The organism is Acinetobacter populi, from assembly GCF_002174125.1.
Lineage (GTDB): Bacteria > Pseudomonadota > Gammaproteobacteria > Pseudomonadales > Moraxellaceae > Acinetobacter > Acinetobacter populi.
Window position 1 is genome coordinate 230,686 of record NZ_NEXX01000005.1, and the last position, 57,671, is coordinate 288,356.

The 57,671-nt window shown below is 40.1% G+C and carries 56 protein-coding genes (2 of these 56 only partly in view); 39 read left to right on the plus strand and 17 right to left on the minus strand.

The features are described 5' to 3' along the window. On the plus strand, positions 1–826 hold the 3' portion of the coding sequence (gene putP, locus CAP51_RS13830; RefSeq protein ID WP_087621333.1) for a sodium/proline symporter PutP. It extends 668 nt beyond the left edge of the window; only the last 826 of its 1,494 coding nucleotides appear in the window; its start codon lies off the left edge, out of view; its stop codon occupies positions 824–826. A 265-nt stretch (positions 827–1,091) separates the two neighbouring features. On the opposite strand, the gene mnmE is transcribed toward putP, so the two are convergent. From mnmE to rpmH, 5 genes are all read right to left on the minus strand, one after another. Beyond that, the gene (gene mnmE, locus CAP51_RS13835) at positions 1,092–2,450 is read right to left on the minus strand and encodes a tRNA uridine-5-carboxymethylaminomethyl(34) synthesis GTPase MnmE (protein WP_087621412.1); all 1,359 of its coding nucleotides are present in this window, start codon (positions 2,448–2,450) and stop codon (positions 1,092–1,094) included. A gap of 84 nt (positions 2,451–2,534) precedes the next feature. Next, a complete protein-coding gene (yidC, locus tag CAP51_RS13840; RefSeq protein ID WP_087621334.1) occupies positions 2,535–4,256 on the minus strand; it encodes a membrane protein insertase YidC in 1,722 nt (573 codons plus the stop codon). Positions 4,257–4,273: 17 nt separating this feature from the next. After that, positions 4,274–4,582: a membrane protein insertion efficiency factor YidD gene (gene yidD / locus CAP51_RS13845; RefSeq protein WP_087621335.1), complete on the minus strand. Its 309-nt coding sequence runs from the start codon at positions 4,580–4,582 to the stop codon at positions 4,274–4,276. Between the two features lie 12 nt (positions 4,583–4,594). After that, on the minus strand, positions 4,595–4,993 hold the full coding sequence (gene rnpA / locus CAP51_RS13850) for a ribonuclease P protein component (protein ID WP_087621336.1): 399 nt from the start codon (positions 4,991–4,993) through the stop codon (positions 4,595–4,597). Positions 4,994–5,029: 36 nt separating this feature from the next. Beyond that, entirely contained in the window at positions 5,030–5,164 is a 135-nt protein-coding gene (gene rpmH, locus CAP51_RS13855) for a 50S ribosomal protein L34 (protein ID WP_000831329.1), read from the minus strand. 749 nt (positions 5,165–5,913) lie between these two features. On the opposite strand from rpmH, the gene dnaA reads away from it, so the two are divergent. The 4 genes from dnaA to gyrB all read left to right on the plus strand — a co-directional run bounded on the left by dnaA (position 5,914) and on the right by gyrB (position 12,126). Beyond that, positions 5,914–7,290, plus strand: coding sequence for a chromosomal replication initiator protein DnaA (dnaA, locus tag CAP51_RS13860; protein WP_087621337.1), 1,377 nt, complete (start codon positions 5,914–5,916; stop codon positions 7,288–7,290). 109 nt (positions 7,291–7,399) lie between these two features. After that, a complete protein-coding gene (dnaN, locus tag CAP51_RS13865; RefSeq protein WP_087621338.1) occupies positions 7,400–8,545 on the plus strand; it encodes a DNA polymerase III subunit beta in 1,146 nt (381 codons plus the stop codon). Between the two features lie 2 nt (positions 8,546–8,547). Next, a complete protein-coding gene (recF, locus tag CAP51_RS13870) occupies positions 8,548–9,621 on the plus strand; it encodes a DNA replication/repair protein RecF (protein WP_087621339.1) in 1,074 nt (357 codons plus the stop codon). Positions 9,622–9,660: 39 nt separating this feature from the next. Continuing rightward, positions 9,661–12,126, plus strand: coding sequence for a DNA topoisomerase (ATP-hydrolyzing) subunit B (gene gyrB / locus CAP51_RS13875; protein WP_087621340.1), 2,466 nt, complete (start codon positions 9,661–9,663; stop codon positions 12,124–12,126). 106 nt (positions 12,127–12,232) lie between these two features. On the opposite strand, the gene CAP51_RS13880 is transcribed toward gyrB, so the two are convergent. Next, entirely contained in the window at positions 12,233–12,481 is a 249-nt protein-coding gene (locus tag CAP51_RS13880; RefSeq protein ID WP_087621341.1) for a DUF2171 domain-containing protein, read from the minus strand. Between the two features lie 783 nt (positions 12,482–13,264). Here CAP51_RS13880 and purE point away from each other — a divergent pair. The 6 genes from purE (at position 13,265) to CAP51_RS13905 (ending at position 17,782) form a co-directional block, all read left to right on the plus strand. Continuing rightward, the gene (gene purE, locus CAP51_RS13885; RefSeq protein ID WP_087621342.1) at positions 13,265–13,780 is read left to right on the plus strand and encodes a 5-(carboxyamino)imidazole ribonucleotide mutase; all 516 of its coding nucleotides are present in this window, start codon (positions 13,265–13,267) and stop codon (positions 13,778–13,780) included. Between the two features lie 12 nt (positions 13,781–13,792). Next, complete coding sequence (locus CAP51_RS13890) at positions 13,793–14,923, plus strand: 5-(carboxyamino)imidazole ribonucleotide synthase (protein WP_087621343.1); 1,131 nt, start codon at positions 13,793–13,795, stop codon at positions 14,921–14,923. A 457-nt stretch (positions 14,924–15,380) separates the two neighbouring features. Next, positions 15,381–16,688, plus strand: a complete 1,308-nt coding sequence (gene guaD / locus CAP51_RS13895) for a guanine deaminase (protein WP_087621344.1) — start codon at positions 15,381–15,383, stop codon at positions 16,686–16,688. Further along, positions 16,681–16,812: a hypothetical protein gene (locus CAP51_RS17640; protein ID WP_281249284.1), complete on the plus strand. Its 132-nt coding sequence runs from the start codon at positions 16,681–16,683 to the stop codon at positions 16,810–16,812. The genes guaD and CAP51_RS17640 overlap by 8 nt, the downstream gene beginning before the upstream one ends. A gap of 76 nt (positions 16,813–16,888) precedes the next feature. Beyond that, the gene (gene hpt / locus CAP51_RS13900; protein WP_087621345.1) at positions 16,889–17,422 is read left to right on the plus strand and encodes a hypoxanthine phosphoribosyltransferase; all 534 of its coding nucleotides are present in this window, start codon (positions 16,889–16,891) and stop codon (positions 17,420–17,422) included. Positions 17,423–17,530: 108 nt separating this feature from the next. After that, a complete protein-coding gene (locus CAP51_RS13905) occupies positions 17,531–17,782 on the plus strand; it encodes a GlsB/YeaQ/YmgE family stress response membrane protein (protein ID WP_087621346.1) in 252 nt (83 codons plus the stop codon). A gap of 62 nt (positions 17,783–17,844) precedes the next feature. Here CAP51_RS13905 and CAP51_RS13910 read toward each other — a convergent pair whose 3' ends face one another. Next, entirely contained in the window at positions 17,845–18,474 is a 630-nt protein-coding gene (locus CAP51_RS13910; RefSeq protein WP_087621347.1) for a hypothetical protein, read from the minus strand. A 191-nt stretch (positions 18,475–18,665) separates the two neighbouring features. Between CAP51_RS13910 and CAP51_RS13915 the strand changes: the two genes are divergently transcribed. Then, positions 18,666–19,130 (plus strand): MaoC family dehydratase, encoded by a 465-nt coding sequence (locus tag CAP51_RS13915; protein WP_087621348.1) that lies wholly within the window; start codon positions 18,666–18,668, stop codon positions 19,128–19,130. An 80-nt stretch (positions 19,131–19,210) separates the two neighbouring features. On the opposite strand, the gene CAP51_RS13920 is transcribed toward CAP51_RS13915, so the two are convergent. After that, positions 19,211–20,209, minus strand: coding sequence for a putative solute-binding protein (locus tag CAP51_RS13920; RefSeq protein ID WP_087621349.1), 999 nt, complete (start codon positions 20,207–20,209; stop codon positions 19,211–19,213). 291 nt (positions 20,210–20,500) lie between these two features. Between CAP51_RS13920 and CAP51_RS13925 the strand changes: the two genes are divergently transcribed. Together CAP51_RS13925 and CAP51_RS13930 are read left to right on the plus strand one after the other, a co-directional pair. Further along, positions 20,501–22,426, plus strand: a complete 1,926-nt coding sequence (locus tag CAP51_RS13925) for an ATP-binding cassette domain-containing protein (RefSeq protein ID WP_087621350.1) — start codon at positions 20,501–20,503, stop codon at positions 22,424–22,426. 39 nt (positions 22,427–22,465) lie between these two features. After that, positions 22,466–22,984: a GNAT family N-acetyltransferase gene (locus CAP51_RS13930; protein WP_087621351.1), complete on the plus strand. Its 519-nt coding sequence runs from the start codon at positions 22,466–22,468 to the stop codon at positions 22,982–22,984. Between the two features lie 10 nt (positions 22,985–22,994). Here the strand turns inward: CAP51_RS13930 and CAP51_RS13935 are convergent, their stop codons facing one another. Next, complete coding sequence (locus CAP51_RS13935) at positions 22,995–23,483, minus strand: hypothetical protein (protein WP_087621352.1); 489 nt, start codon at positions 23,481–23,483, stop codon at positions 22,995–22,997. Positions 23,484–23,671: 188 nt separating this feature from the next. Next, a complete protein-coding gene (locus tag CAP51_RS13940; RefSeq protein ID WP_087621353.1) occupies positions 23,672–24,820 on the minus strand; it encodes an anhydro-N-acetylmuramic acid kinase in 1,149 nt (382 codons plus the stop codon). Between the two features lie 77 nt (positions 24,821–24,897). Here CAP51_RS13940 and tyrS point away from each other — a divergent pair, with 77 nt between their 5' ends. Next, a complete protein-coding gene (gene tyrS, locus CAP51_RS13945) occupies positions 24,898–26,112 on the plus strand; it encodes a tyrosine--tRNA ligase (protein WP_087621354.1) in 1,215 nt (404 codons plus the stop codon). Between the two features lie 289 nt (positions 26,113–26,401). Here the strand turns inward: tyrS and CAP51_RS13950 are convergent, their stop codons facing one another. Further along, complete coding sequence (locus CAP51_RS13950) at positions 26,402–27,373, minus strand: FecR family protein (protein ID WP_087621355.1); 972 nt, start codon at positions 27,371–27,373, stop codon at positions 26,402–26,404. Then, positions 27,366–27,878 carry a sigma-70 family RNA polymerase sigma factor gene (locus CAP51_RS13955; protein ID WP_087621356.1) on the minus strand — a complete coding sequence of 171 codons (513 nt, stop codon included), beginning with the start codon at positions 27,876–27,878 and terminating at the stop codon, positions 27,366–27,368. The genes CAP51_RS13950 and CAP51_RS13955 overlap by 8 nt, the downstream gene beginning before the upstream one ends. Positions 27,879–28,193: 315 nt before the next feature. On the opposite strand from CAP51_RS13955, the gene CAP51_RS13960 reads away from it, so the two are divergent. From CAP51_RS13960 to CAP51_RS13980, 5 genes are all read left to right on the plus strand, one after another. Further along, the gene (locus tag CAP51_RS13960; protein WP_087621357.1) at positions 28,194–30,881 is read left to right on the plus strand and encodes a TonB-dependent siderophore receptor; all 2,688 of its coding nucleotides are present in this window, start codon (positions 28,194–28,196) and stop codon (positions 30,879–30,881) included. 177 nt (positions 30,882–31,058) lie between these two features. Further along, positions 31,059–31,892, plus strand: coding sequence for a factor H binding protein domain-containing protein (locus CAP51_RS13965; protein ID WP_087621358.1), 834 nt, complete (start codon positions 31,059–31,061; stop codon positions 31,890–31,892). Positions 31,893–32,070: 178 nt separating this feature from the next. Beyond that, a complete protein-coding gene (locus CAP51_RS13970; RefSeq protein ID WP_171294796.1) occupies positions 32,071–33,678 on the plus strand; it encodes a surface lipoprotein assembly modifier in 1,608 nt (535 codons plus the stop codon). A gap of 300 nt (positions 33,679–33,978) precedes the next feature. Continuing rightward, positions 33,979–34,422: a universal stress protein gene (locus CAP51_RS13975; RefSeq protein ID WP_087621360.1), complete on the plus strand. Its 444-nt coding sequence runs from the start codon at positions 33,979–33,981 to the stop codon at positions 34,420–34,422. Between the two features lie 231 nt (positions 34,423–34,653). Next, on the plus strand, positions 34,654–35,367 hold the full coding sequence (locus tag CAP51_RS13980) for an SIMPL domain-containing protein (protein WP_245809175.1): 714 nt from the start codon (positions 34,654–34,656) through the stop codon (positions 35,365–35,367). Between the two features lie 51 nt (positions 35,368–35,418). On the opposite strand, the gene CAP51_RS13985 is transcribed toward CAP51_RS13980, so the two are convergent. The 3 genes from CAP51_RS13985 to CAP51_RS13995 form a co-directional block, all read right to left on the minus strand. Beyond that, entirely contained in the window at positions 35,419–35,769 is a 351-nt protein-coding gene (locus CAP51_RS13985) for a hypothetical protein (protein WP_087621361.1), read from the minus strand. 138 nt (positions 35,770–35,907) lie between these two features. Further along, positions 35,908–36,249: a DMT family protein gene (locus CAP51_RS13990; protein WP_087621362.1), complete on the minus strand. Its 342-nt coding sequence runs from the start codon at positions 36,247–36,249 to the stop codon at positions 35,908–35,910. Between the two features lie 48 nt (positions 36,250–36,297). Beyond that, a complete protein-coding gene (locus CAP51_RS13995; RefSeq protein WP_087621363.1) occupies positions 36,298–37,086 on the minus strand; it encodes a crotonase/enoyl-CoA hydratase family protein in 789 nt (262 codons plus the stop codon). Between the two features lie 499 nt (positions 37,087–37,585). On the opposite strand from CAP51_RS13995, the gene mpl reads away from it, so the two are divergent. Next, positions 37,586–38,950: a UDP-N-acetylmuramate:L-alanyl-gamma-D-glutamyl-meso-diaminopimelate ligase gene (mpl, locus tag CAP51_RS14000; RefSeq protein WP_087621364.1), complete on the plus strand. Its 1,365-nt coding sequence runs from the start codon at positions 37,586–37,588 to the stop codon at positions 38,948–38,950. A gap of 28 nt (positions 38,951–38,978) precedes the next feature. After that, a complete protein-coding gene (locus CAP51_RS14005; protein WP_087621365.1) occupies positions 38,979–40,136 on the plus strand; it encodes a GGDEF domain-containing protein in 1,158 nt (385 codons plus the stop codon). A 29-nt stretch (positions 40,137–40,165) separates the two neighbouring features. Here CAP51_RS14005 and CAP51_RS14010 read toward each other — a convergent pair whose 3' ends face one another. Next, the gene (locus CAP51_RS14010; RefSeq protein WP_087621366.1) at positions 40,166–40,459 is read right to left on the minus strand and encodes a GNAT family N-acetyltransferase; all 294 of its coding nucleotides are present in this window, start codon (positions 40,457–40,459) and stop codon (positions 40,166–40,168) included. A gap of 232 nt (positions 40,460–40,691) precedes the next feature. Then, positions 40,692–41,501, minus strand: a complete 810-nt coding sequence (locus CAP51_RS14015) for an IclR family transcriptional regulator (protein WP_087621367.1) — start codon at positions 41,499–41,501, stop codon at positions 40,692–40,694. Positions 41,502–41,763: 262 nt separating this feature from the next. Between CAP51_RS14015 and CAP51_RS14020 the strand changes: the two genes are divergently transcribed. The 17 genes from CAP51_RS14020 to CAP51_RS14100 all read left to right on the plus strand — a co-directional run. Next, on the plus strand, positions 41,764–42,072 hold the full coding sequence (locus CAP51_RS14020) for a non-heme iron oxygenase ferredoxin subunit (RefSeq protein ID WP_087621368.1): 309 nt from the start codon (positions 41,764–41,766) through the stop codon (positions 42,070–42,072). A gap of 15 nt (positions 42,073–42,087) precedes the next feature. Beyond that, a complete protein-coding gene (locus tag CAP51_RS14025) occupies positions 42,088–42,387 on the plus strand; it encodes a recombinase-like helix-turn-helix domain-containing protein (protein WP_087621369.1) in 300 nt (99 codons plus the stop codon). A 12-nt stretch (positions 42,388–42,399) separates the two neighbouring features. After that, positions 42,400–43,473 carry an aromatic ring-hydroxylating oxygenase subunit alpha gene (locus CAP51_RS14030; RefSeq protein ID WP_087621370.1) on the plus strand — a complete coding sequence of 358 codons (1,074 nt, stop codon included), beginning with the start codon at positions 42,400–42,402 and terminating at the stop codon, positions 43,471–43,473. Beyond that, positions 43,466–44,233: an SDR family oxidoreductase gene (locus CAP51_RS14035; protein ID WP_087621371.1), complete on the plus strand. Its 768-nt coding sequence runs from the start codon at positions 43,466–43,468 to the stop codon at positions 44,231–44,233. The genes CAP51_RS14030 and CAP51_RS14035 overlap by 8 nt, the downstream gene beginning before the upstream one ends. An 11-nt stretch (positions 44,234–44,244) precedes the next feature. Then, on the plus strand, positions 44,245–45,174 hold the full coding sequence (locus CAP51_RS14040; RefSeq protein ID WP_087621372.1) for a VOC family protein: 930 nt from the start codon (positions 44,245–44,247) through the stop codon (positions 45,172–45,174). Positions 45,175–45,202: 28 nt separating this feature from the next. After that, entirely contained in the window at positions 45,203–46,414 is a 1,212-nt protein-coding gene (locus CAP51_RS14045) for an NAD(P)/FAD-dependent oxidoreductase (protein WP_087621373.1), read from the plus strand. A gap of 45 nt (positions 46,415–46,459) precedes the next feature. Beyond that, positions 46,460–47,695, plus strand: coding sequence for an MFS transporter (locus tag CAP51_RS14050; RefSeq protein ID WP_087621374.1), 1,236 nt, complete (start codon positions 46,460–46,462; stop codon positions 47,693–47,695). A 25-nt stretch (positions 47,696–47,720) separates the two neighbouring features. Beyond that, positions 47,721–48,254, plus strand: a complete 534-nt coding sequence (locus CAP51_RS14055) for a cupin domain-containing protein (protein WP_087621375.1) — start codon at positions 47,721–47,723, stop codon at positions 48,252–48,254. Positions 48,255–48,277: 23 nt separating this feature from the next. Further along, positions 48,278–49,105: an alpha/beta fold hydrolase gene (locus CAP51_RS14060; RefSeq protein WP_087621414.1), complete on the plus strand. Its 828-nt coding sequence runs from the start codon at positions 48,278–48,280 to the stop codon at positions 49,103–49,105. Between the two features lie 13 nt (positions 49,106–49,118). Beyond that, entirely contained in the window at positions 49,119–49,913 is a 795-nt protein-coding gene (locus tag CAP51_RS14065; RefSeq protein ID WP_087621376.1) for an SDR family oxidoreductase, read from the plus strand. 24 nt (positions 49,914–49,937) lie between these two features. Then, entirely contained in the window at positions 49,938–50,729 is a 792-nt protein-coding gene (locus tag CAP51_RS14070) for an aspartate dehydrogenase (RefSeq protein WP_087621377.1), read from the plus strand. Positions 50,730–50,743: 14 nt separating this feature from the next. Next, positions 50,744–52,228: an aldehyde dehydrogenase gene (locus CAP51_RS14075; protein WP_087621415.1), complete on the plus strand. Its 1,485-nt coding sequence runs from the start codon at positions 50,744–50,746 to the stop codon at positions 52,226–52,228. A gap of 24 nt (positions 52,229–52,252) precedes the next feature. Continuing rightward, on the plus strand, positions 52,253–53,893 hold the full coding sequence (locus CAP51_RS14080; protein ID WP_087621378.1) for a thiamine pyrophosphate-binding protein: 1,641 nt from the start codon (positions 52,253–52,255) through the stop codon (positions 53,891–53,893). 181 nt (positions 53,894–54,074) lie between these two features. Continuing rightward, a complete protein-coding gene (locus CAP51_RS14085; RefSeq protein ID WP_087621379.1) occupies positions 54,075–55,505 on the plus strand; it encodes an aspartate ammonia-lyase in 1,431 nt (476 codons plus the stop codon). A 95-nt stretch (positions 55,506–55,600) separates the two neighbouring features. Continuing rightward, positions 55,601–56,797, plus strand: a complete 1,197-nt coding sequence (locus CAP51_RS14090; protein WP_213062698.1) for a hypothetical protein — start codon at positions 55,601–55,603, stop codon at positions 56,795–56,797. Positions 56,798–57,008: 211 nt separating this feature from the next. Next, positions 57,009–57,530: an RNA polymerase sigma factor gene (locus CAP51_RS14095; RefSeq protein ID WP_087621380.1), complete on the plus strand. Its 522-nt coding sequence runs from the start codon at positions 57,009–57,011 to the stop codon at positions 57,528–57,530. Further along, positions 57,523–57,671, plus strand: the 5' end (the start) of a protein-coding gene (locus tag CAP51_RS14100) for a FecR family protein (protein ID WP_171294797.1). The gene runs 760 nt beyond the window's last position; 149 of the gene's 909 nt are visible here — the first part of the coding sequence; it begins with the start codon at positions 57,523–57,525; the stop codon falls past the right edge of the window. The genes CAP51_RS14095 and CAP51_RS14100 overlap by 8 nt, the downstream gene beginning before the upstream one ends.

The window sequence follows — 57,671 nt, forward strand, 5'->3', positions numbered from 1 at the left end:
ACGGCCACATGCCTTTGATATGTTTTCCAATTTAAGCATTATTGCGATTTTATCTTCAATGGCGTGGGGATTGGGTTATTTTGGTCAACCGCATATATTGATACGCTTTATGGCTGCCGATTCGGTCAAGTCTATTCCTTCGGCACGTCGCATTGGTATGGCCTGGATGATTCTATGTTTAATTGGTGCAGTATCGGCAGGTTTCTTTGGTATTGCCTATTTCCAGCAATATCCAGAACTGGCTGGTGGCGTTAATCAAAACTCCGAGTTGGTCTTTACCGAACTGACCAATATTCTTTTCAATCCATGGATTGCAGGGATTATTATGGCGGGGATTTTAGCTGCCATTATGAGTACCTTGAGTTGTCAGCTTTTGGTCTGTTCAAGTACCTTAACCGAAGATCTATATAAAGCTTTTTTACGCAAATCCGCTTCACAGCAGGAATTGGTCTGGGTTGGACGTATTATGGTCATCGCCATTTCCATCTTTGCAATCTGGCTGGCCAGCAATCCAGACAGTAAAGTGCTGGGTCTGGTATCTTATGCTTGGGCAGGTTTTGGAGCAGCCTTTGGACCATTAATCCTGTTGTCATTATTCTGGAAACGGATCACCTTAAATGGCGCAGTGCTCGGTATGATTGTCGGTGCAGTAACCGTGATTTTATGGAAGAACTTGCTCACATCTACAGGTATATATGAAATCATCCCTGGTTTTATTCTAGCAACAGCGGTCATGATCGTCGTCAGTTTACTCAGCAAAGCACCAAATGCACAGGTGGTGCAACGGTTTGAAGAGGCTGAACGTATTTATCAACAAAGTAAATAAATGCTTTGATTCATCAAAGAGGCTTCTGCCTCTTTTTTTATTTTTTCAAATTTAATTTCAACTGGCTGTGGCAAATCACAAAGGACCAATTATTGGCATCACGCATCTGGCAAAGCATGATTAAAATATTCCCATTGAAGAATTAGTAATTGAACGTGCCATCAATATCAATACAGCAGCAGGTGGCAATACCAGTTTAATGACAATGAGTGATAATTTATCAAGACTGTATTACAATCAAAGTATTACAGCCTTTTTATTTCAATTACTTACCAATACAAAACGATCCAAAAATCTTCCCTAACAAATCATCCGCACTAAAATCGCCTGTAATCTCACCCAGCGCATTTTGTGCCAGACGCAGTGACTCTGCTACCAACTCCCCTGCATGATAGTCTACCAACTGAATACGGGCCTCTGAGAGATAGTTTTGAGTACGCTGCATGGCATCCAGATGTCGGGTACGGGCAATAAAGGTGTCTTCTTCTGGCTGGAAGCCTGCATATTGCGTCACCACCTCCACCAGTTGCTCAATGCCCTGATTTTGTTTTGCAGATAATACGACACGCTGATAGTCCTGCAGACGATCAATATGAGCTACTGTTGCTGTCAAATCACATTTATTGGCAATTAAAATCAGCCGTTTTGGGTCCATATATTCAGCAAAAAACTGTTCCGCCAGTTGCAATGGCTGTTGTTCCTGACTCAGATCATAAACAAATAACAGTAAATCTGCCTGTTCAATGGCTTTATAAGCACGGCGGATGCCTTCTTGTTCCACGACATCACCGGTATCCCTTAAACCGGCAGTATCAGTTAAGGTAATCGGCAAACCGTTTAGACTGATTTTTTCATGTAATACATCACGAGTGGTACCTGCAATATCCGTTACAATGGCACGATCTACTCCAGCAAGGGCATTGAGTAAACTGGATTTTCCCGCATTTGGTTTACCTGCAATCACGACCTGCAAGCCTTCACGTAATAACTGTCCCTGACGTGCTGATTGCTGTACATTTCTAACCGCCATTTGCACATCTTCCAGTAGGGCCAAAATTTTTCCATCAGCCAAGAAATCAATTTCTTCTTCGGGGAAATCAATGGCAGCTTCGACATGTAAACGCAAATGAATCAGTTTTTCCAGTACTGCATTGACGCGTTCGGAAAAGGCACCTTGTAAAGAGCGTACCGCAGACCGTGCTGCTGCTTGCGATGTGGCATCAATCAAATCAGCAATTGCTTCGGCTTGAACCAGATCCATCTTGCCATTTTCAAAAGCACGCATGGAAAATTCGCCGGCTTTGGCAGCTGTTGCACCCAATTGTAAAACACGGGCGAGCAGGGTATTTTGAATCACAGGTCCACCATGCCCCTGAAGTTCCACCACATCTTCTCCGGTAAATGAATGTGGATTCGGAAAACACAATACCAAGCCTTCATCTAGCACATCACCAGATTCATCTAGAAACTGGCGAAAACCCGCCATTCTGGCTTTGGGTAAAGTCTTAGCAGTTAAAGCTTCGGCAATGATGAATGCTTTAGGTCCTGAAAGACGAATTACACCGACGCCACCACGACCGGGCGGAGTTGCAATCGCAGCAATGGTAGAAGTGGTGGTAAGCATCAGCATCGTCCTGTATTAACATCAAGGCAATAAAAAATCCGCCTAAGATTATCATCTTAAGCGGATTTATTCAGCTAGTTTAGCTTAATTTGAAACTTTCGCTGCACGCTCTTTTTCTGCACTTTTATTGATAAACCATTGTTGTAAAATGGTAATACTGTTGTTGACAATCCAGTATAAAACCAGACCGGCAGGGAAGAACAGCATAAAGACAGTAAAAATAATCGGCATTAAACGAAATACCTTGGCCTGCATCGGATCGGCGGGCTGTGGATTCAGCATCTGCTGAATAAACATGGTCGCACCCATCAATAGCGGCAGAATGAACCATGGATCCATGGCTGATAAATCCTGAATCCATAGAATCCATGGGGCATGACGCAATTCTACACTTTCCATCAGTACCCAGTACAATGCCAAGAAAATCGGCATTTGTAGTAATAATGGCAGACAACCAGACAAAGGATTAACCTGTTCACGTTTGTAAAGCGCCATCATTTCCTGAGAGAAACGCATACGATCTTCGCCAAATTCTTCTTTCATGCGTTGCATTTCTGGTGCAATAACACGCATTTTTGCCATCGAACGATAACTTTTTGCAGAAAGTGGCCATAAAATCAATTTGACTAGAATCGTCAATAGAATGATTGACCAGCCCCAGTTACCTACAATATTGTGGAAGAATTGCAGACCTGCAAACAATAATTTGGCAATTGGCCATAACCAGCCATAATCCACAGTTTGATTTAAACCAGCTGCCAGATCTTTTAGTTCTGATTGAATTTTAGGACCCGAATATAAGGTTGCACCAATATCGTATTGTTTACCCGCAGGCACATTCACCAATGGTGAACGGAAACCAATGATATGGTAATCGCCAGTATTACGGGATTCTAAATGTGCGGTATAACTAGCATCGGGTACCCATGCAGATACAAAATAATGTTGCACAATAGCAACCCAACCACCCTTGGTTTGTTGATTGAGTTTGTCTTCATTAAAGTTGGTAAATTTCAGCTTGTTATAATGCTCATCCTGTGTACCCCAGGCACCGCCAAGATAAGTTCCAAGGGTAAAAATTCCCTGATCCGACTTACCGGGATCTTCAGCACTATCACGCTTTAACTGACCAAACATTTGACCTTGCCAGTTGGCATTACTGCGGTTCACAATACGATAGTTCACTGCAATTGGAAAATCACCTTGGGTAAAGCTAAAGGTTTTAATGATTTCCACGCCATCAGCAGTCTTATAGACCATCGGTACTTCAAGCACTTGCTGTGCTTTACCGTCTTTGTTATTTACAGATTTTGCATCAGCCAAATCATATGCAGTTTTTGCCACTTCATAAAGTGGTCTGCCTTGAGGGCTTTGGTCAGGTCCATTGGTACCAATCAGACCAGATTGTGCAATATAGACATGTTTGTCATTTTGCAGCATGACAAAGGGTTGATCACTATCTTTACTTTTGTCATGTGTCAGTAATTCTAGACGAACAATATCGCCACCTTTGGGATCAATCCACACATTGTATTTATCTGTTTTGACAGAAATAAGTTGATGTGTCACAGATGGCGCTGTGTTTGCTGCCGCAGCTGGTGTCACATTCGACTGTGGAATATCTGTTGCAGCAGTATTTGTTTGTTGCGTTGGAAGATCCGCCGAGTTATTACCAGCTTGTGCTACCACCGCAGGCGGTGTTTCAACATTTGCTTTATGGCCATAATCCTGTTGCCAGGCCAAAATCAGCAAATATGCAGTCACAAACATGGCACCGAGAATCGCAAACCTGGCCCATTGTTGCATAGTGTTTACCCTAAATTTTAAATAGAGGTTGAATTGTGTTGACGTTCACGCAAGGGTACATAAACGTAAGAGATTTGAGAATCATAAAGTTGAAACGAAATACATCGTAAAGGTTTTGGCGGCACCGGGTCATAACCATGACCACCCCAAGGATGACAACGACACAACCGTCTTGTACTCAAATAAACTCCCTTTACCGTACCATGAATATGTAACGCTTCAATAGCATATTGAGAACAGGTTGGAATATAACGACAACGTGGTCCAAGTAACGGACTAATCACAATTTGATAAAAGCGGATACACCAATGTAATATTTTTTGCATTGGTTTACTCTACTATGAGGTAGATAAAGCTTTATTTTGTTGGAGTTTATTTTTGGCGAGTAGACGTTTTAACTTGTTCCACGCCATATTTAATTGTTGCTGCAATTCTGCATTAGATATTTGCTCAATCCCGACTTTTGGCATCACAACAATATCCAAACCCAACAATTGATGCTGGTTTAAGCGAAAACTTTCACGACTAATACGTTTCACACGATTGCGCTCATGCGCACGTCGCACTTTTTTCTTAGCCACCACCAAGCCAATACGACGTGAATCTGTATCAGGTGATAAACTGGCTAAAATCAAAAAGCTAGGTTGGTGCACTTTAAATAAAGTGTGATTAAATACACCTGCATAATCTTTAGCGCAACGTAAACGAACGTCTTTACCAAAAGAATAAAGTGCCATACAACCTTGTCAACGCAGTATTAACAGTATAATAAATTATACTGTTAAACTGTGACGACCTTTTGCACGACGGCGTGCAAGCACTTGACGACCAGCTTTAGTCGCCATACGAGCGCGGAAACCGTGAACGCGTTTGCGTTTTAATTCACTCGGTTGGAATGTACGTTTCATGGTGAAACTCCAAATCAATCATCTCTATAAAGGTGCGCAATTTTAGTCGTCTGTACCAGATGTGTCAATGCAAAACCCAATAAACTTCCCAAGTTTCGATTAAAAAATACAAGAAAGTTTGAATTTAAATTCAAAAACACGATTTTAAATTCAAAACCGACTTACTAATCACTTGTTTTTTTGAATTCAAACTTATCATGGCTCACTTTAAAGTTATCAACACGTCTAAATTCAAAAACAACAATCTGATGAGCCATTAAGGCTATATAATATAAGTAATAAAGGCTGTTCTATGCTTCATTTATAACACCAAAAGATGTAAAAGTAATAAATAGAATGTAAATACAATCCAATATTTTGAATTCAAATTTAAACTTTCGAACTTTTCCACAATTTGATGAGCACTTATAATTAAATTTATAAATTTAAAATTTAAAATTATTATTATTAGCAGCCAAAATAACTGTGGAAAGTGGTATTTTTTTTAAATTTATTATAAGAATAGCATGTGGATAAGTTTGTTTGTTTTAAAAGATTAAATTGTGGATAAGTTTGTGTTATATTTTATCCACAAGTTGTGATTAAAGTTATCCACACCTAGTTTTAAATTTAAATTTAATGTTGCCTGTGGATATTTTGCACATCCGTTGCGTATAACTTGTGACAGTTGTTGATAACTTCGCTAGAATGGCGACCCTCTTGCATGGTGCAAGTCGTTTTTTGAATTTAAAAAGAATAGGGGACAAACTATGCTTTGGGCAGAATGCTTAGTACGTTTACGACAAGAGTTGTCTGATAACGTCTTTGCGATGTGGATACGTCCTCTGCATGCAGAACAGTCTGGTGAAACATTAAAATTGTTTGCACCGAATCCCTATTGGACAAATTATATTCAAAAGAACCATTTGGAATTAATTTCTATTTTGGTGGAACAAATTTCACAGGGACAAATTCGACATGTGGAGGTGCTGGTAGATTCCCGTCCTGGCGCTATTGTAAATGTTGAGTCAACACCTGCTACAACAACAGCTGCTTTATCTTCCAATGTACCCGTAACCAAAGTCACTGCACATCAGGAAGCACCGGCAAAAAATGCAAAAAAACGACAGCTGAATCCTTTATTTACCTTTTCTTTGTTTGTGGAAGGTCGTTCTAACCAGATGGCGGCTGAGACTTGTCGTAAAGTATTAACCCAATTGGGTGCACCGCAGCATAATCCTTTATTTTTGTATGGACCCACTGGTTTGGGTAAAACTCACTTGATGCAGGCTGTGGGGAATGCGTTATTACAGGTGCGTCCCAATGCCCGTGTTATGTATATGACCGCAGAAAGTTTTGTACAGGATTTTGTCAGTTCCTTGCAGCGCGGTAAAGTTGAAGAGTTTAAGAAAAATTGTCGTTCTCTGGATTTGATGCTTGTCGATGATATTCATTTACTGGCTGGTAAAGAAGCCAGTTTAGTTGAGTTTTTTTATACCTTTAATGCTTTGCTGGATGAGTCGAAACAGATTATTTTAACCTCCGATCGCTATCCAAAAGAAATGAAAGGTTTACTGGATGATCGTCTGGTTTCACGTTTTTCCTGGGGGTTATCGGTAGGCATTGAGCCACCTGATATTGAAACTCGCATCGAAATTTTATTAAAAAAAGCCGAAAGCAATCATGTTGATTTACCGCGTAATTGCGCTTTGTTTATTGCGCAACAGGTGGTTGCCAATGTACGCGAGCTGGAAGGTGCATTAAATAAAGTCGTAGCGATCGCTCGTTTTAAAGGGACGCCGATTGATCTTGATGTGGTGCGAGAATCGTTAAAAGATGTGTTGGCGATTCGTGCCAGAACCATCAGTGTGGAAAATATCCAGCGGGTGGTGAGTGAATATTTTCGTATTCCCTTAAAAGAATTAACTGGACCTAAACGCACCCGGATTTATGCTCGTCCCCGCCAATTGGCGATGGGGCTGGCACGTGAGCTGACTGGGGATAGTTTTCCGGAAATTGGTATGGCATTTGGTGGGCGTGATCATAGTACTGTGATGCATGCTTGTGAAAAAGTACAAAGCCTGCGCGATGAAGATCCAACATTTAATGAAGATTATAAAAACCTGATGCGTTTGTTGCAGAGTTAGTTGTATAACAATCAACACTTGTGATTTTTAAGATCGCAATTATTCTTATGTTCTCGCTAAAACTCGGTTAGAATAGCCCTAGTTTTGTATTTGCCTTGAGGATTGAGACGTGCGATTAAAAATAGCCAAAGAAACCTTATTAAATGTGCTTGCTCATGTGATGGGTGCGGTTGAACGTCGTCATACTTTAAATATTCTCTCCAATGTCAAAGTGCAGGTGTCTGAAACCCAACTGACCATTACCGGTTCGGATTTAGAGGTTGAACTGGTGGCCAGTGCTGCTCTGGAAGCTGGTGCATGTTTACAGGCAGGCGAAAGTACAGTACCTGCACGTAAACTGATGGATATCTGCAAATCTTTGCCAAATGCTGCATTGATTGATTTGCAAGTGACCGAAGATCAGCGTTGTATCATTATGTCCGGGCAAAGCCGTTTTGTGTTGGGTACACTGGCAGCCGAAGATTATCCTCTTTTAAGCACAGAACAGATTCAGGGAATGCAAGTTCATGTTTCACAACGCGAATTAAAGCGTTTGTTTGAAAAAACTGCATTTGCCATGGCGGTACAGGATGTACGTTTTTATTTAACTGGCACATTGCTGGAAATTGAGCAAAATAAACTACGTGCAGTGACCACAGATGGTCATCGTTTGGCACTTTGTGAAACCGAAGCACAATCTACTGCACAAAATGCCATTCAAGCCATTGTGCCACGTAAGGCAGTAGGTGAATTGCAGCGCCTGTTAACGGTGGAAGATTTACCTTTAACTGTCCTGATTGGTCGTGAGTTATTAAATGTAAGTATTGAATTGCCGGCACGGGAAAAAGAATCTGCGATTGTGGTTCGATTTACCACCAAACTGATTGATGGTAAATTCCCGGATTATCGTCGTGTTGTACCTCGTGGCGGTGATAAAATTGCTACATTGGCACATGATGCGTTTAAACAATCCTTACAACGTGTGGCAATTTTAAGTAATGAAAAATTACGGGGCGTTTTCCTGAATTTTAATCACGACAGCTTACAACTACGTGCCAATAACCCGGAACAAGATGAAGCGGTTGAAGATTTTGCCATGCAATATCAAGGTGAAAGCCTAGAGATGTCCTTTAATGCACAATATATCCTTGATGTATTGAATGCACTAGATGGCGATGATGTGCAAATGCAAATGTCTGAAGCCAATCAATCTGTTTTAATGCAGGATCCAAGTCAGCCGACACAAACCTATGTTGTGATGCCAATGCGTGTCTAAATATGCTATTGCATAAGCTGCGTATCGAGCGATTAAGAAATTTACAAGCGGTTGCACTGGATCAGTTGCAGCCGTTTAATGTCTTTTATGGTGCCAATGGTTCGGGTAAAACCTCTATTCTCGAAGCGATTCATTTGCTTGCCACAGGGCGCTCATTTCGCACATATACGCCAAAACATTATATCCAATATCATCAAAACGACACGGTAGTGTTTGCCCAATCCAGTGAATATCGCATTGGTTTGCAAAAAATGAATAGTGGCGAACAGATTATGCGGGTCAATGGTGACACGGTAGCAACACAGGGACAACTCGCCAAGATATTGCCTGTACAGGTGATAGAGCCGCAGAGTACCGATATTATTGATCAAGGTGCAAAACCTAGACGCCAAATGCTGGACTGGTTAATGTTCCACGTGGAACCGGATTTTTATCCGATTTGGCAAAATTATTCCCGTGCCTTAAAACAGCGTAACTCATTACTCAAAAGTTATCCTGTACCGCGAGAACAGGTCAAAATCTGGGATCAGGTACTGGCACAAGAAGGCGAGCGGATTCATATGCTGCGCGAAATTATTGTGGATCGCTGGCAGGTGGACGTGCAACAGGAATTAAAATATTTATTACCTGATATACAGATTGATCTGGAATATTATGCCGGATTCTCTACGGAACTTGGCTTGGCACAGCAGCTTGATCAGGAGTTACAAAAAGATATTGATCGACGTCTGACACAGCATGGTGCACATCGGGCCGATTTACGATTAAAAACAGCAATTGGCTATGCGGATGATGTATTATCACGCGGGCAAAAAAAGTTATTAATCATTGCATTAAAACTGGCTCAAATTAGCATGTTGAATAGGTCAAACAAGGAAACTGTGGTATTATTGGATGATCTAACAGCAGAACTAGATTCGCAGGCACAACAACGATTAATTAGCCGTTTGCATCAGTTGGGTAGTCAGGTTTTCCTTACCACTTTAGATCAACATGCAGTGCAAATATGTTTGGATCAACAACATATGCGCTATCAATTGTTTTGTGTGGAGTCTGGACAAGTCAGTCCAATTTAAGTTTATTTTGAAATTCTTTTCCAAATTTTAGGAGTAATCATGAGTTCAGAACAACAATCTGCCTCTAACAACGAACAAGCGACTGAAAAAGCTTATGATTCCTCTAGTATCAAGGTATTACGTGGTTTAGATGCAGTGCGTAAACGGCCGGGCATGTACATTGGTGATACTGACGATGGTACGGGTCTGCATCATATGGTGTTTGAAGTCGTGGATAATGCTATCGACGAGGCTTTGGCTGGTCACTGTGATGAAATTACCGTTACTATTCATGATGATGAATCTGTCAGTGTATCGGATAATGGCCGTGGTATTCCAACCGATATTCATCCGGAAGAAGGTATTTCTGCGGCAGAAGTGATCTTAACCATTCTACATGCCGGTGGTAAATTTGATGACAATAGTTATAAAGTTTCCGGTGGTTTACACGGTGTTGGTGTTTCAGTTGTAAATGCATTGTCTAGTCAGTTATTCTTAAAAATTAAGCGTAATGGCAAAATTTATGAGCAAGAATATCGCCATGGCGATTCGCAGTATCCATTAAGAGAAATTGGTGAAACCACCGAAACTGGGACGACTGTCCGTTTTTTGCCGAGTCATGAAACATTCACTCAAACCATTTTTAATGTTGATATTCTGGCACGTCGTTTACGTGAATTATCTTTCTTAAATGCTGGTGTGCGTATTGTATTGCGTGATGAGCGTGTTAATTCAGAGCAAGTATTTGATTATGCTGGCGGGTTATCCGAGTTTGTTAAATATATTAATCAGGGTAAAACTCACCTCAATGAAATTTTCCATTTTACCGTAGATGCCGACAATGGTATTGGTGTTGAAGTTGCCTTGCAATGGAATGAGTCTTATCAGGAAAATGTATTGTGTTTTACCAATAATATTCCTCAAAAAGATGGTGGAACGCATCTAGCTGGTTTCCGAGCTGCCTTAACCCGTGGGTTAAATAACTATCTGGATAATGAAAATATCCTGAAGAAAGAAAAAGTTGCTGTAACCGGGGATGATGCCCGTGAAGGTTTAACAGCAATTATTTCGGTTAAAGTACCCGATCCAAAATTCTCTTCACAAACCAAGGAAAAACTAGTTTCCAGTGAAGTAAAACCTGCGGTCGAACAGGCCATGAACAAGGAATTTTCTGCCTATCTGCTGGAAAATCCACAAGCGGCAAAATCCATTGCTGGTAAAATTATTGATGCAGCGCGTGCCCGTGATGCAGCGCGTAAAGCCCGTGAGATGACCCGTCGTAAAAGCGCGCTGGATATTGCTGGGTTACCAGGCAAACTGGCGGATTGTCAGGAAAAAGATCCGGCTTTATCTGAATTATATTTGGTCGAAGGTGACTCTGCTGGCGGTTCTGCCAAGCAGGGACGAAATCGTAAAATGCAGGCCATTTTACCGCTTAAAGGTAAAATTCTGAATGTAGAACGTGCTCGTTTTGACAAAATGATTTCCAGTCAGGAAGTGGGTACCTTAATCACTGCATTGGGCTGCGGGATTGGCCGTGAAGAATATAATCCGGAAAAATTACGCTACCATAAAATCATTATCATGACCGATGCGGATGTCGATGGTTCACATATTCGTACTTTGCTACTGACGTTCTTCTTCCGTCAAATGCCGGAACTGGTAGAACGTGGCTATATTTATATTGCCCAGCCGCCATTATATAAACTGAAAAAAGGCAAGCAAGAACAGTATATGAAAGATGATGAGGCATTGGAAACCTATTTGATTTCCAATGCCATTGATGAGCTGGCTTTACATATCAGTGCAGAAGCACCTGCCATGACAGGTGCTGCACTAGAGCAGTTAATCAAGGATTATCAGGGTTCACAAAAAAGTATTAGTCGTTTGACCCAGCGTTATCCGGCAACTTTACTGGATGCATTACTGGAAATTGAACCATTTCAAGCCGACCAGAAATTTGATCAAACATATGTTCAAACATGGGCTGAACAATTAAATCGTGTGATTGCCAGAATCCAGCCAAGTTTACGTCCAGAACTAACACTTGAACAATTTATATTACAGGTTGATGGTCAGGACAAGGTGATGTATTACCCACGCATTACCGTGTATGTGCATAATTTGCCACATCATTATTTACTTGATGCGACATTGCTGCAATCTGCCGAATATGCCCGTTTGCTTAAGAGTTCAAAAAGCTGGTTTAACTTGCTTGAGCAGGGTGCTTATTTACAAAAAGGCGAACGTAAAATTCTGGTGCAGAATTTTCATCAAGTTTGGCAACAGATTATTCAGGATTCCCGCCGTGGCATGATGATTCAACGTTATAAAGGTCTGGGTGAAATGAATGCTGAGCAACTCTGGGAAACTACGATGGATCCTGAAAATCGTAATATGTTGCAAGTGACCATTGATGATGCAATTGAAGCAGATCGCATGTTTTCATGCCTTATGGGTGATGATGTGGAACCACGTCGAGCCTTTATTGAGGCAAATGCCTTAAATGCGGATATTGATGCCTAAATTATCCTGTAAAATCAGGCATTAAAAGTACTAATATTTAATAAAAAGCAGGCGATTCTTAACGAATCGCCTGCTTTATTTCTGATTTAAAATGTATTATATAAAGTTATTGTGCCTGAGTTTGCCAGCGTTGTTGTGCTTCACTTGCAGAGATATTTAAAATCACTTTATCATTTTGAATATCCTGAATCCAAGAAGTCGGAATATAATGATGCTGACCATCGGCATCTTCGTCATTTTTGATCAGTTTGACTTGATCCTGACCTTCTAAATGATCGACGCGTCCGACATGTTCATGGTCAGAACCGAGTACTTCTGCATGTTCTTGAATTGAATTTGGATCTAAAGTCGCCATGGTATTCTCCATATTTATGTCTTTTGATTAAAGGTGGAACCAAATTTAAATATTTTATTCAGTTCCCGTACTCACTAAGCTAATATGAATTAACGTTAAGAAATAGACCAGAAAGATCACGTTATGTAAGATTGATAGCAGATTCTATTAAAGCAATGATTATTTAAAGAAAATATTATATTTCAATAGCTTAATTAAGAAATAAAAAATTATATTCAACATAATCAAGTGTTTGTATTTGTAATAAAACATATCACTTGACTGCTCATGTAACGACGGTGAGATCTTGTATAACGTGCATATTTGATTTCTTACACGTCATCGGTTGTTCATATCATTTTGGTCTACGGTATAAAAATATATTCTTCTATAATTAATGATATTGAGTTATCCACAGCGTAAAGATTAAATTTATTTTGGAGAATGAAAGTATCGATGCTTTATTTTTAAATTCAAAGCATGGAATTGGTTGATAAATTTTTGTGGATAACTTGATTTTAAATTTAAAAATATCGACCTAAAAAGTTATCCTGTTGTTTTGCACAAGTTTATCCACAGTTTAAGTTTTTTAAATTTAAAATAAAAAATATTTCTTTGTGCTTTAGTTATCCACATTGATTTAAATTTAAAATAGCATCCTAATAACAATGGTTTTGAATTTAAAATGACTGCGAGGATAGGCGTTACTTTGGTTTAAAAATAAAACACGCTATAATATTTGATCATTTTCTTGCCTAATTTTAGGTTTTCTTTTTACTGTCGTCACTTAGCGGAAATATGCCAATGAATGCGGTCAATACTGCCGATGCTCAACCTTTAGTTGGAATTATCATGGGGTCTCAGTCGGATTGGGCAACTCTGGAACATACAGCAAACATGCTCAAACAACTCGATGTCCCTTTTGAAGCAGAAGTGGTGTCAGCCCATCGCACACCTGATCGTTTATTTGAATATGCCGAAACAGCGCGGCAACGTGGTATTCAGGTCATTATTGCTGGGGCTGGTGGTGCAGCACATTTACCGGGCATGTGTGCAGCCAAGACGGATTTGCCAGTACTCGGTGTGCCGGTGAAATCTTCAATTTTAAATGGGGTGGATTCGTTATTGTCGATAGTACAAATGCCAGCGGGGATTGCTGTCGGTACTCTGGCAATTGGTCCTGCTGGTGCAACAAATGCAGCGATTATGGCGGCTCAGATTATTGGCTTGAATCATCCTGCAATTGCACAGAATATTGCAAACTTCCGAGCTGCACAAACTGCAAAAGTGACAAACAATAATATTCCTGGTCAAGCATAAGGACGATTCAACATGACAACAACCACAATCGGTATTTTTGGTGGTGGTCAATTGGGTCGAATGATGGCTCAAGCTGCCTTACCATTAAATATTAAATGTACTTTTTTTGAAGCAAAAACAGATTGCCCTGCGGCAGCTTTAGGTCCTGTGATTTCAACCGAAGCAAATAATGGTTTACAGGATTTTATTGCCAGTGCCGATGTATTTAGTCTGGAATTTGAAAATACACCGCTTGCGGACGTGGATGTGTTAATTCAGAACAAAAGTCTGTTTCCACCTCGTCAGGCATTGGCAACTGCACAAAATCGTCTTTTAGAAAAAGCATTGTTTGATGAATTAAATATCCCAGTTGCTGCTTATCGTGCTGTTGATAGTTTAGCCAGTTTAAAGCAGGCTGTTGTCGATTTAGGCTTGCCGATTGTACTTAAAACTGCGACGGGTGGTTATGATGGCAAAGGGCAGTTTGTTTTACGTGAGGCAGATCAAATTGAACAAGCTTGGGCAGAGTTGGGTCCTGCAAAAAGCCTAATTGCCGAAAGTTTTGTTCAGTTTTCCCGTGAAGTATCCATTATTGCAGTACGGGGTCAGGACGGTGAAGTTCGTACATGGGATCTGGCAGAAAATCATCATCATCATGGTATTTTGTCTCATTCCATTGTACCTGCACCAGATAGTCAAGACTTGCAGCCTGTGGCACAGGATTATATTACTCGTTTGCTGCATCACCTCAATTATGTGGGCGTGTTGACACTGGAATTATTTGTCACAGAACAGGGCTTATATGCCAACGAAATGGCACCTCGTGTACATAATTCGGGGCATTGGTCGATTGAAGGGGCGGTCTGTTCTCAATTTGAAAATCATATTCGGGCTGTAGCCGGCTTACCTTTAGGTTCAACTCAGACCATCCGTCCCACGGTTATGGTCAATATCATTGGTCAATATCCCAAAAAAGAAGATGTGTTGGCTTTGTCTTGTGCTCATCTACATCTTTATGATAAATCTGAACGTGCTGGGCGAAAAATTGGACATATTACTTTGATGCCATTGGACAGTAATGAGCTGACTTCTTTGTGCATTCAACTGGCCAGAATTTTACCGGAGCCGCTGGCTTTAACTGAAGAAATGCAAATAAATGTTTGATGTGTTGAAAAATTAAGCAATTATTGTGACTTAGTTAACACAAATTGCTTTTATTTCTTGCAAATCCTGACTAATTCGCTATACTTTACAGTATTAGAACTGCTTTTTAGTTTACACGGTAACACACCCCTGTTACCGTTTTTTTTGTCTGTGATTTTATCTTTTAATTTATTTCTTCTATTTCGTAAGTAAAATCTGCTGTTGTGCCTGTATAAGACTATTTTCTGTATTGAACTTTTAAATTAAACCTTAATAAATTTTATGTATTTATGCACTTATTACTTTTTTAATAAGTATTTTTTATTCATTTTTAATCATTTTGGCAGAAAAATTGCTTTACAAATGATTGTCTTATAAATATTTTTTGGCTGATACAAAAACATAGATGATGTTTTGTGTTATAACGCCCTAGAATGTTTTGAGCACAATTAAATCATCATCTTTAAGGTTTAGCATCATGAAGTCTAATGTCGCCATTCGCGGTCAATTTCTGGATATACAACAATTGGTTGAACAAGCAGAACATATTGCAGAGCAGGTACGTTATCTGAAAGATGGTCTATTATTGATTCAAGATGGGAAAATTAGCTGGTTTGGAGAGTGGCAGGACGGGCAACAATATGTGACGGATTCGTTCCACGTGGAACATTATCCTGATCAGTTAATTATTCCAGGGTTTTTGGATACGCATATTCATTATCCGCAAACGGAAATGATTGGTGCCTATGGCGAGCAATTGCTGGAATGGCTGGATACTTATACTTTTCCAACAGAAATTCAGTTTCAGGATCGGGATCATGCCGATAAAATTGCCAAAATTTTTATTCAGGAATTATTAAAGAACGGTACTACAACTGCGCTGGTATTTTGTACCGTGCAATTGCAATCAGTAGATGCTTTATTTGAAGAAGCAGAAAAATATAATATGCGTATTATTGCTGGTAAGGTGATGATGGATCGTTTTGCACCTGAAGCATTGCTGGATACCGCAGAATCTAGTTATCATGATTCCAAGGCACTTATTGAAAAATGGCATAAAAACGGACGTGCTTTATATGCAATTACACCACGATTTGCACCAACCTCAACAGCGGGTCAATTGGAAAAAGCAGGACAATTAAAACAGGAATTTCCTGATGTGTATGTGCATACTCATTTGAGTGAAAATAAAAACGAAATTGCTTGGGTTAAAGAATTATACCCAGAACAAAAAGGTTATTTGGATGTTTATCATCATTATGGTTTAACCGGTAAAAAATCGGTGTTTGCCCATTGTGTACATCTGGAAGAACAGGAATGGGATTGTATGCATGCAACCAATTCCGCCATTGCATTTTGTCCAACCTCAAATTTATTTTTAGGCAGTGGTTTATTCCCTCTAAAAACTGCATGGCAAAAACAAGTGAAGTTGGGATTGGGTACTGATATTGGTGCAGGTACATCCTTTAGCTTATTACAAACTGCAAATGAGGCTTATAAGGTTCAGCAACTACAAGGCTATAGTCTTTCTGCATTTGAGGCGTTTTATCATGCAACATTAGGCAGTGCCAAAGCGCTGGATCTGGATGATAAATTGGGTAACTTTAATGTCGGTAAAGAAGCAGATTTTGTGGTTCTGGATTTAAATGCGACCGTACTACAGCAGTTACGTCAAAGCACCACAAAAAATATTGAAGAAAAACTATTTGCTTTATTCACCTTGGGCGATGATCGTAATGTATTTGCAACCTATGTATATGGGCAAAAGGTTTATCAACGTGAATGATAAAACACAAAGTACAAAATCAAATTCGATGAAGAGAATTGCCGGATTGGTGGGTGTGGTGTGTCTTTTGCTTTTACTTAAACAGGATCAATCGCAAAAAAATCCACCAACTAAGGCGGATTAGTCATGAATATTGTACATGATTGCATTAAAATATGCTCGTACCCCATCCATAGACAACGAAAGGTAAAAGGTAAGCCATGGCTGCACAAATGGAAGTAATGATTTCTCAAAAAGAAATTATACAACGAATAGAAGACATGGCTGAGCAAATTAATCAGTTCTATCTCAATAGTGATAAGGAACTGGTATTGATTGGTTTACTGCGTGGATCTTTTATTTTTATGGCAGATTTATGCCGTTATCTTGATAAGCCACATGAATTGGATTTTATGACGGTGTCAAGTTACGGTACCAAAACCAAATCGACCCGTGATGTCAGAATCTTAAAAGATCTGGATGGTGAAATTCGTGGTAAAGATGTTCTGGTTGTAGAAGATATCATCGATTCTGGGAATACTTTAAGTAAAGTCATTGAAATTTTAAAAACCAGAGAACCAAACAGTATTGAATTGTGTACTTTGATTTCCAAACCTTCACGTCGCGAAATTAATATTCCGGTGAGATTTATAGGGTTTGAAGTTGAAGACAAGTTCATTGTTGGTTATGGACTGGATTATGCACAGAAATACCGTCATTTACCTTTTATTGCGCATGTTCTGGAAATAGAATAATTTTTATGCACAATAATGCTACATAAAAGTGCAAATTTTCCCTATATTTTTAAGTGTGTTTCTAGAATACTTCTAGAAGTACACAAAATATAAAGGGAGAAACAAAAAATGCTGTCTTTAATTTGGGCGATTATTATTGGTTTTATAGCAGGTCTGATTGCAAGAGCCATCCATCCTGGAGAGGATAAAGCAGGTTTCATTGTCACCACTTTACTCGGGATCATTGGTTCTTTGGTTGCAACTTATGGCGGCCGAGCACTGGGTTGGTATGCAGAAAATGAAGCAGCTGGCTTTATTGCTTCAGTTGTCGGCGCAATTGTTGTTTTGTTTATTTATAATTTGATTAGTAAAAAAGCTTAGCTTTTTAAGTTTATTAGGGCTTGATAAAATTTTCTATAGTTTTGTAGACAGTTGAATCAGCCCTAATTTATTTGCTCAATACTCTGGTTAATATGCTGCATCAGTGAAGTCAATTGCTGACGAGAAATTCGTGTTTCAAATAGTGTGGTTAACCAGTTGCCTTGATATTTTTTGATCTCTTGTATATTTTTCGCATTCTCAATTGCAACAATTAAATTTTTTGCCATTAAACCGGCATATTGTTTTAAGGTTTGTTGCATTAAAATTTTGATTTCCTCAAAGCTTAATACGGGTAACTCACTGGCAATCTCTGCAACAGGTTGTTCAATTTTTTCAACCATTACAGGTTGTTCAACCACAAACTGCTTAACAGGATTTTCAGCTATATTTATCGTTTCATTAAATGCTGGATTATTTTGTGCAATAAATGTCTCAGATTTTGAGATATGCGTATCATGTTGCGTCGTTGAAGTTTGATCTGAATTTGCTGTTTTAACAGCATAGATTAGTCCCAATTCCAGTAAAATTTGATAATTTTCAATGCTGGCAATCTTACTGTAAGCTTCTGAATTGTGTTGTTTAAGGTCATCTGACTCTAACAGTAATAATAAAGTTCGGGCACGTGCAGATAATCGCAAACGTCTTTGCTGAAGTTCTTCTGTACCTAAAATAGTACGTTTGTAGTGATACATAAAAATACTTCACAAAAATTTTTGTTTAAAACTAACAAGATAAAATGACAAATTGGTGACTTAAGTTTCTATTTTTTAAGTAAAAATTTGATGGATTTATCAATTTTGATCAAATTGATGAAAATTTTAACCAAAATATATTTTTAAACATTGTATAGTTTTACAACAGTGTATTTTGATAGATATTCGCTATGCAGAAATTGTATTTGGAAGATTTAAAAACCGGTGATCGTTTTGTTAGCCGGGAATATGAATTAACGGAAGAGAAAATAAAAAGTTTTGCAAAGGAATATGATCCGCAACCTTTTCATTTGGATGCAGATGCCGCAGAAAAACATCCAATATTTCAGGGACTGGCAGGAAGTGGTTGGCAAACAGCAGCAATTACCATGCGTCTTTGGACAGAATGTATGCCACTTGCAGGTGGTTTGGTCGGCTTTGGTGGCGATATACAATGGAAACTGCCAACACGTGCCAATGATCGTTTGCATATTGAGGTCGAAATTACCGATATTCGACGCTCGAAATCCAAACCGCTACAGGGTGTAGTGACCTATTTGACTTTAACAAAAAATCAGCATGATCAGGTTGTACAACAATCAACCACAAATGTGCTGGTTTGGAGCAAGGAAGCTACCAATTTACCTGAATATTGAACTAATTCGAATACATGAGATTGGATATAAAAAAAGCTTAGTCAAATTGAACTAAGCTTTTTTAGGATTAAATTTAGTCATTATTCACCAGCAAGTGAACATTCAAAATTTGAAGGTTCTGCACTACAACGCGCACGTTTTAAAACAGACATCATGGCAGGATCGTAAATGCCTTGTTTGGTCAGGGCAATACGAGAATCACGCATCAGTTTTTGATAGCCTTCTTTATCTCCAGCAGGAATATCCATTTTATATTTGGCTGGAATTGCGGCTTCAAGTTTGGCAATCGTGCTAAAGGATTTTGGTAATTGTTTTACAAACCAGTCACGGGATTTTTGACCAAAATCTGTCGGGAACTTCGCTGGATTAATGATGACATTGCCGGTAACTTGTAGGATTGGGAAGTTGACCATGGCACCTTTGGAGCCTAAACCTTTATATAATTCCAGTGGTTTAAATGCATAGGCGGGTGCACCAATAATATCGACCTGACCGTTATTAAATTTGGAGCCAAAGTTTGTGACATCCGAAGAAACTGGCTGGGCACCGATTTGTTGAACCATTTTTTTCTGGGCCTGATCATAATCAAGCACAGCAATTTTTTTACCAGCAGCTTTTGCAACGGTATTGATGCTACGATCATTGACGAATAAGTATGCTGCGCCCATTGGTGCGATACCAACAACTTCATAACGCTTATTTGCACTGACCATTTTGGCAGCATTACGGCTATTCAAGGCAAAGCTGATAGCGCTTTGTGCAACTTTATTGTTCGGTACACCGCCAATAGAATCAATAGAACCGACAAATTTATTGTATTCACGACCACGCATTGCGGTTAGGCTGACACCGTCACATTTACCGGCTTTAAAATCTTCATTGGCAACACGTTCATCTGTATAAGGCTTTAATGAGACATCTGCGCCCCAAGCTTTGGCTTGTAATGCCCATTCTTTCATTTGTAGATATGATTCACCTTGCGCACCCAATAAATCGAAAACACACATGGTGGCTGCCTGAGTATTGCTGACTGCGCCAAAAGCTGAGGTTGCCATTATCGCAAGAGCCAATTTTTTCATCGTTCAATCATCCTAATCAGATTTTTTATTTTGGGAGGAAAAGTTCCTTTCCGTCACAATAAAATGATATATCGCAAATGATGAAATGAATAGAGTAATTACTCCAAAATAGTCATGTTTTTGTATGATTTCGTTTAAATGTTGAACTAATTCACAGTTATTGTGTTTTTTATTTAAGCAAAATTTTCATTTTAGACCTCATTTATGAAAGCGTTTCGATGTGAAGATAAATTTCTATCCCCTTAAGAAATTGATTACAATGCCCAAGTCTTGATAAATATTTTAATCGTAATGATACAACTGCAAAATTTAGCGATTCGACGAGGTTCTCGTGCACTTTTTCAACATGCTAGCATGCAAATTCATCCCGGCTGGAAAGTGGGTTTAACCGGAGTAAATGGTGCAGGGAAATCATCCTTATTTGCAGCTTTATTGGGGCAGCTCAGTGCCGATGAGGGCGAGCTTATTCGTCCGCAGACATGGACTGTGGCGCATATGGCCCAGGAAATTGAAGCACTTGATGTTACGGCATTGGATTTTGTGCTGGCAGGTGATGATGAATATTGGTCCATCTGGCAACAATTACAGCACAGCGATCATTTAACCACCGATCAACTGGCACACTTACATGGCCGTTTTGATGAGATTCATGGCTATGCTGCACCTGCACGAGCAGCCCAATTATTAGCAGGTCTGGGTTTTTTAGAACAGCAACTGAGCCATACGGTCAAAAGTTTTTCCGGTGGTTGGCGGATGCGCTTAAATCTGGCACGTACTTTGATGAGTCGTTCCGATTTATTATTACTTGATGAACCAACCAACCACTTGGATCTTGATGCGATCTTATGGCTGGAAGACTGGCTTAAGGCCTATTCGGGTACATTGGTACTAATTTCGCATGACCGAGATTTTCTTGATGCAGTCACTGATCATATTTTACATATTGAGAATAGTGAGCTAACGCTTTATACCGGTAATTATTCTACGTTTGAAACCACGCGTAGCGAGCGTCTGGCACAGCATCAACAGGCATTTGAAAAACAGCAAGAAACGCGGGCACATCTACAAAAATTTATTGACCGTTTTAAAGCCAAAGCGACCAAGGCACGGCAGGCGCAAAGCCGTATTAAGCAATTGGAACGGATGCAAACACTTGCGCCTGCGCATGTAGATACGCCTTTTACCTTTAGTTTCCGTGAACCTTCCAAAATGAGTTCACCGTTATTAATGTTGCATGATGCAAGTATAGGTTATGCAGGTAAATTGATTGCTGAAAAAATCAATCTGCAAATTACCCCAAGTACGCGTTTGGGTTTGCTTGGGATGAATGGGGCAGGGAAATCAACATTAATTAAATCATTAGTTGGTGATTTACCGCTTCTGGCGGGCGAGCGTCAGGCATCGGAATTACTCAATATCGGTTATTTTGCCCAGCATCAAATGGATGCACTGGATGATCAGGCCAGCCCGATGTTACAACTTGCCCGAATTGCCGATAAAAGTATTTCTGAAGCTGCTTTACGCTCATTCTTGGGTAGTTTCGGTTTTAGTGGTGAGCGAATGGATACGCCTTGTCAAAGCTTTTCGGGTGGAGAACGGGCCCGTTTGGCATTGTCCTTGATTGTCTGGCAGCGTCCCAATGTGCTGATTTTGGATGAACCGACCAACCATCTGGATCTGGATATGCGTCATGCTTTAACCATGGCATTACAAGACTTTGATGGGGCTGTGGTATTGGTTTCACATGAACGTCAATTAATTGCTTCGGTTTGTGATGATTTGCTGTTGGTACATGGCGGGAAATGTAGCGCATTTGAAGGGGATTTACAGGATTATGCCAAATGGCTGCGAGAAGCACGCCAACAACATATCAATGCCCAAAATGCCTTACAACAAAGTCAATCGCCTGAAATTAAAGTGCAGAAAGTGGATAAAGAAGCACAGCGAAAGGAAGCTGCCCGACGCCGTGAATTGACACGTCCGATTCGTAAGAATATTGAAAAAATTGAAAGTCAGATTGAAAAAATTCAGCCACGGTTATTACAGATTGATGAGCAATTGGCAGATACAGCATTGTATGAAGCGCAGCGTAAAGATGATCTACTTAAGTTGATGAATGAACAGTCCGAATTAAAAACTCAGCTGGGGCAACTTGAAGAACAAATGCTGGAGTTGATGATGGAACTGGAAACGCTGGAAGAAGGTTTTCAGGAATAATTTTGCATGTAAAATTTGACAGGGAAGAGGTCATCATTGATGAAGCAGATTATCTTGGCACAAACACAACATATTGAATCGATTGTTGCATTGGTCAATCAGGCGTATCGACCAGAAGATGCTGCTTTAAGCTGGACCAATGAAGCAAATTGGGTAGATGGGGATAGAACAAGCTTTCAACAGGTTCAGTCCCTATTTAAAGTAGATTCTTTTATTTTATTGATGTTTGATCAAAAGATATTAATCGCCTGTGTGCATATCGAACAGCATCAGGATCATGCTTATATTGGTATGTTGAGTACGCATATTGATTATCAGAATCAGGGCGTTGGCAAGATCATGTTGGCAGCGGCCGAGCAATTTATCCGGGAAAATCTGTCAGTTCAATATATTGAAATGTCGGTACTTTCGACGCGTCAGGAATTAATCGCATTCTATCAAAGACGTGGTTATCAACTTGATGGACAAGTTCAGGCTTATCCAACTGACGCAGGTGTTGGGATACCCCGAGTCGATAATCTACAGGTATTAACGATGTGCAAAAATCTGGTGTCTTAGATAAAGTCGATTATTCTGGTAATCTGAAATAAGAATAACTGACATTTTTATCTTTATAAACATCATGGCTTCTTTGTTTAAAGTCAGATACCCAGCTTTGTCCACTAAACCCAGCGATATGACCGTATTTATGTTGTTGTGTGCTGTGAATAATATAAATATCGCCTTCTTTGGGATGATCAAAGGAAGGTTTGATTTGACGATATCCTAACGATAATAAAGTATTTCCCCAGTCTGAGGCAGCCACCGGATGCGACTGAATTTTTGCACCGGCTGATTGCAGCGCAATCCGAATACTTTTTGCACATTGGCTGGTGCTGGTTTGGCGTGTGATGTTTTTTAATTTATTGGTGAATGCATCCAGATTAAAATATTTAGACGCTAAACCACGCATACCTGTAAACGGTCCGGAATTAGGCGTTGAAGACTCAACGATGACTTGTGCTGGTGGTGTGGTATTTAAATAATAAGCATCAGAAATAGAGGAATCGTAAATCATAACAACATCATGAAATCTAAGACGGCAGTATAAATAACATAAATCTCTTCAAAAAGGCACAAATGTAATATTTTGAAATATTATTACATTACTTTTTTATCAGTTTTACTTTGTAACCTTATTAGCGTCTGTTGACAGTTCATAAATGGATTGCGTTGTCACAACCATAGATGAAATGTCAACAGCTCCTAAATATGCGTCATTGCACCTAACACACGAAAACCTTTTGCACCGGTTACTGCTGGTAAATTACCGGATAAACCTTCATAGAAACGCATGGCCAACCAAGCAAAGGCAGTAGCTTCAACCCATGTCGGTGCCAATCCCAGCACTTCAGTGGTTTGTACACTCCATTCGTGTTTGCGCAAACGCCAGCGTAATTGTTCTAGCAAATGACTATTAAATGCACCCCCACCACAGACATAGACTTCACCTGTTGGCATAAGTTCCTTGCTGCGATAAATTGCTTTTTTGATTGCCCTTGTGGTGAGTTTCATCAAGGTTGCCTGAATATTTTCAGGGGTATCTTCCAGTTCGTCATATTCGAGGTCATTGCGCCAATCGGCTAGCTGATCATCGAGCCATTCCAGATTAAAATCTTCCCGTCCGGTACTCTTGGGTGGTTCCTTGGCAAAAAATTCATGTGCTTGTAAGCGATCCAGTAATGAGCGGATAGGGTGTCCATAGGCTGCCCAGTCACCATTTTCATCATATGGTTGACCAGTATAACGCTCACACCAAGCATCCATGAGGATATTGGCAGGTCCAGTGTCAAAGCCATAGACAGCATCGGGTTGCCCCGCAGGCAGCATGGTAATATTGGCAATTCCGCCCAGATTAAGAATCACGCGATGGATGGAATCATGCTGGAATAGGGTTTGATGGAATGCAGGCACCAAGGGTGCGCCCTGACCACCTGCGGCCAGATCACGACTGCGAAAATCGTAAATGACTGGAATATTGGTTAATTCTGTAATCAAATGCGGATCACCAATTTGCAGGCTAAATCCGCTAGCCGGACGATGGCGAATGGTCTGTCCATGCGATCCGATGGCACGAATTTTTGAGCGGTCCAGTTGATTTTCATCAATCAGGCGATTAATGCCTTCCCCGATCATACGACCCAATGCCACATGCACGATGCCCATGCGGTCAATTTCATTATCATCTGGCAAGGTCAGTGCCATTAGTTGATCACGTAAATCTTCTTCGAATTGTAATGTTAACGTGGCGTGTAACTTGATTTTATAGGATGCTAAAGGATCAAAAGATGCAGCAACGAGATCAAGTCCATCCATGCTCGTGCCTGTCATTACGCCAATATATAATGAAGTCATGCTGTCGATGCCTGCATTTGCTGAAAAAAATGTTAGTATATCGCACAAATTGAAAGTTATAACTATTGGATTTTGTGATGAGTACTTTTCTACCCGCCGAAGAACAACTTGCCCTGATTCAACGTGGCACACACGAGATTGTTTCTGAAGAAGATTTATTGAAAAAATTGAAACAAAACCGTCCGTTACGAATTAAGGCTGGTTTTGATCCGACAGCACCAGATTTGCATCTGGGACATACAGTTTTAATTAATAAACTTAAAGTCTTTCAGGACCTCGGTCATGAAGTATTATTCCTGATTGGTGACTATACCGCCATGATTGGCGATCCGACAGGCAAAAGTGCGACGCGTCCACCATTGTCGCGTGAACAGGTAGAAGAAAACGCAAAAACTTATCAGGAACAAGTATTTAAAATTCTTGATCCCGCAAAAACCAAAGTGGTGTTTAACTCGGAATGGTTTAGCCAAAAATCTGCGGCAGATCTGATTCAACTGGCAAGCCAGCAAACAGTGGCCCGTATGCTGGAACGAAATGATTTTTCCCAGCGTTATCAAAGTGAACAACCGATTGCCATTCATGAGTTTTTATATCCATTGGTACAAGGCTATGATTCTGTTGCATTACAGGCCGATGTTGAGCTTGGCGGCACTGATCAAACATTTAACCTGTTGATGGGACGTACCTTACAAGGCCGTTTTGACCAAGAACCGCAAGTCTGTATTACTGTACCCATTCTTGAAGGTTTGGATGGCGTGAAAAAAATGTCTAAATCTTTGGGGAATTATATCGGGGTATTTGATACGCCGGGTGCAATGTACCAAAAAATATTGTCGATGCCGGATAGTCTGATTGAGCGCTATTTTGAATTACTCAGTTTTAAAACCATGGATGAGATTGAGGCTTTACTTAAAGAAATGGCAGAAGGGCGTAATCCGCAGGAGATCAAACGTATTCTGGCATTGGAATTGGTAGAACGCTTCCATGATGCTGATGCAGCTACCAATGCACATAAGAGTGCTGGCAACCGGATTGTGGATGGTGAAATTCCAGAGGATATTCCGGAAGTGAGTATTTCATTAAGTGAAAATGGCACAGAAATCTTTATTCCTTCCATCTTACGTCTGGCAAATCTCACCAAAAATGCTGCACAAGCCAAAGATGCTGTTGCGCGTGGTGCAGTAAAAGTCGATGGTGACGTGGTTGATGCGTCATACTCGGTAAAAGCGCCAAAAACAGTGGTGATTCAAGCTGGTAAAAAAGCCATTGCACGCGTTTCTTTTGTTGATTGATGAGTATTAATTACCTATTCATCAATTGTTAAATTTGCAAAAGGTCGCCTCAAAACGATAAAACTATCCCTCCCTTGAGTGGTGATTCTTCTCAAGGATTGGGGTAGATAAATTTAAAGCATGAGTATGCGATTAAATTTCATCACCTTATTCTTTAATTTAAAATAAATTTCCATATAAATCAAAATATTATGATAAATTTAAAAAATAATTGTAAATAAAATGATACTTTTTCCAATCTCAATTGTTATATAAGTAAGACCATTCAAGATTCTTGTCTTAAATCAGTTTATTTGGCTTTTACGGTCACAATATAATCACTGTAACTATTGAGCTGCACGGGCAAAATCTGTGTCATTTGTTCAAGAATTTGTTGGGTGTTGTCCAGAGAGTAGGTGCCTGATACTTTAAGTGTTTGTAAGGTCTGATCACAGTGAATATAACCACGATGATATTCGGAAACTTGTTTAAGAAAATCACATAATGGGATTTGTTCAACCACCAGTTTATTTCTAATCCATGCCAGTTGTAATGAATCCGCCGGACTTGGATTGATTTGCGGCTGATCCGGATTGAACTGTACTTGCCAGCCGGATTTCAAAATGATCGCTGGATTGATTTGATCAGAACTGATTTTGACAGCGCCCTCATATACCGCTATAGCCAAATCTTTTTTAGACTGTTTGACTGTAAATTGTGTGCCGAGTGGCTGAATCACAGTATTGTTGCTATGCACTTGTAATGCAGGGAGATGCGGATATTTATGACCTGTTTCGACAAAGATCTGGCCCTTTAATACATCAATTTTACGGGTATTTGCATCAAAATCTACGGCGCTATTGCTGGCTAAAACAAGCTGGGTGCCATCTGAAAGCTGGATATGCCTGATTTCACCCACTTTAGTGCTGTAATCTGCTGTCCAGATCGCCAGATAATGTTGTTGATAGATCACAAAACCGATTCCCAGAATTGCGCATAAGGCGCTGCCTTTTTTGATCCATTCAGTTAGGCTAGGAGAATCTTGACCTAATAAAATCTTTTGCTGTTGTTTGGGGACTTGTTCAAATTGTTGGTTAAAGCCATTTAATAATTGCCATGCTTGCTCGTGATCGGGATGCGCCTGTCGCCAATTCAGACAAGCGTGTTGATCGTCTTCACTGGCATCTTCTGCCCATAAGCGTGCTTGCCATTGACTGGCCTGTAATAAAATTTCTTCGGGAATGATGTGCTGTTGTCGCTTAGCATCAAATTTACTATTCATTCTGAATGGCCAAAATACAGCTTAATAATGCACGAGCAATATATTTCTCTACAGAAGATACAGAAATATTTAACATTTCTGCAATTTGTTTATAAGTTTTGCCTTCGAGTCGATGTAGTAAGAAGGCTTGTTTCACTGCCACGGGTAATTTTGACAATGCCAGATCTAATTGTAGCAGGGTTTCAATAATAAGGTATTGCTGTTCTGCGGAAGGCGCTTCCAGCGCAGGATAATCCTGTAATGTTTGTAGATAGGCTTGCTCTACACAAAAACGCCGATAGCGATCAATGATTAATCCCTTAGCAATTTTAACCAGATACTGACGTGATATTTCATCCGGGGGGAGGTTCTCCATGAGAAATAATCTCAGCCAGGTATCGTGTGCGATATCCGCAGCATGATCTGACCCACCCAGTTTCTTTTGCAGCCAATGATATAACCATGTCTGATGATGATGGTAAAGTTGGGAAAGTTTTAACTGCTTGGAAGATGTTATTGTAAACATAACATTTGTCATGTATTGTAAATAATAATTATTATCTTTTATAGCATTAAAATTTATATTAGGCAATTACTATTTCTACCAAGTTAACATAACAGTTGTAAAAATTTATATCTTATTTTCTCAGGGTAATTGATCTTTAGTCTGTTGTTTTTATTAATAAAAATATTTTATGGTAGTCTTTTTCAAGAAATTTTGAATCAGTATAAATATAAATGATAAATATTTAAAAAAATATTGAGGTTTTTTCATTCTCATACGGAATAGTAAATGAAAGGTAAATTTTTTTAGCAATTTTTTATACGTTGTGAGATTGAAATGAAAAAAACTGTAATTGGTGGGGTTAAGCAAGGTTTTCGGGTATCTGCGCTGGCATTGGCAGTACACAGTAGTTTCTTGATGGTCGGTACGTTTTGTGCCCAGCAGGCATTTGCCAGCGAACAGCAAGTTACAACCTATAACATTGCCGCGGGTAGTCTGGATAGCGTACTCAATCATTTTGCCAGTCAGGCAAAAATTGATCTGAGCATTGATGGGCGGTTGACTGCGGGCAAAAGCAGTGATGGTTTAAGTGGACAATATAATATCGAGCAGGGACTTGCCACAATACTTCAAAAAACAAATTTGCAAGTGCAAAAGAATAATAAAGGTTATGTTCTATCAGAAAAAACATCAGCGCAAATACAACAACAATCTCGAGCAAACCCAACAAACCACCTGACAACATCAAATGAAGGTCACGTTACTGCTTTACCTGTAATTGTGGTGAAAGCCATAGGTGATGACCCAAGAGAAGACTCAAAAAATAATTATGGGGTCAATCGTTCCAGCAGTGCGACTAAACTGGATCTGGCACTCAAAGATACACCGCAAAGCATCACCATTATTACCCAGAAACAGATCGAGGAACAGGCACTGACGGATGTCAATAAAATATTGGAAGCCACGCCGGGCGTAACTGTACAAAACTATGGCGTACCGGGTGCGGGACGTGCGACATTCTATTCCCGAGGTTATGAAATAAATAATGTGATGGTGGATGGTGCGCCGACATTGATTAGTGGTTCTCGTGGAATGGAAATATTAGCAGGTATGGATACGGTGATTTATGACCGTGTTGAAGTAACTCGAGGTTCTACCGGCTTAAGTACCGGAACCGGAGACCCCTCTGCCAGCATTAACTTTGTACGTAAACGTCCGGGATTTGAAGCAGAGCGCAGTGGCAAGATTAGTTGGGGGACATGGGGAAAGAAGCGTGTTGAGCTGGATGTTTCGCAGCCTTTCACCAGCGATGGCAGTATCCGTGGACGTTTTGTGGGTGCTTATGCACAGGGCGGAAGCTATATTGATCGTATCCAGGAAGAAAGCAAAATCCTTTATGGGATTATAGAAGCGGATATAACTGATAAAACTACTGTAGCCTTAGGTGGGACATGGTTTGACAAAGATATTGATGATGCCAGCCCACATATGACAGCTATTTATTCAACGATTTATAATACATATAAATCGGGTCTATTTGATTCAGGAAGTCGAAAATGGAATGCTGCAACAGATTGGTCTTATGCACATACAAGAATGTGGAATGGTTTCTTAACGCTTGATCATGCTTTTAATGATCATTGGAAACTTTCTACCAATTACCAATATACGCGGAGTATGCCGGATCGTGTTTGGGGGATTTTAGGGTCGGAATGGTATAATGCGACTGATAATACAGCCAGTATTAGTATAGGTCGCGAAAATGATGATTCCAAAATTCATAATCTGGATATTAGCTTATTGGGAAAGTTTGAACTATTTGGGCGAGAAGCACAGATTGCTCTAGGGGCTAATGGTTTTAACCAAAAAACTTTTTCTCCAAATTATTACACATCAAGTTGGAGTAATTCTCCATCATGTAGTACATCAATACATGCAATTTGTACTACTCTGGAAGATTGGAATGGTCATATAGCTTATCCTGAAAATTCAGGGCGTACTGCTCTTAAATATGGTCAATATCCATTGGATAAAATGATTAGCCACAATGATATTCATGAAAAACAATATGGTTATTTTTTTAGTACCAAATTTGAACCTATAGATAAGCTTAAAGTTATTTTAGGTACACGTTTTAATCATTATGAAATTAAGAACAATTTTTATAATGTATCAGAAATAAAAGAGGAACTTAATTCTTATGAGTATTCACCAAAAGATAAATGGATACCTTATGCTGGTTTAATTTATGATTTAACACCTAATACGACTGCCTATGCCAGTTATACAGGGATTTATAAAACTCAATTAGAAAAAGATAAAAATGATAATTTCCTTCCATTTATTGAAGGGAACTCCTATGAAATTGGAGTTAAAGGTGCATTAATGGATAATAAATTAAATCTGGCAACGGCCATATTTAGAATGCAAGAAGAAAACATTGCTTATTTAGATTCGAGTCCAACTTCTGGTACATTTATCTGTACCCCAGTAACAGGGACGAGTTGTGAAATTATGTACGCTAGTGATGGACCTACTATCAGCGGCTTTGAAATCAGTGCTCAAGGACAATTAACCCCCAAATGGCTGATTAATGCTGGTTATACCTTCTTACATGTAAAATCGCAAAATGGCTATGAACGTATCTCAGGATCTTCCATGACCACAGGGGATTATAGTTATGAACGTCCCAAACATGCCATTAACTTGTCTACTTCATATTTAGCCACAGATAAATTAACTGTAGGAGGTTCAATTCGCTGGAAATATAAAACCACTCAAGGAATTTCTTACTGTACAGATACAGGGTATTGTTCCGATACAACGACGAGTGCTAATCAAATTGCCCGTTCACAGGGTAGTTTTGCTGTGGTGGATTTAATGGCACGCTATCAGATTAATGAATATATAAATCTGGGTTTAAATATTACTAATCTATTTGATAAAGAATATAGATCTAATGATCTGGGTAGTGTATATGGCATACCAAGATCAGGTACCATTTCTTTAGGATTTAAATTTTAATTTTTATGAATGGAGGTATATATGCATTGGCCTTAAAATATATTTAATTTTAATCGCTACAATAATATTTTATAAAAAGAGAAACTGGATAATTTAAAATATTAAGTAGTGAAAACTAGTAATATCTACTCATAAAAGTATGAGTATAAATAAAGATTTAATCTAAAAAGGTGAAACATGAATACACTAACATTAAAAGCAGGTTTAATTGCATTATCAGTACTAACAACTTCCATCGCATCAGCTGAGGTAGTATTTTCGACAGATCGATCATCTTATGATTTTGATGCTGCCAATACTGCGGGTGCAGAATTTGTTGGTTATTTTACTTATAATGGTACCAATTATGGGGTTGGTGCAAACGATTTTAATTTTGCGACTGCACCAACCGGCTTTACTCGCATTGCAACAGCTCAAACAGTGGATGGAGCTACTAAAAATGTGGTCTATCGTTTTTATAACCAAGCTTACTCAACAGTGATTGGCAATATTGTACAAGGCGATGGCAGTTTTGAAGGACGTCAATTTGTCAAAGGTGTAACTGGAGACGTAACATCATCTAGTGCTTTAACAGCTTCAACGAATTATAACTATGAGGGTGTAGTGTTTAATCATATCGCTGGCACAGAAGGTGATTTGGATTATACGGTAAGTGTTGCTAGTGATGGTACTGTAACAGGTTCAGGTTCAATTTCTGGTGTGACTGGTAATCGTCCAAATGTTGGTGCATTTACTTTAGATGGTACACTCGATACTGTTACATTTACGGCATCAAATGGTCAATTAAATGCTGCGACAGGTAATGCTACTTTAACATTAACTGATAGTTTGGGCGATCTTGCCTTGGTTGATACCAAATATGATATTGGTGTCTATGGACCAAATGCAAATGAAGTTGCTGGTGCTATTTATACTGATCCAAATAGTACAGCTTCTACAGATGAGCAACTGCAAAGTTTAGTTAGCGGTTATGGTATCGCAGGTACTTTAACCAGTACTACATCAAATTAATTAACAATCTACCATGGTAAAAATGAGTTGGATGTTGTTTAGTGCGCAATAAATAAACCCTGACTTTTTATTTAACCAGAATAGGTAAATGATTATTGTTTGCCTATTCTTGGTACTATTAATTCTTATTTTATTTATTTTGTTATAAAAAATCGCTGCAATTATGGATTCTCCAGCAATGAAACAAACTCGTTTAATTTCCTCCCAAACAAAAAATAAGCTGGGTTATCATGCTGTTTCGCTTTTAGTGAGTCCATTGTTTATATTTGGATTATTATCGACATTTTCTTCAACACCTGTTTATGCAGAAATGCCTATACCGACTATGAATATGGCACCAAGTATGGACCGGGCGCCGGATTTACCCGAACCTGTGGCAGTTGAAATCCAGCCATTGGACAATCTGGATAAACTTTCTCCGGATCTGTCCAATTCGGATCGTTATCGTGCACCAGATGAACAACATAAAAAAGCCTTAGAAGATCACAAGCAGCAAAAACAACAAAAACCTGTCAATATTACCGATGAAGACGTAAAAAATAATCCGCAAATCGCTGAAATTATTATTAGTACGTCAATCCAGAAAAGGGACTGGAAAACGCTTGAAAAAGTCTTACCACTTTATTTACAGTCTGTAAAACATGATCCAATGCTGGTGCTCTATGCTCAAGGTGCTTTATTTCGTCACCAAGGCAAACATAAGCAGGCGATCCAGCAATACCAAAAAATGTTGGAGAATGATGCAACACTGGATTATGTTCGATTTGATCTAGGCGCAATGCTATTTGAAAATCGTCAATATCGTGAAGCAGAAAAAATCTTTATCCAGACACGGGATGATCAGCACATACAGCCAAATTTTAAAAAGTTAGCACAACAGTTTTTAACCCAAATCCAGCAACGCGAACGGATTAACACAAAAGTTCGTTTTCGAGTCATTTATAATGATAATGTTAATCAATCCACCGCAGATCGGTATTTAACGATTGGTAACTGGTTATTAAGGAAAGATGATGAAAATATGCCACGTTCTTCTATGGGAAATAATTACACTTTAAGCTTCGATCAGGATTGGAATTTAGAAGGAAACCATTTTTTAAGTTGGAACACATCTTTTGATGGTTTGAATTATGCCAGCGCACATGATTTTGATGAACATGGCATTAATCTTGGGTTAAATTATAAATGGCAGGATATTAAATCATGGTTTTATACTGGTCCAACGCTGGATTGGCGATGGTTGGATCAAGAGCATTATCAAGATAGTTTTGGAGTCTTGGCAGGATATGGACGATGGCTTAGTTCTCGCTGGCAAGCAAATGTGAATACACGCTGGTTTGAAAAAAAATATAAAAATTCTGATTATTCTGCATTTAATGGTGATACTTTTGTTCTCTCCTCAACTTTAGTACGATTGTTTTCTGTAGATTCGGCAATGTTTGGGGGAATTTCATGGCAGCATGATGATTTAGATAAATCTTCTGAAAGTTTTAATCAATATGCGATCAATATAGGTATGAGTAAACAATGGAAAAATGGTTTTAATGCAACTGCCAACACTCAACTCGCATGGCGGAAATATTTAACAAATCATCCGACTTTTACGGCATTGGAACGCAAAGATCGACGTTTAAATGCCATGATTAACGTTGGACATAAAAAGCTTAATTTCTGGAAGGTTGAACCAAAACTTGGTTTTCAATACGATGATGTCGATTCCAATATTGATGTGTTTTATACTCGAACCATCCGTCAATGGATGTTAACGTTTGAACGAAAATTCTGAATTATGTTTGATTATGCCTAACATTTTTACCAAGAAAGATAACTTATTGCTGAGGATGTATTTTTTGCAACTTTAGTGGCAAGGAGAAAATTAAACATAAAAATATGATAATATTTTAAACACCTACTTTTTATCAGGGATAGAGAGGAGATTGGCAAATTTGTATCAAAGAAGAAATTTATTCTTTTTGAAAATACATACAAATTGCCACTTTGTTTGTGCCGGAATCGGTCTATATTAATGATGAAAGCATATTAAAGAGAACGTAATTTTTTTTAATTCTAAAAAGGGAGTAATACAATGGCATATCAACATATTTTAGTTCCGGTTGATGGTTCTGATACATCATTGGTTGCAGTAAAACAAGCTGCTGATCTTGCAAAAGCATTTGGAAGTAAGGTGACGGCAATTTGCGTGTTGACTTTAGATCCGTTTATTGGTGTGGAATTTATTAATACACGTGACATGCAGGATGATTATCTTAAACAGGCAAGAGCAGGGATTCAGCAAATTCTGGATCAGGCAAAACAACAATTTGCACAACAAGGGATTGAGGTAGATACCAAAATTGTTGAAGGACAAATTATTCATAAAGAAATTGTCAATGCTGTAGAGCAATTACATGCGGATTTACTGGTGATCGGTTCACATGGTCGCAAAGGCATTAAGAAAATGGTTCTAGGAAGTGTGGCGCAAAGCGTTTTAGGCGAAATCAATATACCAGTGCTGGTTGTACGCGGCTAATCGTTTTAATGCGCAATATCTTAGGCATCCATCAGGGTGCCTTTTTATATTGTATTGGTTTTATATTGCATGGATCACTGAGAGAAGAATTCTCAAAGGATCGCTTGAATTAAAGATCGTCAACACAAATAACTGCATAAAATCATACCATAACACTCATATGCCTGATCCTGAAATGTATTAAATTATCCTTTTGTCTTAGCCAATACGATAAATAATGGAGACATCTTGATGATGCTAAAAAAAATCGTTAAAAAAGCAGTGATAGTCGGCAGTATTGGCTTAACCAGCCTTGCATGTATGTCATTGGCAAATGCGGAAAATGATCGCCGAATTATTAATTTACAGGCCGAAGCCGTGCGTGAAGTGGCGAATGATGAAATGCAGGCCGTACTATACACCGAATTAAACGAAAAAGATGCCACAATACTGGCCAATAAAATAAATACGGTGATTAATCAGACCCTTGCAACGGCAAAGCAATATCCGAAGGTACAAATTAAAACTGGCAATCAGAATACGTATCCTGTTTATAATGATAAACGTCAATTGGTTAACTGGCGTGGACGTGCCGAAGTGGTATTAAATAGTCAGGATTTTAAACAAACCAGTGAATTGATTGCCAAATTACAAACTCAGCTTCAGCTGCAAGGCATTAGTTTTGATATTTCGGATGCACAGCGTAAAAAAGTTGAAGATGAGTTATATGTGGAAGCATCCAGAGCCTTTCAGCAACGCGCACAATTGCTGATTACGCCATGGAATGCCAGCAAATATGAATTAGTCAACTTACAACTCAATACCAGTGGCGGCTATCGACCTATGCCAATGTATGCCAAAGCTGCATCAATCTCATTGCAATCTGCCGATATTGAAAGTCAAAATATTGAGGCTGGCAATAGTGAGATTAAAGTGGTTGCCAATGGCAGTATCCAATTACAATAAATTGTTTGCAAGGCTGTCTGAAGTGATCAGGCAGCTTAAAAGCTGTTTAGATTAATCTTCTAAAAGATCAAGTACCACTTGTGTGACATCCTGACACAAATCCCGATCATTAAAAATTTCAAAGGCAGTGATGGTAACATCGGTATTGGAAGGCAATTCTTTTTGTTCTTGTTCAATCAGTTGTTGAATCGGCAAGATCGTTTGCTTGATGGCAAATAAATCGATTTCTTCATAGTCAATTAAATCACCATCAATATTTAATTCCGCTTTGAGAATATAAGGGCGAATAATGGTTGGAATAATGGACTGAATATCGGTAATGTCGAACAGCGAAATTTCACGTTCTTCATCATTTTTACCCAAGTTCTCTCGCGCTTCAATGACGACGTGATAATAAGCCATTTTTCTATCCTCAAAGTCTAATTTGTATTCAAATTTACTATGCGCAAATCTCAAAACTTAAGCAAGTGATTTTTGTTATTAATCTTGCTTAATATAGGCAAGCCCTAGCAGTCTGTAAAAATTATGCGTACAAGCGCTTTAATTCTGGCTACGAAACACGAAATAGACGCCTCCCATCAAACAGACTCCCGCCCATAAATAATCCAGTTTAAACGGCTGTTTAAATAAAAAAATCATAAAGGGTACAAATACTAAAAGTGTAATCACTTCTTGGGAAATTTTCATCTCACCCAATGACCAGCCCTGTTCTGCCAATAAACGTGTCGCAGGAATCATAAAACTATATTCAAATAGTGCGATGGCCCAACCGAATAAAATAGCTTGCCACAATGGGGCATCATGTAAATATTTTAAATGTCCATACCAGGCCAGTGTCATGAAACAATTGGAGATAATCAATAAGATAAAGGGTAGGCTCATGGCAGCACCAAAAAGATGTTTAACAGCCGATTTTAACTGAATTAAGCTTTATTGACCTTTAAATTTTGGCGTCCGTTTTTGTTGCATAGCTAGCACACCTTCTATTGCATCCTGAGACTGTAATAATGGCGTCAGATGCTGAGGCAAACGTGTCAATGCTTGTGGGATGCCCAGATCAAATGCTTCATGGGCAGCGGCCAGACTGGCTTGTACAGCCAGCGGTGCAGCATGGCTAATGGATTGTGCCAAGGCAATAGCACGTGTGAACAATTGTTCTGCTGGGCAGATTTCTGTGATTAGATTCATTTTTAATGCAGTTGGGGCATCAAAACTATCGCCTGTTAAAATATAGCGCATGGCATTTGACCAGCCTGCGGCCTGTACAAAACGCACCGTAGCACCGCCAAAAGGTAAAATACCGCGCTGGACTTCCATTTGTGCAAAAAGGCTATTGTCTGCGGCAATTGCGATATCTGCATTCAGCATTAACTCTATGCCTGCGGTAAAGCAGGTTCCCTGTACAGCAACAATCACAGGCTTGGTGCGATGTTTACCGCTGGTGCCCCATGGATTGATTTTATCTTGAGGAAATAAAGATTGGCCGGATTGTAAAAAGGGCTGTAACTGGAATAAATCTAGACCTGCGGTAAAATGTTCGCCGTGGGCAAAAATCACTGCACAGCGTAATTGCGGATTATTTTCATAGTCGGTCAAGGCTTGTGCTAACGCTTCGATCATAAAACTATCAAAGGCATTACGTTTTTCTGCTCGATCCAGACCAATCAAAAAAATATGCTGTTTTTGTTCTGTGCTTACTTTGCCTTGTTTGGTATCCATTTTATTATCACTTTTTTGCTTGAATATTCATTACTACATCACAATCTCGGGCAGTCGTCAGCTAGCAAGTTGTAAATGTTTCTATTGATTCATTAAAAGTCTTTGCAATAAGTGATATAAAAAATTTATAGAACAACTATCTTTTCTGGATTAGCCTTGTTATCGTTTTATATTGGATCTATTGACATTTCATAAATAGATTGCGTTATAGGCTAAAATTTCTTCAGACTAGGTACAAAGCGAAGTCAATGGTTATTCCCTTGTCGAGCTTTGTAACGATGTATGGGGGAATTTTAGCCATAACCCTTCGGGACAGGGCCGTTTTTTGACGCTACGTCGTTATGAATAGTTTATTTAGAATGACTAAACTTCACTATTCATGCCTAGTATCGCCTAAAAAACGGCCACTGGCGCAAACATAGATGAAGTATCAATAGACCCTAATTTTTTGCAAGATAAATCACGCCAAATACGTGAATGAGAGAAGTGAGAAAGAAAGATGCATCTGCATATCCTGGGTATTTGTGGCACATTTATGGGTTCGTTGGCATTGCTGGCAAGAGCACTTGGACATACTGTGACAGGCAGCGACCAAAATGTTTATCCACCCATGTCGACCCAACTGGAGAATGCAGGCATTGCTTTGATGCAAGGCTATGATCGTAGCCATTTACAACCACATCCAGATTTGGTTGTTGTTGGAAATGCGATGAAACGTGGTATCGATGCTGTCGAATATATGCTTGATGCTGGTTTGCCTTATACGTCCGGACCGCAATTTCTGGCAGATCATGTATTGCAGGGCAAACATGTTTTAGGTGTGGCAGGTACTCATGGTAAAACCACGACCACAACCATGCTAGCCTGGGTGCTGGATCAGGCGGGTTTAAATCCCGGATTTCTGATTGGTGGTGTACCGCTTGGTTTTAGTCAAAGTGCCCGTTTGGGTGGTGATTATTTCGTGGTTGAAGCGGATGAATATGATTCGGCATTTTTTGATAAGCGTTCAAAGTTTGTACACTATCATCCACGTACAGCGATTTTAAATAATCTTGAATTTGATCATGCCGATATTTTTGATGATTTGGCTGCGATTCAAAAGCAGTTCCATCATCTGGTGCGTACGATTCCGAGCACTGGACGAATCATTGCACCAATTAGCGAAACCAATATCGATGAAGTATTGCAAATGGGCTGCTGGACGCCTGTTGTACGGACCAGTTTACAGGCAAATGATCATGCCGAGGTTTATGCCGAATTACTTTCTGAGGATGGTAGCCACTTTAAAGTGTTGCAACATGGTCAAGTGAAAGGTGAAGTCAAATGGAGTATGACAGGGCAGCATAGTGTGGCCAATGCATTGGCAACCATTGCTGCGGCTGAACATGTCGGTGTTGAAATTGCCCAAGCCTGTGATGCCTTATCCAATTTTGGTGGTGTCAAGCGCAGAATGGAATTACTGGGTACCATTCATGGCATTGAAGTTTATGATGATTTTGCTCATCATCCGACAGCAATTGAAACCACACTCGATGGTGCGAGAAAACGCTTGGGTGAACGCCGATTGTGGGCGATCATTGAGCCACGTTCGAATACTATGCGTATGGGCAGTCATAAAGATGGCTTGGCACATTCGGCACGTCTTGCTGATGAAGTGATCTGGTATCAGCCTGCGGGTCTGGACTGGGATTTACAACCTATTGTTGATGCTGCTCCAAATCATGCTCAGGTCAGTCAGTCACTGGATGATATTATTGCCCGTATTAAAAACGAAGCGAAAGCAGGCGATGCCGTTGTGATCATGTCGAATGGTGGTTTTGGTGGATTACATCAAAAATTGATTGCGGCATTGCAAACACCTTAAATCAACGACATAGGGGTAATATGATTCGATGTTGTTAAACTCGGCAGCCAATGATTTCGTATTACTTGTCCCTATATGCTTGATTTTTATTGGTGTTTTTTCGACCATATTATGGTTGCAACACCGTCATATACATTCATTATTCTGGTTAGCGATCGGTGCAGTTAGTGCCGGTGCAGGCTTGCTTGGACAAAGTCTTGTTCCTGCTGAGGCTTTGTTTAAATGGGCCTTCTGGTTGGCATTTATTTATCTGGCGACATTTATTGCCTTAGCACAAGCCATTGCTTTACGCTTTCATACACAGATTTCATGGTTTTTTTGCCTTGTAATACTGGTTTTAAATCAGATTGGCATATTTTATTTTTCATTTATCGATGAGCAGATTAGCGTAAGGTATGCGATTAATGGCCTGAGTATTTTTCTGATTTTTAGCCATATTTTACCTGCGCTTTATCATGCTAAAACGCGACATCAATTTGATCAATGGTTGAAAAGGTGTGCCGTTTTGATGATGGCATGTCTGTTATTCCGAGAAATTCTGCTCATTTATTTAGTGTTTAATGTCAGCCCGACCTTTAATTATAGCCAATCCTATATCGGGTTTTTAACCCAATTTATCGGCCTGTTTTTTCAGTTGCTTTTTGCAGCTTTATTGATTGGAACAGGTATTCAGGATACCTTAATTGCCCTAGATAAAGAACGAAATTTTGATGATCTAACTGGGATTTTAAACCGCCGTTCATTCTTTGAAAAAGCCAGTCATTATCTACCGGGTGATTCAAAGCATAGCAATGTACTTTTCATGTGTGATATTGATTATTTTAAACAAGTGAATGATCAGTATGGTCATGCTGCGGGGGATCAGGTATTAAAATTTTTTGCAGATCAACTTTCTTCTTTACTGGGTTCTAATGATTTATTTGCCAGAATAGGTGGGGAGGAGTTTGTCTGTATCTTATATGATGTCTCCCTGCCAGAGGCATTGGAGACCATTGAAAATATACGTCATATTTTAAGTACAGAAGTCGTTTCTCCAGAAATACCGGTTCTGGTTACGGCAAGTTTTGGTGTTGTCCAGTTGAATCAATGCAATGTATTAGAAGATGCTTTGAAACATGCAGATCAGCTCATGTATCAGGCCAAACTTGCCGGACGTGATAATATTCAACATCGGTTAATAAAATAGATATGGTTTTTTTGTTTCACGTGGAACAATTATTCAGCATGATATAGAACATCATTAAAGCTTGAGTCGCGTCTAAACATCGCATCAGCATAAGCGCAAATCGGAATAATAGTGACATTTCTTTCCCGTGCAAAGGCAATGGCAGCATCGAATAATAACCGTGCGACACCTTGTCCACGTAATGAATCATCGACCCAAGTATGATCAATACTAAAATGACTTGGAGTATTCCAGAAATAGGTTAATTCGGCAATTTTTTGATGATCTGGGCCATCAATAAAAAAGCTGCCATTTTGTGTGTTGTCCTGATGCTGAATGTTCATTTAAAACCTATATAACAATAAAAAGTGGTTTAAACTGAAAAAATTATGGTCTCTATATTAAAAATGAGTATAAGCTGAAATTGAATTGGTGATAAGAAAAATCTGTTTAGGCTAATTATGAAAATCGTATGATTCCTTGTTTAAGTTAAAGCAAAAGTTGATGTATAAAATTTAATTTTAAGGCATCAACTTTTTGATTTATAAAATTTAATGTTTCAATATAAGAAAATGATCAATAAAGAAAATTAGAAATTTTATTGGCGGTTTCTATTACTTCCATAGCAATTTTATTCTTAAAAGTATCTTCATCATAGGTACTAACTGGGCAACTGACGGATAAGACAGCCACCATTTCCTGTGAAAGCTGGCGATAAATGGGTGCAGCACATGCAGCAATATCGTGATTATAGTGTCCCCAACTGGTCATAGATTTTTGTGTCCGTACATAGTCTAGGCGTTTGAGTAACTCTTTTAGGTTCTTAGGGGTTAAATCTGAAAAGGTATCCCAGTCCTGAAACTTTTTATAACGTTTGCGCACTTCTGCTTCGGAAAGATTCGACAGTAATAGTTGACCAATAACAGTTGCATGTGCAGGCCAGCGGGTACCGACATGAATATTACTGGTGAAATGTCCTACAGACTGTACATTATTAATAAAGACAATATGGGTGCCTTCTAGAATCGATAAATGAATGGCAATTTTAATGTGATCACGCAGATCTTTCATGATCGGTGTTGAGATATCGGTAAGCGAAAGTTTGGATAAATGGTTAAAACCAAGCTCCATAACTTTAGAATCTAATGAATATGTTTTCTGTGAAGTTTTTTTCAAATAACCACAGGCTTCCAGCGTATAAATCAGACGGAATGCACTAGAACGGTTCACATCAATTAATTCTGCAATTTCTGAAATCGTCATTTCACTGGCGTGATCGTTAAAGGCTTCTAATATTGCCAGACCACGCATAAGTCCCGGAACCAAATAGCGTTCTTCGTTTTTATCGGTATCAGAATGATTAAATTCTTCAAATTGGGAGACCATGGATAAAAATTTCCTTAATGGTTGATTGATTTGATTTGGTGCATGAGGCACCTTTTTTTAACATTAAAAACAGTATCTATAATTTTATATATAAAACTTTTTTTAGCTTGCAAAATATGTAACATAATATTTCATTTTCTATATATGTTTGAATTATATGTATATCTATTTATTGACATAAAAATAATATGGGGTTTATGCTCTAGTTATGTTTTACGGATTAAATAGTGTTTTGTATATAAAACATTTTGAGGGTTAAAGTATGAGCTGGATTTCTGTCTGCAATGTTGATGATGTGAATGAAGATCAACCAAAAGCAATAGAAATTAATGACAAAAAAATTGGTGTTTTTTTGCTCGAAGATAATTTCTATGCGATAGAAAATGTTTGTCCTCATGCTTATGCACTTTTGACAGAAGGTTTTATTGAAGACCAGAGCGTTGAATGTCCGTTGCATGAAGCAATCTTTGATATCCCATCAGGCGAGCTGAAAAGTGGACCGGGATGCCGAAATCTATGTACTTACCCTGTTCGCGTTGAAGGACAGGATGTCCAAATTCAGTTGAATTAAGAAGGAGTGGATTTAATGAAAGCATTTAATCAAAAACTGGCAATGTGGATGAATCCGACGCCTTCAAAAGAAGCCGGGATTAATAATATTCAAATTCCGGGACAAGTCGAACATTTGATTTGGCAAACCCGATACAAAGAACCTTCTTCTTACGAACAAGATATGGTCCAACAACTGATTCAGGCTTTTAGCACAGGGGTGACTGAACTTGATCAACTGGTGAATCAACTGAATCAACAGGGTTTTCGTCAGGAATCGGGTGAATCATGGACCGTCGAACAGTTTAGTGAAGAAATGCAGCGTTTGGGTTATTAAGGGGTAAGGATAATGAATATGCAAGCCAATATCGAAACTGATGTAGCAAGCTATCTGGATCTGGGTTTAAGAGATCAATGGCATCCGGTACTTTCAAGTTGGGAAGTGGGGGCAAATCCTGTTGGGATTACCCGTCTGGGTGAGAATATTGTGGTGTGGCGTGATACCGATGGAAAAATCCATGCACTTGAAGATCGCTGTCCGCATCGTGGTGCCCGTTTGTCTTTGGGCTGGAATCTTGGCGATCGCATCGCTTGCTGGTACCACGGTGTTGAAGTCAATGCCGAAGGTACAGTAGCCGATGTGCCGGCCGTACATGCGTGCCCGTTGAAAGGCAGCCAGTGTGTAAAAAGTTATCCTGTTATTGAAAAACATGATGCAATTTTTATCTGGTTTGGTATTGATCCCAATGAAGCACCCCAAGATTTACATTTCCCCGAACAATTGGCAAGTGAGGAATGGAGTGCTTTCCTGTGTCAGGCAGACTGGAAAGTTAATCATCAATATGCCATCGATAATGTAATGGATCCTATGCACGGTACTTATTTGCATTGTACCTCGCATTCTATGGCAGAAGGTGAACGTACCGCAGAAATGAAACATCGCACCACCAAAGATGGTTTTATTTTTGAGAAGGAAGGTCAGACTGGCGTCAATTTTGACTGGGTGGAATATGGTAATACCGGTGCTAGCTGGCTCAGACTTTCTATTCCTTACCGTAAAGAGTTTGGTCCGGGTGGTGTGTTCTGGATTGTCGGCTTTGCAACCCCAATTGATGCCAATAATACCCGTGTTTTCTTTTGGAGATGTCGTCAGGTTACTGGCTGGCAACGTCATGTATGGCGGTTTATGTATCGCAACCATCTGGAAAAATTACATTGGGATGTGCTGGAACAAGACCGCATTATTCTGGAAAACCTTGCACCGAATGCACGTCAGCATGAGTTTTTATATCAGCATGATGTGGGCTTGTCACGGTTACGTCGCTTAATGAAAAAAGAAGCTGAAAAGCAATTGAAAAAAATTGCTGCCTTAGAGACAGCTTCTGCTGAGCTGATCCCGATGCAGGACGCTGCTCATGTCTGATTATACACAATTGTTGCAAGGCAAAAAAATTATTGTCACCGGCGCAGCACGTGGTCTGGGACATAGTTTTGCAGAAGCGATTGCACAGGCGGGTGCTGAGGTTGTAATGGCAGATATTTTAACCGATGTCTTGCAATCTGAAGTAGAGCTTTTGCAGGAAAAAGGTTTGCCTGTGTCTGGCACCAGTTTGGATTTGGCCAATCAGGATTCTATTTGTGCTGCGGTTGATTTTGCACAGGAAAAAATGTCCGGTATTGACGGACTAATCAATTGTGCAGCCCTTGCAACAGGTGTTGGTGGTAAGGACATGATGGATTATGACAGTGATTTATGGGATCGAGTCATGACCGTAAATGTCAAAGGTACCTGGTTGATGACTCAGGCTTGCGTTCCTTATTTAAAGCAAAGCAAGGCTGGAAAAATTGTCAATATTGCCTCTGATACGGCACTTTGGGGTGCACCTAAGCTCATGGCATATGTTGCCAGTAAGGGTGCAATTTTGTCTATGACACGCTCCATGGCAAGAGAATTGGGTGAATTTAATATTTGTGTGAATACCATTTCTCCGGGATTAACGCTGGTTGAAGCCACTGAATATGTGCCGGAACAACGGCATCAGCAGTATGTCACCGGGCGGGCAATTCAGCGTCCTCAGCATCCTGATGATTTGAACGGCACAGCTTTATATTTGTTATCAGATTTAGCATCGTTTGTTACTGGACAGAATATTCCGGTGAATGGTGGTTTCGTCTTTAATTAAGGAGATTACCGATGATTACGGGAATCGAAATTTTAAAATTTGGTGTAGAAGATCGCACACTAGCACAAAAATTTTTAACGGATTTTGGTTTAAAAGCAGCGTCCTCTGATCTTGATGGTGCAGATTTATTCCAGACGCAAAATGGTAGCAAACTTTATCTGTTTGATATTGACGATGCACGCTTACCTGCGGCAATTGAGGCAGGTTCAACCTTACGTGAAGTCGTATGGGGCGTAGAGTCTGCCGAAGATCTCACAGATTTGGCAAAAAATCTTCAGGCTGTGCAGGGCTTTCAACACACAGACAACATGGTGCAATGTCTAGATCCCAATGGCATGACCATTACTTTTCAGCCCTCTATTGTCAAAGCAGTACCGGAACTTAAAGCAGAAGGGATTAATCAGTACGGCAGAATTGAGCGCATTAATGCAGCCAGTCCAGTCTATGAACAAGGTGATCCTATTTCGATTGGCCATGTGGTGTTTTTTACTCCGGATTTAGCCAAAACAGAGAACTTTTATAAAGAAAAGTTAGGTTTCTTTCTTTCAGATGCCTACAAAGATCGTGGTGCTTTTTTACGTTGTCGTGGCACAGGTTATCACCATGATTTGTTTTTATTATCAGTTCCCAATAAACCCGCCGGTTTAAATCATGTGGCTTTTGTGGTGCGGGATATTCACGAAGTGATTGGTGGTGGTTTGAATATGAATCGTGCCAAATGGTCAACCTTTATTGGCCCGGGTCGTCATCCGATTTCTTCTGCATATTTCTGGTATGTGCATTCACCTTTAGGTGGTGCTTTTGAATATTACACCAATGATGATTATCTGACAGAAGAATGGCAGCCCCGTGTCGAGGAACATCGTCTGGAATTGTTTACAGAGTGGGCAATTGAAGGTGGTCTGGACCACGATACACGTCGTCAGATCAAAGTGGGTTAATGCACAGATGAGTCAGGAGGGGGAAGCTATGGAAAGAGTAGTTGTCATTGGTGCCGGACAGGCAGCAGGCTGGGCAGTATATACGCTTAGACAACAAGGGTTCGATGGAGAAATTCATGTCGTTTCTAATGAAGACATGGCATTTTATGAACGCCCACCCTTATCGAAACAAGTGCTGGCAAAAGAAGCAAGTTACGACAGTTTAAATTTATTCTCACCTGAACAGGTACAGGCCTTTTCAATTGAATGGCATAAACCTGATGTAGCCATTGAAATTGACCGTAACAGTAAGCAGGTCGTGCTACAAAGTGGCAAGGTTTTGCCTTATGACAAGTTATTAATTGCCACAGGCAGTCGGGCGCGTATTCCAGTTCAGACCTGGCAATTTATGCCGAATGTGGTGACTTTGCGTAACGTACAAGATTGTGAGCGCTTGGCAGCGATTTTTGAAAAATCGGACAACATTGCCATTATTGGTGGTGGCTGGATTGGACTGGAAATTGCGGCAACCGGAAGGAAACAGGGCAAAAATGTGCATTTGTTTGAATATGGCGAACGTTTATGTGCACGCAGTGTTAGTCCGGAAGTTTCAGCATTTTTAAAACAGATACATGAAGCACAAGGCATACATATTCATTTGAATTGCCAAAAACTGCATCTGATTGAAACCTCACAACAGAAAATCGAAATTTCAGAAAGTGATTTACAGGCCCAGACATTTGATTGTGTGGTGGTGGGTGCTGGTGCAGAGATTGCCAAGGAATTAGCCAGTAATGCTGGTTTGGATGTGAAAGATGGCATTGTGGTGAACCACTTTGGGCAAACCTCGGATCAGGATATTTATGCCGCTGGTGATGTCGCAATTCATCCGACCTTGGGATTTTGTATTCAATCTTGGGCAAATGCACAAAATCAAGCCATTGCCGCAGCCAAATCTATGCTGGGTATGGCAACTGAATATAGCGATATTCCGTGGTTATGGTCGGATCAATACCATTTCAACATACAGATTTTAGGTACATATCAGCCAGAGAAAGTACAAACACTGGTGATACGTAAAACAGATGATTCGCAAATAAGTTATTTGTATCTTGATGAAAATCAAAAACTTATAAACTTGATCGCGGTGAATGATTCTAAACTTGTCAAGCTTGCGAAACGCTGGATGCAAGCTGGAACACATTTAGATCCCGAGCAATTAGAAAATCCAGAATTTAATGTCATGAAATTAAAACCATAAGCATCAAATTCTGAATTTTTGAGCCAGGTTGAAGGATAGATAGATATGGGTAGTGAAGATGAAACAAAAACAGGATTAAAGCATTGGATTCCTGCTTTTGTCTTGATGGTGTGTGTGGTACTCGCGTTTTTCGACAAAATCAGTATAGCAGTGTTGTTTTCTGATCCACATTTCCAAAGCTCTATGGGAATTGGAGAAGATAAAGCCAAGCTTGGATGGTTGATGACCAGCTTTTTGCTGGCTTATGGATTTTCCTCCATTTTCCTAAGTTTTTTAGGTGATATTTTTAATCCTAAAAAATTGTTGTTCTGGAGTGTTACATCTTGGGGTTTACTCATGCTGTGCATGGGCTTTACCGAACATTATGGTGGCATGCTGTTGTTGCGTATTTTGCTTGGCTTGGCAGAAGGTCCTTTATTTGCACTGGCATATACCATTGTTAAACAAACCTATACCGATCGTCAGCAGGCCCGTGCCTCCACGATGTTTCTCCTTGGAACACCAATAGGTGCATTTTTAGGTTTTCCGATCACGGCATATGTATTGGCCAACTATGACTGGCATACCACATTCTTTGTGATGGCTGTGCTGACCTTAATCGCATTGATCGCCATTGTTGTGGGTTTGCGTAATCTTGAACTGAAAAAGACGCGCGATTTACAACGTAGTGGTGAGATTAAACAGATTGATTTTCAGGATCATCTCAAGAACACCAAAGTATTGCTGAGTAATCATGCGTTCTGGTTGATCTGTATCTTTAACATTGCTCTGATGACTTATCTCTGGGGGCTTAATAGCTGGGTACCTTCTTATTTAATGCAGGATAAAGGCTTTAACCTGAAAGAATTCGGTATTTATTCCAGCTTTCCTTTCATGGCCATGCTCATTGGTGAAGTGGTGGGCGCAGTATTTTCGGACAAAATGGGTCGCCGTGCGATACAGGTTTCGGGTGGGTTATTGATTGCCGGTATTTTCATGTATGTCATGGTGCTGATGACCGATCCTGTTCTAATTATTTTATCCATGTCGTTTAGTGCTATGGCATGGGGCTTTGGTGTAGCAGCAGTATTTGCTCTACTTTCACGAGTGACCACGGCTGATGTCGGTGCAACCGCAGGTGGAATTTTCAACGGGCTGGGTAACTTTGCCAGTGCAATTGCGCCAGTATTGATTGGTTATATTGTCATGCAAACCTCGAATTTTAATCTGGGTATTACCTTCCTGGCTGCTGTTGCTGTCGTGGGGTCATTCTTCCTCATTCCTTTATTGAAACGTTATTAATCTGATTTAAGCAGGAGTAAATCGTATGACTACGAAAACCGAAACTTTTGAATCATGGGTACAACCAGAAGATCAAAACTTGGAACAATGGATCAGTTCCAGAATTGCCAGATTTGAAACACGTAAATATGACTTTGATGCACTGAAATTTCAGGCAGATTACGATCCAAAATACCGTCGGGCACAAATGCGTTATATGGGTACAGGCGCAACTGGTGTTGCCAAGGACAATAATACTGTACCGGCAGAAAACTTTACCTTCTCAACCATGGTGTTGCCACCACAATGTGAAGGGCCATTGCACATTCACCATGATGTCGAAGAAGTATTTTTTATGCTGCGTGGCGAGATTGATCTATTTATTGAGCATAACGGCGAAAAATTCTCTACACGATTAAAAGAACGTGATCTGATTTCGATCCCACCGGGTATTTATCGTGGTCTTTATAACCCGAACCAACATGAAGAAGCCTTGATGTGTGTGATGTTGGGCACAGGTAAACCAACCATTCCAAATTATCCACCTGAGCATCCACTTTCCAAAATCAAACGTACTTAATGGTTTTATCTTTGGGAGAAAAGATGATGACGCTAATTGAAAAATTAATCCACTATCCACTAAAGACTGTGAGTCTTGATGGTGTTCAGCAAGGCTACCGGGAAGCTGGTAATGGTCAGTATCTGGTTTTGTTGCACGGGATTAGCTCGGGTTCGGGTTCATGGATTAATCAGCTTGAGCAATTGAGTCATCATTATCATGTGGTTGCTTGGGATGCACCGGGTTATGGTTTGTCCGATTGTCTGGATAATCCACAACCCAGTGCAAAAGATTATGCAGAACGCTTAAAAGGCTTGCTGGATGTTCTTGGTGCAGATCAGATCATTCTGGTTGGGCATTCACTGGGTGCTATGCAGGCCAGTGCTTTTGCCCATGTTTATCCTGAGCGGGTCAAGCAGTTGGTAATTGCCAATGTGGCACAAGGTTACCAGCGTCATTCTGAGGAAGAAAAAGCGGCGGTATTTGCCAAACGACCACAATTGCTGGCAAAGCTTGGTGCTTTTGGTCTAGCAAAAGCGCGCGGTCCGCATATGTTGTATCAACACGAACCTCAGGCATTGGCCCTCATTACCAACGTCATGGAAAAATTACGTCTGGAAGGATTTACTCAGGCCTCTTATTTACTGGCCTATGATGAAATTCGCAATTATTTAAAGGATTTAAAAGTTCCGTGTGTGGTAATTGCTGCAAAACAAGACGAGATCACGCCGCCTGAAAATATTCGACGTTTGGTACAGGAAATGGCAACGCAGCAGTTTCTCCAAATCAAGCAGGCTGGTCATTTGAGTTATCTCGATCAACCTGAACAATTTAATCAAATTATTTTATCTGCACAATCAGCAACCTTGTAAGAAGGATATAAATATGAGCTTCCAAGTTGAAGGAAAAATCGCAGTGGTCACAGGCGGCTCGTCTGGTATAGGCCTAGCTGTGGTAGAAATTCTGGTTGCAGAAGGTGCAAGGGTTGCATGGTGCGGACGTAATCCAGAGCGTCTGGCACAGTCCAAAGACTATATTCTGGAAAAATTTCCACAGGCAGATATCTTTGTGCAACCTTGTAATGTGCTGGACAAAGAGGATGTAGAAAGATTCGCACAGCAGGTCAATGCTGCTTTTGGCGGCATTGATTTACTGATTAACAATGCAGGACAAGGACGGGTTTCCAATTTTGAAAATACGCAAGATGAAGATTGGATCAAGGAAATTGAGCTGAAATATTTCAGCGTGTTATATCCGGTGAAAGCCTTTTTACCGCAACTGAAATGTTCTCAACATGCCTCAATTACCAATGTGAATTCCTTGCTGGCCTTACAACCCGAACCACATATGATCGCTACGTCTTCAGCCCGGGCAGCGTTATTGAATTTAACCCATTCGCTGGCGCATGAGTTCTCTCAATTTCATATCCGTGTCAATTCAATTTTATTGGGTATGGTGGAGTCTGCACAGTGGAAAAGACGCTATCAGGAACGTACCGATCGGGACATAAGTTGGGAAGACTGGACAGCAAACATTGCCAAAAAACGTGGTATTCCGATGCGGCGTCTGGGTAAACCGGAAGAACCTGCGCATGCACTGGTTTTTCTGGCTTCACCATTGGCATCTTATACTACGGGCGCAACGATTGATGTCTCTGGCGGCTTTAACAAGCATTTATAAATCAGGCATATAAGGTAGGTAGCAATGAAGCAACTGATGATGATTGGGTTTGGTGCAATGGCATCAGAAGTGTATGCCCATTTGCCAGATGATTTAAAACTGAAATGGATTGTTGTGCCTGCCAGCAGTAAGGCAGCAGTACAGGCAAAAGTAAGTCAGGAAATTCAGGTCATTTCCAGCATAGAGGAATGTCTGGGTGAACCGGATTATGTGGTTGAAGTGGCAGGTCAGGCCGCAGTCCATGAACATGCCAAAAAGATTCTGCAACGTGGATGGTCACTAGGACTGATTTCTGTCGGGACATTAGCCAACCTGGATTTATTTACCGATTTAAAGGCCACTGCCGAAAAAAATGGGGCGCATTTGCATGTATTGGCAGGTGCCATTGCCGGGATTGATGGAATTTCTGCCGCCAAAGAAGGGGGGTTGGAACGCGTCATCTACAAAGGATGTAAAAGCCCCAAAAGCTGGCGTGGCAGTTATGCAGAACAATTGATTGATCTGGATCAAGTACGTGAAGCACAGGTGTTTTATCGTGGTACTGCACGTGATGCTGCCCTGAAATTTCCGGCCAATGCCAATGTGGCGGCCACCATTGCATTGGCCGGTGTAGGTATGGATGACACGATTGTAGAACTGACCGTAGATCCCGCCATCAATAAAAACAAACATACCATTGAGGTCGAAGGTCGCTTTGGAAAAATGCAGATTGAACTGGTGGGCGTACCACTGGAAACCAATCCCAAGACCTCAACACTTGCTGCATTAAGTGTGATTCGGGCATGTCGCCATAGTGTTGATGCGGTACAAATTTAAGGATGGAACAAGACATGATCAAAGAAATTTATGTTGCAGGTGAATGGCGTGTGGGCAAAGGCAACATGATTGAGAGTATTTTCCCCGCCGATCATCGTATTGTGAATGCGCAATTGTCGACTGCCAGTCTGGACGATGTAGAAGACGCCATCCAAAAAGCCGAACAGTCATGGCGTGAACCAAGCTGGCGGAGCAGTTTGCCGTTTCAGCGTGCCAAAATTTTATATAAAGTCGCGGATTTGATAGAAGCACGTGCCGATGAGTTGAGTCGTTTGCAAACCCGGGACAATGGTAAACCTTTAGCAGAAACTAAAGGTCTGGTATTGAGTGCCGCAGCAACTGCACGCTATGTAGCGGCTGCCTGTGAAAGCATGGACGAAGAACTGACTTCGCAACGTGCCAATGATGTACTCACCATGAGTATTCATGAGCCGGTTGGTGTCGTAGCAGCGATTACGCCATGGAATTCGCCGATTGCCAGTGAGGTGCAAAAGTTAGCACCAGCCTTGGCGGCAGGAAATGCAGTAATTTTAAAACCAGCTGAAGCAACTTCCCTGATTGCGCTTGAACTGGCAAAGATCTTTGAAGAGGCGGGATTACCAAAAGGTTTGCTCAGTGTGTTGGTAGGTAAAGGTTCGGTGGTTGGCGAAGCGATTGTTAAACATCCATTGGTGAAAAAAATCTCCTTTACTGGCGGCACCAATACAGGACGTCATCTGGCACATATTGCTGCGGAAAAATTGATCACTACTTCTTTGGAACTGGGTGGCAAATCCCCCACTATTATTTTACCGGATGCCGATATCGAACTGGCGTGTAAAGGCATTGCCTATGGCATTTTTAGCTCTGCCGGACAAGCATGTATTGCGGGTTCCCGATTATTTATCCACCGCAGTATTTATAAACAATGTTTAGAACGCCTGATTGATATTACCCAAAATCTGACCATTGGACATCCGGAACAAGCTGGCACGCATGTTGGCCCTCTGATTAGTCAGGCACATTTAGCGTCGGTGGATCGTTATGTGCAACTGGCAATCCAAGAAGGTGGTAAGGTCGAAATTGGTGGGCAGATTCTTAGTGACGGTGATTTTTCTAACGGCAGTTTTTATACCCCAACCATTATTACTGGACTGAGTAATCAGGCACAGACTTGTCAGGAAGAGATTTTTGGCCCTGTTCTGGTGGTATTGCCCTATGACAATGAACAGGATCTGCTCGTTCAGGCCAACGACAGTTGTTATGGTTTGGCCGCAGGGATCTGGACTGAAAATTACCGTAAAGCATGGCAACTGGCCAAGGCACTGGAAGTTGGGACCGTATGGATCAATACCTATAAGAAATTTTCAATTTCTGCCCCTTTTGGTGGTTATAAGGAAAGTGGTATTGGTCGTGAAAAAGGTCGTCAGGGCTTGCTGGCCTATACCCAGCAAAAAAGTATTTACATCGGCTTAAATGAACAACCAAACAATTGGTCTGATCCATTCAATCGGGTTTAACATATTAATTAAAGGAATCAAGGTATGACTGAGCGTGTCAATGTAGGCGAAGCCATTGCTCGAGTGTTGGAACAACATCAGGTCGAGAGTATTTATGGTGTCATTTCTATTCATAATTTACCGATTGCCGATGCTGTAGGGCGTCGTGAAAAAATCCGTTTTGTCGCAGCACGTGGCGAAGCCGGCAGTGTCACCATGGCCGATGCACATGCCCGTTTTAAAGGTTTAGGTGTGGCATTAACCAGTACTGGTGCTGGGGCAGGTAATGCCATTGGTGCATTGATTGAATCGATGAATGCGGCAAGTCCGGTATTACATCTTACCGGTCAAGTCGAACGGGAATATCTGGATCGTGATGCCAGTTTTATCCATGAAACCAAAGATCAGCTGACTTTTTTAAAAGCCTCAAGCAAAGCTGCATTTCGCATCACCAGCCCGGATCAGGCGGTAGGGATTATCCGTGAGGCAATTCGGGTGGCAACCACTGTGCCTATGGGTCCGGTGAGTGTTGAGATTCCAATTGATGTACAAGCCGCAGAAATTGATTTACCGCAAAATCTGGGACCTGTACACGCATTGCAGCTACCCCCTGTTGCAGCATCTGAAATCAATTTGCTGAGTGAAGAAATTAAAAAAGCACAACGTCCAATTTTCTGGATTGGTGGCGGTGCATTGCATTGTGTGGATGAAATTCGTGCCATTGCGGATTTGGGAATTCCGGTGGTGTCATCGACCCATGGTCGTGGCATTCTTGCCGATGAGCATCCACGTACTTTAGGTGCATTTCATAATTCTGCGGCAGTTGAACAACTGTTGGCTGATGCGGATTTAATGGTGGTGGTCGGTTCTCGTTTACGCAGTAATGAAACCAAAACTTATTCACTCAAATTTCCGGATAATCTGATTCAGATTGATGCCAATCCTGTGGCGCAACAACGTAATTATAAAGTGCGTCAGTTTATTGCAGGCGATGCCAAGGTGGTTTTACAGTCTACGTTGATGCAATTACAAGGCATCAATAAAATTGATCCAACTTATGATGCCGCTATCACGGCAGCCAGACAAGCTGCGATCGAAGCATTATCCACACAACTGGATCAATATAGCCTGATTTGTCAGCATTTAAGAGCTGCTTTACCGCAAGATGGCATTCTGGTACGTGATATCACCATGTCTGGCAGTACTTGGGGTAGTCGTTTATTTCCGGTACAACAACCCAATCAAAATATCCATTCCCTTGCTGGGGCAATCGGTCTGGGACTGGCAATGGCCATTGGTACTTCTATCGCCAATCCGGATAAAAAAGTGGTCGGTCTGGTCGGTGATGGTGGTCTTGCACTGGGTATTGGTGAAATTGCCACCATGGTTCAGGAAGGTACCAATCTGGTGTTAATGATCATGAATGATGGCGGTTATGGCGTTATGCGTGGTATCCAGAATAATTATTTTGGTGGTCGCCAGTATTTCAATGAATTGCATGCACCTGATTTTAAAATGCTGGGTGAAGCAATGGGCGCAAAAAGCTGGCGTGTATCCAGTGCTGACGAATTCAAAATAGTGATTCAGGAAGCCGTAGCATGGCAAGGTCCGAGTGTGATTGAACTGGATATGAATGCCATTGGCCCGCTGAAATTTGCCGGACCACCCCAGAAAAAACTGTATTAATTCACTGTGCAGTGAATGTCTAAACCTCTCTGATTCTTTCGGTTAGAGAGGACTTACTCTCCTCATTTAAGGCGGCTTTAAGCAACGCAGGGGAGAGTTCTATCCAAAATTTGTGTGATATCCCTTTAGTGTGATTAAGGGGCTTTTTGATTAGGTAGCTTCATGATGTAAAGGTGAACAGATGAGCAGTCGGCGAGAACATGATTTACTTGGTGAACGAGAAATTCCAGCGGATGCCTATTATGGCATTCATACACAACGTGCTTTAGATAATTTTCAGATTTCCCAGCAACAGATTGGCCAGAATCATTTATTGATTAAAGCATTGGCTCAGGTGAAACAGGCATCTGCCCTGACCAATTATGATTATCATAAAATCAGTAAATTCCAATGTGATGCCATTTTATATGCCTGCAAGAAAATAATTGATCAACCACAACAGTGGCAACATGTTTTTCCACTGGATATTTATCAGGGTGGTGCTGGTACGTCGATTAATATGAACTGTAATGAGGTGATTGCCAATATTGCCTTGAAGCATCTGGGATATGAGAAAGGCCGTTACGATATTATCCATCCCAATGATGTGGTAAATAAATCACAATCAACCAATGATGTTTACCCCACTGCTTTAAGATTATCGCTGTATTATCAAATTGATGAACTGATTATCAGCTTAAATCATATTATTAAAAGCATTGATAAAAAATCCAGAGAATTTAAATCGGTCATTAAAATGGGCCGTACCCAGTTGCAGGATGCGGTCCCCATGACACTGGGACAGGAATTTAAAGCCTATGCCACTTTACTTAGAGAAGATCGAACACTTATTCAAAAATTAAGACCGTTATTGCTTGAAGTGAATCTGGGTGCAACCGCGATTGGCACAGGCGTCAATACAGGTACTGGTTATGCAGGACAGGCTGTACAACATCTGAAAAAAATTACTGGATTAGAATTAAAAGGGGCCTCGGATTATATCGAAGCAACCAGTGATTGCGGGGTATTTATCCTGATTTCAAGTTGTTTAAAACGACTGGCTTGCAAACTTTCCAAAATCTGTAATGACTTGCGTTTGCTGTCTTCCGGTCCGCGAACTGGCTTAAATGAAATTAACTTGCCCCAGTTACAAGCCGGATCATCGATTATGCCGGCTAAAGTGAATCCAGTGATTCCAGAGGTGGTGAATCAAATCGCCTTTAAAGTGATTGGGAATGATATGACCGTGACTATGGCCGCAGAAGCAGGGCAATTACAGCTGAATGTTATGGAGCCAGTCATTGCAGCATGTATGAATGAATCACTGTCGTTACTATGTAAAGCCATTGAAAGTCTGGATCAAAAATGCATTCAGGGCATTAGCGCAAATGCCAAACAATGCCATGCTGCCGTATTAAACAGTATTGGCATCATTACCTTACTTGATCCCATTCTGGGGCATGAGTGTTGTGATCTGATTGGTAAACAATGTATTGCCGAAAATAAAACTGTGCCTGAAGTCGTACTTGAGAAAAAATTGCTGACACAGCAGCAACTTAACGAGATTTTTTCTGTTCAGAATTTGGTATCCGATGATGCATATTGTCGTGTACTAAAACCCATCGCCATCTAAATTTTTTTAACCGAAATTTTGTGAAAACAAAGTTTCATATATAAAACAAGTCAAAGCCTTGGGGTATGAAAGGGTGAGTAGCGAGGAGTGTTGCAATGAAAAAATTGAGCAGACCATTCATGGTTTTTAGTGCATTAATGAGTACCATTTCATTCAATGCGGTAGCAGCAGATTCTTTTCTGGAGTGGAAAAATGAGGATGAAAGTCAATCATTGAAATTAGGTGGTGTCGTGCGTTTTAATCATCGTTATGAAAGTTGGGGCGGTGAAAATGATGGCGCGGGTAAAACCAATTTTGATATTCTTCGGGTAGATCTCAAAGGTAAATATGATGATTTTTATCTTAATTCCAGCTATATCTTGCAGGATCAAGAATACACTTCAATTGAAAAAGCCTATGTCGGATATAACTTTAATAAAAATAATAGTATAGAAGCAGGATTTGTCTATAAACCATTTGCCATTTATCCTTATCCACAAAATGGCTGGACTTACCATATTCCTTTTTTCTTGGGCTATGGCAACAATATTGCACCGGGATTGAACTGGAATTATGTGGATCAGGACTGGGATATTCGTCTGGGATATTATCCGCGAATGTTAGATACCAGTCTGCGTTATTCACCGGAAAGTGCAACGTATGATGATTTAACAGAAAATGCTTTTGCCTTTCAACAAGGTTATCAGAATGAAAAACAAAATCAGGTCAACGCACGTCTTGTGAAAAAATTTGATACAGAGGTGGGTAAACAAGAAGTTGGTTTATCTGGTGCAGTTTCTCAACTGCATAATAAAACCACCGATAAAAATGGTAAATATTATGCACTGGGTGCACATGCCAATACCAATATTGATCGCTGGAACCTACAGGGTTCGGTCATTCATTATAAATATGATGCCAAAAATCCTGATGGGGTAGATAGCGACATGACTTTAATGGGCGTCAATGGATTAACACCTGCATACTTTATTGCTTCGGAAGGTACAATCTCTAGTTTAAACGTTGCCTATACTTTACCTGTACAAGATTTTGGTAAGTTAAAAGCAATTAAATTCTATAATGATTACAGTTATCTGGACAAAAAGCGTCACGACTGGTCTGCTTCCCAGATGAATACGACGGGTATGATGTTTATTGCCAATCCATTCTTGGTATGGGCAGATTACACGTGGGGCAAAAATGCCAATATTATTGGCGGAGCGACCAATAGTACCGGTTTTACCAGTACCAGTTCGGTTAATAGTGATAAATGGCTATATCGAATTAATTTAAATTTTGGTTTTACTTGGTAATAGCGGCATATGAGCAGACAATTTTTATGCTTGTCTACTTTGATTTTAAAATTTTTGTTGGTTATCAATTATTTGTTTAAGATAACCAACAGAATCTACAAAAAGTGGCTGTAGAATTTTTATTACTGACTTATTAAAAAGTGACATTGTATGTAAAATCACAATTGATTATAATTCTCATTCAAATTTATATGAATTGTATCCTTATCAAATGAAAAACAATCCATTGATTGAGGCACTGGTCACGTATCATGACGATCTGGTTGATTATATTAGCTATCGTTTTGGTGATCGTCAATTTGCTCAGGAAGTGGTACAGGAGACCTGTATTCGGGTCTTACAAACAACAATACAATCTGATGAAATTCAAAGTCCAATGGCTTTTTTACGCACCATTTGTTTGCGTGTTGCCATTGATTTTTACCGCAAAGAAAAGCATGTGCACGAATGGATGGATTTTTGTCAGGAGCCACAAGATTATGTGGAATTACATCAAAAAACACTCACCTCACCAGAACTACAATTTGCCAAACAGCAACGAGAGCAAATTCTGCTGCAAACCATTCAGCAATTACCTGAGAATTGTCGAGATATTTTTATTTTGACCCAACTTTATCATTATTCGCAACATGAAGTGGCAGAACATCTGAATTTATCCAGAGGCATGGTGGCACGTTATTTGGCAAAAGCCTTTAAAATCATGTTACCTATTTTGTTGGTGCATGATGAATAATCAACAACCTGAGCATGAACAACAACAGGATTTGGAACGGGTCAAAAAGCAAAGACTGATACAACAAGCTTTGGAACCTTTTGAAGATGCACTGATTGCACAACTCCCTAAACCTGAAGAAATTATTCAGGCTGCTTTAGA

Coding starts and splice junctions, on each gene's coding strand:
- CAP51_RS14035 (WP_087621371.1), top strand. CDS start 43,466: ATGTCTGATTATACACAATTGTTGCAAGGCAAAAAAATTATTGTCACC.
- mpl (WP_087621364.1), top strand. CDS start 37,586: ATGCATCTGCATATCCTGGGTATTTGTGGCACATTTATGGGTTCGTTG.
- CAP51_RS13980 (WP_245809175.1), top strand. CDS start 34,654: ATGATGCTAAAAAAAATCGTTAAAAAAGCAGTGATAGTCGGCAGTATT.
- CAP51_RS14095 (WP_087621380.1), top strand. CDS start 57,009: ATGAAAAACAATCCATTGATTGAGGCACTGGTCACGTATCATGACGAT.
- CAP51_RS14045 (WP_087621373.1), top strand. CDS start 45,203: ATGGAAAGAGTAGTTGTCATTGGTGCCGGACAGGCAGCAGGCTGGGCA.
- CAP51_RS13975 (WP_087621360.1), top strand. CDS start 33,979: ATGGCATATCAACATATTTTAGTTCCGGTTGATGGTTCTGATACATCA.
- CAP51_RS14050 (WP_087621374.1), top strand. CDS start 46,460: ATGGGTAGTGAAGATGAAACAAAAACAGGATTAAAGCATTGGATTCCT.
- CAP51_RS14025 (WP_087621369.1), top strand. CDS start 42,088: ATGAAAGCATTTAATCAAAAACTGGCAATGTGGATGAATCCGACGCCT.
- CAP51_RS13940 (WP_087621353.1), bottom strand. CDS start 24,820: ATGACTTCATTATATATTGGCGTAATGACAGGCACGAGCATGGATGGA.
- CAP51_RS14030 (WP_087621370.1), top strand. CDS start 42,400: ATGAATATGCAAGCCAATATCGAAACTGATGTAGCAAGCTATCTGGAT.
- guaD (WP_087621344.1), top strand. CDS start 15,381: ATGAAGTCTAATGTCGCCATTCGCGGTCAATTTCTGGATATACAACAA.
- tyrS (WP_087621354.1), top strand. CDS start 24,898: ATGAGTACTTTTCTACCCGCCGAAGAACAACTTGCCCTGATTCAACGT.
- mnmE (WP_087621412.1), bottom strand. CDS start 2,450: ATGCTTACCACCACTTCTACCATTGCTGCGATTGCAACTCCGCCCGGT.
- CAP51_RS13970 (WP_171294796.1), top strand. CDS start 32,071: ATGAAACAAACTCGTTTAATTTCCTCCCAAACAAAAAATAAGCTGGGT.
- CAP51_RS13955 (WP_087621356.1), bottom strand. CDS start 27,878: ATGTTTACAATAACATCTTCCAAGCAGTTAAAACTTTCCCAACTTTAC.
- CAP51_RS14090 (WP_213062698.1), top strand. CDS start 55,601: ATGAAAAAATTGAGCAGACCATTCATGGTTTTTAGTGCATTAATGAGT.
- CAP51_RS13930 (WP_087621351.1), top strand. CDS start 22,466: ATGAAGCAGATTATCTTGGCACAAACACAACATATTGAATCGATTGTT.
- CAP51_RS13935 (WP_087621352.1), bottom strand. CDS start 23,483: ATGATTTACGATTCCTCTATTTCTGATGCTTATTATTTAAATACCACA.
- gyrB (WP_087621340.1), top strand. CDS start 9,661: ATGAGTTCAGAACAACAATCTGCCTCTAACAACGAACAAGCGACTGAA.
- CAP51_RS13990 (WP_087621362.1), bottom strand. CDS start 36,249: ATGAGCCTACCCTTTATCTTATTGATTATCTCCAATTGTTTCATGACA.
- dnaA (WP_087621337.1), top strand. CDS start 5,914: ATGCTTTGGGCAGAATGCTTAGTACGTTTACGACAAGAGTTGTCTGAT.
- CAP51_RS14040 (WP_087621372.1), top strand. CDS start 44,245: ATGATTACGGGAATCGAAATTTTAAAATTTGGTGTAGAAGATCGCACA.
- CAP51_RS13950 (WP_087621355.1), bottom strand. CDS start 27,373: ATGAATAGTAAATTTGATGCTAAGCGACAACAGCACATCATTCCCGAA.
- CAP51_RS13985 (WP_087621361.1), bottom strand. CDS start 35,769: ATGGCTTATTATCACGTCGTCATTGAAGCGCGAGAGAACTTGGGTAAA.
- yidC (WP_087621334.1), bottom strand. CDS start 4,256: ATGCAACAATGGGCCAGGTTTGCGATTCTCGGTGCCATGTTTGTGACT.
- CAP51_RS14065 (WP_087621376.1), top strand. CDS start 49,119: ATGAGCTTCCAAGTTGAAGGAAAAATCGCAGTGGTCACAGGCGGCTCG.
- yidD (WP_087621335.1), bottom strand. CDS start 4,582: ATGCAAAAAATATTACATTGGTGTATCCGCTTTTATCAAATTGTGATT.
- CAP51_RS13915 (WP_087621348.1), top strand. CDS start 18,666: ATGCAGAAATTGTATTTGGAAGATTTAAAAACCGGTGATCGTTTTGTT.
- CAP51_RS14020 (WP_087621368.1), top strand. CDS start 41,764: ATGAGCTGGATTTCTGTCTGCAATGTTGATGATGTGAATGAAGATCAA.
- CAP51_RS13920 (WP_087621349.1), bottom strand. CDS start 20,209: ATGAAAAAATTGGCTCTTGCGATAATGGCAACCTCAGCTTTTGGCGCA.
- recF (WP_087621339.1), top strand. CDS start 8,548: ATGCTATTGCATAAGCTGCGTATCGAGCGATTAAGAAATTTACAAGCG.
- CAP51_RS14010 (WP_087621366.1), bottom strand. CDS start 40,459: ATGAACATTCAGCATCAGGACAACACACAAAATGGCAGCTTTTTTATT.
- purE (WP_087621342.1), top strand. CDS start 13,265: ATGAATGCGGTCAATACTGCCGATGCTCAACCTTTAGTTGGAATTATC.
- CAP51_RS14075 (WP_087621415.1), top strand. CDS start 50,744: ATGATCAAAGAAATTTATGTTGCAGGTGAATGGCGTGTGGGCAAAGGC.
- CAP51_RS13960 (WP_087621357.1), top strand. CDS start 28,194: ATGAAAAAAACTGTAATTGGTGGGGTTAAGCAAGGTTTTCGGGTATCT.
- rnpA (WP_087621336.1), bottom strand. CDS start 4,993: ATGGCACTTTATTCTTTTGGTAAAGACGTTCGTTTACGTTGCGCTAAA.
- CAP51_RS14015 (WP_087621367.1), bottom strand. CDS start 41,501: ATGGTCTCCCAATTTGAAGAATTTAATCATTCTGATACCGATAAAAAC.
- CAP51_RS13910 (WP_087621347.1), bottom strand. CDS start 18,474: ATGTATCACTACAAACGTACTATTTTAGGTACAGAAGAACTTCAGCAA.
- CAP51_RS14005 (WP_087621365.1), top strand. CDS start 38,979: ATGTTGTTAAACTCGGCAGCCAATGATTTCGTATTACTTGTCCCTATA.
- CAP51_RS13880 (WP_087621341.1), bottom strand. CDS start 12,481: ATGGCGACTTTAGATCCAAATTCAATTCAAGAACATGCAGAAGTACTC.
- CAP51_RS13995 (WP_087621363.1), bottom strand. CDS start 37,086: ATGGATACCAAACAAGGCAAAGTAAGCACAGAACAAAAACAGCATATT.
- CAP51_RS13890 (WP_087621343.1), top strand. CDS start 13,793: ATGACAACAACCACAATCGGTATTTTTGGTGGTGGTCAATTGGGTCGA.
- CAP51_RS14055 (WP_087621375.1), top strand. CDS start 47,721: ATGACTACGAAAACCGAAACTTTTGAATCATGGGTACAACCAGAAGAT.
- CAP51_RS13925 (WP_087621350.1), top strand. CDS start 20,501: ATGATACAACTGCAAAATTTAGCGATTCGACGAGGTTCTCGTGCACTT.
- CAP51_RS13965 (WP_087621358.1), top strand. CDS start 31,059: ATGAATACACTAACATTAAAAGCAGGTTTAATTGCATTATCAGTACTA.
- CAP51_RS14060 (WP_087621414.1), top strand. CDS start 48,278: ATGATGACGCTAATTGAAAAATTAATCCACTATCCACTAAAGACTGTG.
- rpmH (WP_000831329.1), bottom strand. CDS start 5,164: ATGAAACGTACATTCCAACCGAGTGAATTAAAACGCAAACGCGTTCAC.
- hpt (WP_087621345.1), top strand. CDS start 16,889: ATGGCTGCACAAATGGAAGTAATGATTTCTCAAAAAGAAATTATACAA.
- CAP51_RS14085 (WP_087621379.1), top strand. CDS start 54,075: ATGAGCAGTCGGCGAGAACATGATTTACTTGGTGAACGAGAAATTCCA.
- CAP51_RS14070 (WP_087621377.1), top strand. CDS start 49,938: ATGAAGCAACTGATGATGATTGGGTTTGGTGCAATGGCATCAGAAGTG.
- CAP51_RS14080 (WP_087621378.1), top strand. CDS start 52,253: ATGACTGAGCGTGTCAATGTAGGCGAAGCCATTGCTCGAGTGTTGGAA.
- CAP51_RS13905 (WP_087621346.1), top strand. CDS start 17,531: ATGCTGTCTTTAATTTGGGCGATTATTATTGGTTTTATAGCAGGTCTG.